Raw genomic sequence first — 57,671 nt, forward strand, 5'->3', positions numbered from 1 at the left:
ACCGTGCTCGGCGGCCGCCGGACGAGACACAGCTCGATCTGGCGCAAGAGGGACGGCGACGCGGGCTGGCGGATGTACCACCACCAGGCCACGGTGGTGCCGCCCGGCGTGGAGTAGGGCGCCCCGGCCCGCCCCGCCGCGCCCGGGCGGGCCGCGGACTCGGCCCCTGGAAGCCGGACCCGGAGGCGGCGGGACGGGCGAACGGCGGGTACGGGGGCGGTGGCCCCGCGCGTGCCCGCCGTTCGCGGCGGTTCACCGGGGCCGGTCAGCCGCCGGTGATGCCGTTGTACTCGTCCCAGGTGTAGGCGAGGTCGGGGGCCGACGGCTTGCCCGGCCAGTCGAAGTAGTCCCAGACCAGTTCGGCGGGGTTGGTGGCGATGTAGCCGCGCCCGGGGAGGTCGTTGGCGTCGTCCCAGGCCCAGGGCGGGTTGGCCGAGTCGGTGGCGCACTGGCCGTTGGCGGGGCCGAGGACGCCGCCCGCACCGCATTTGGCGCCGTAGGGATTGCCGCTGTCGTCGCCGGCGAAGTTGTCCGGGGTGGCGAAGAGGGTCGTGAGGTTGCGGTTGGCCCACATGCCGTTCGCGGCGAAGACGTCGGTCAACGTGTACTGCACATCACGGTCGTTGGAGCCGTCGGGTACCTCGGCGGCGGAGTCGGAGGGGTAGTAGACGATGCCGTCGCCGCTCGCGTACTGGCTGCGTTCCTGGGACAGATAGCCCTCGGCCCACAGGGCGTGGGTGTTGGGCTGCTGGGTGGTGAACGGGCGTCCGTGGCCGTCGCCGTGGGGATCGCTCTGCAGCTTCAGCGTGCCGTCGACGGTCTCCTGGCCGCTGGTGAAGTCGCTGCCGGAGGGCACCCAGGAGTAGAAGTTGCTGTGGGCCACGGAGACGGCGGCCTTCAGCGTGCCGTGCGCGGAGCCGTCGTCGGCGACCACGACGAGCACACCCTCCGCGTCGTTCTCGTGCTCCGTCAGGTCCTCCTGGTAGTTGTCCAGGATGCCGTCGGACCAGTCGCGCGGGTGGAAGAACGTGTAGAGGAGATAGGAGAACGACGGGGTCTGGACGACGGAGTAGTAGACGTGCGCCGCGAGGGGGAACTGGCTCGTGTTCTCCCAGTTGTCGCGGCCGTTGAGGTCGCCGTCGTAGTCGTACGAGGTGATGTAGTCCGACTTGCCGCCGAGGGCGGTCTCGCCGGTGGAGTCGACGTCCTGGAAGCTGACCGGCGCCCACCACTGGGCAAGGGCCGCGCGGTCCGTCGCCGTGGCCGCCCGGGCGGGGGCGGGTCCGGCCAGGGCCGCGGCCGACGCCAGGGCCAGGGTGGCCAGCAGGGCCGCCGTCCTGCGGGGTCTGCGGCGGGTCAGCGGCACACGGGGGCTTGTCTCCACGGTTCCTCCGGGATTCGGGTGGGGGGCATGGGTCACCGCGGAGCCGGCCCGCCGAAGGTCTGCGGTCCGGGCCGCGGTCCGGGCCGCGGTCCGGGCCGCAGTGCGCTCTGCGGTCCGGTCTGGGGGCGGGGAGGGCTGTCGGACGCGGCCCGTCCGAGGGGGGATCGTGCGTCACGCGGGTGCCGCCCGCCCGACGTCGGGTGAAAGGTACACGTCAGCGTTGTCCATGCACCAGAGGTCGCACTGCGTGCCCCAAGTGCCCTGTGAGGATGACGCGTTGAGCTGAACGGCGATCACTTCGCAGTTTCCGGCCCGGTGTCGCCGAAGTGACGGCGCCCTCAGTTCACCCCGCGAAGCAACATTTCAGGACGGAATCAAAACTTTAAGTAAGGTCGAAGCCACAAATCTTGACGCGATCGACCACCGTGCGTACCTTCCGGCTGCAGCGACCGAGCACTCGAACTCGCCGCCGTGAAAGGTCAGTCGGACAGTTCACCCCCCACCGTCGAGGAGCATCCATGCACGGACCCAGACCTGCCGGACCCAGAGCCCTGGCGGACCCGGAAGGCGGAGCCCCCGCCCGTCGCGGCCACCTCCTGCTCTCCCTCTTCGCCATCCTCACCCTCGCGCTGGGCGTCCTGATCGGCACGCCCCAGACCTCCCACGCCGCCGGGACCCTGCCCTGCGACATCTACGGCGACGCCGGGACCCCCTGTGTGGCCGCGCACAGCACGACCCGTGCGCTGTTCTCCTCCTACAACGGCCCCCTGTACCGGGTGACCAGGGCGTCGGACGGCACCGCCACCGACATCGGACTGCTGGCCGCCGGCGGGTACGCGAACGCCGCGGCGCAGGACACCTTCTGCGGCGGCACGACGTGCCGGATCACCAAGATCTACGACCAGACCTCCCGGCACAACGACCTCACCCCGGCCCCCGCGGGCACCGCCGGCACCGGCGCCGACCGTGGTGCCGACGCCTCCGAGATCTCCGTGACCGCCGGCGGGCACAAGGTGTACGGGGTGTGGATCTCCCCGCAGGTGGGCTACCGCTACACGGGCGTCGCCTCCGGTGTCGCGGTGAACGGGCAGCCCGAGGGCGTCTACATGGTGGCCAGCGGTACCCACGTCGGTTCCGCCTGCTGCTTCGACTACGGCAACGCGGAGAGCACGCCCGCCGACACCGGCAACGGCCATATGGACGCCGTGAGCATCGCGACCACCTGCTACTTCGCGCCGTGCACCGGTTCGGGCCCGTGGATCGAGGCCGACCTGGAGAACGGCATGTTCCAGGGCGACAACGGCTCCAACACCGCCAACCGCGGCAACAGCAGCACGTTCGTCACCGCGGTGCTGAAGAACAACGGGCAGACCCGGTACGCGCTCAAGGGCGGCAACGCCCAGTCCGGGAGTCTGACCACCTGGTGGGACGGCGCACTGCCGACCCGCGGCGGTTACCAGCCCATGCACCAGGAGGGCGGCATCATCCTGGGCATCGGCGGTGACAACAGCAACTGGAACATGGGCACGTTCTTCGAGGGCGTGATGGTCTCCGGCTATCCGACCGACGCCGCCGAGAACGCCGTCCAGGCGAACGTGGTCTCCGTCGGCTACGCGGGCCAGACCAGCGTGCCGAACGGTCCGCAGGGCACGATCACCGGCCCCGGCGGCAAGTGCGCCGACGTGGCCGCCGACGACACCGGCGTCAACGGTGCCGCCGTGCAGCTGTGGGACTGCCAGTCCTACGCCGAGGACCAGCACTGGACGCACAACCCGGACGGGTCGCTCAGCACGATCGGGCGGTGCCTGGACATCAACGGCAACGGCACGGCCAACGGCACCCAGGTCGAACTGTGGGACTGCAACGGCGTCGGCGGACAGAAATGGGTCCAGCAGTCCGACGGCTCGCTCCTCAACCCCCAGTCCGGACGCTGCCTCGACTCCCCCAGCGGCGCGACGGCCAACGGCACCCGCCTCCAGATCTACGACTGCAACGGCTCCACCGCACAGAAGTTCGCGGTCAACGGCGGCGCCAAGGTGGGCGCGCCCGGCGGCAAGTGCGTCGACGTCGCCTCCGACGACACCGGCGTCAACGGCACGGCCGTACAGCTGTGGGACTGCCAGTCCTGGGCGGTCGACCAGCACTGGTTCCACGGTTCCGACAACTCGCTCAGCACGCTGGGGCGCTGCCTCGACATCAACGGCAACGGCACCGCCAACGGCACCCAGGTCGAACTGTGGGACTGCAACGGCGTCGGCGGACAGAAATGGGTCCAGCAGTCCGACGGCTCGCTCCTCAACCCCCAGTCCGGACGCTGCCTCGACACCCCGAGCGGCGCCACGGACAACGGCACCCGCCTCCAGATCTACGACTGCAACGGCTCCACCGCACAGAAGTTCGCCCTGAACTGACGTCCGTGCAGGCTCAGTCCACGGAACCGAGGTGACGGCGGAGGGTGCCAGGACCCGGCGGGGTCCTGGCACCCTCATCGCGGTGCGGCTGCGGTCAGCAGCTGGAGCGGTAGGCCGCGGCCTTTCCGTCCGCGGAGTCGACGGTGTCCTTCGTGATGATCGAGAACTTGGTCTTGATCTCGGCGGTCGTCTTCCCGCCCTTCAGTGCGAGGACCGCCTGCTTCACCCCGTCGACACCGATCTGCTCGGGCTGCTGGGCGATCAGCGCCTGGACCGTGCCGTCCTTGAGCGCCTTGACCTGGTCGGGGCCGGCGTCGAAGCCGATGACCTTGACCTTGCCCTGCTTGCCGGCCTGGCGGACACCGGTGGCGGCACCCTCGGCGGCGAACAGGTTGGAGGCGAAGACACCGACGATGTCGGGGTTCTTGCTCAGGGCGGCGCTGACGATGGACGCGGCCTTCGCCGGGTCGTTCTGGGCGTACTGGATACCCAGCGACGTGTAGGCGGAGTCGGCCTTCGTCGCGTCGACGAAGCCCTTGTCCCGGGCGTCGGTCGTGCTGATGCCGGGGGTGTTGCCCACGACCAGGACCTTGCCGCCGCTCGGCGCGAGCTTCTTGATGGCGTCGAACGCGGCCGCGCCGCCGCCCGAGTTGTCCGAGGAGATGGCCGAGACGGCCACGGACGGGTCCTTGAGGGTGGTGTCCACCAGGACGATCTTGATGCCCTGTGCCTTGGCCTGGGCGATCGGCTGCTGCATCGACGAGATGTCGGTGGGGGCGATCAGGATCGCGTCGGGCTTGGAGGCGATCACCGACTGGAGCATCGGGGTCTGCAGGGTCGGGTCGAACTTCTGCGGGCCCTGGATGTTGACGGTGGCGCCCGCCGCCTTGGCCTCGGACTGCACGCCGCAGCCCATCGTGACGTAGAACGAGTCACCCGCGACGCCCTGCACGAAGGCCAGCTTGTAGCTCTTCTTGGCCGTCGAGGAGGCCTTGGAGTCGGCGCCGCCGCAGGCCGTGGCCGCCAGGGCCAGCGAGAGGGACAGCACGCCCGCTGCCACGACTCTGTACTTCCGGGCGGTGCCGCGTCCCGAATTCGCCATTGAATTCTCCATTGTCAGTGCTGTCCGTTTCTTCTGGTGGAGCTGCCCGAACCTGCCCGTGACCGGGCGCTCAGGAAGGGGAAGGCGGGTCTCGTGCCGCGTTGCGCGGCGGCCCGGCGCAGCTGGTCGACGTAGACGACGGCGACGAGCACCGCGCCCACGACCACCTGCTGCCAGAACGCCTGGACGTTGATCTGCACGAACCCGTTCTGGAGCACGATGGGGATGAACAGGCCCACGACCGTGCCGAACACCGAGCCGACCCCGCCGAACAGCGAGGTGCCGCCGATGGCCACGCCCGCGATGACGTTGAGGGGGGTGTTGGACTGCCCGCCGATGGTCGTGGACTGGTAGAAGGCCAGGTTGAGGATGCCGGCGAAGCCCGCCAGGAGTCCCGCGAAGGCGTAGATCTTGATCTGCTGCCGGTCCACCCGGACGCCCACCCTGCGGCCGGCCTCGGCGTTCGATCCCAGCGTGTAGGTGTAGAGGCCGAAGCGGGTGCGGTGGAGCAGGACGATGCCGAGGACGACCACGACCGCCGCGACGACCGCGAGCGTCGGGATCTGCCAGACGACGTTGCCGAATCCGATCGTGCCGACCAGTGTCTTCGGCGCGTCCCGCAGGTCGAGCCCCTTGGTCATGATCTGCGCGAAGCCCAGGGCCGCGCTCATGGTGCCCAGGGTGACGACCAGCGGCGGCACCTTGGCCTTCGCCACCAGCACCCCGTTGAGCAGGCCCCAGCCGAGACCGCAGGCGCAGGCCACCAGGGTGCCCACCAGGACCGTCCCCCAGCCCTGGCCCCCGTAGGCGACCATCGTCTTGTCCGCGACGACGCCGCTGAACACCAGGACGCTGCCGACCGAGAGGTCGATGCCGCCGGTGATGATGACGAAGGTCATCCCGACGCCGAGCACGGCGTAGATGGCGGTGTTCTGGAGGATGCCCCGGAAGTTGAAGACGGTGAGGAAGGTGTCCGGCTGCATCGCGGAGAACACCGCGATGGTGGCCACCAGCAGGATCAGGATCTGGAAGGCCTGGAGCCGGTGCCGGACGGTCTCCTCGGACGCCTCCCTGGGCTCCTTCGGCTCCTTCGTCTCCTGCCGGCCGTGTCCCCCGTCGCTGCCGGCACGGCTGAGTGCCGTGGTCGATGTCATGACGTGCCTCCTTGCAACGCCCCGGTCATGGTTCCGACCAGTTCTTCCATGGTCGTTTCGGACGCCTGGAGAGTGGCGACCCGGCGGCCGCGGCGCATCACCTGAACGCGGTCGCAGACCTCCATCACGTGCGGCATCGAGTGGCTGATGAACACCACCCCGATACCGGCCGCGCTCACCCGGCGGATCAGTTCGAGGACGTTGCGGGTCTGCACCACGCCGAGCGCCGCCGTCGGCTCGTCCAGGAAGATGACCTTGCTGGCCCAGGCGGCGGCCCGGGCCACCGCGATGCCCTGGCGCTGGCCGCCGGACATCGAGCCGACCGGGCCGTCGAGGTTGCGCACGGTCGCGCCGAGGTCGTCGAACGCCTTGCGGCTGCCGGACCTCATCCGGCCCGTGTCCATGAAGCCCAGCTTGCCGAGCAGCCCGCCGCGCATGATCTCCCGGCCGAGGTACATGTTCTGCACCGGGTTCAGATGCGGGGCGAGGGCCAGGTCCTGGAAGACCGTCTCGATGCCGAGGGCCTGGGCGTCGGCGGGGCTGTTCAGCCGTACCGGACGGCCGTCGAAGAGGATCTCCCCCTCGTCCGGTGTCTCGCTGCCGGACAGGGCCCTCACCAGGGTGGACTTCCCGGCGCCGTTGTCACCTATCAGGCCGACCACCTCGCCGGCCTCGATCTCGAAGTCGGCACCGGCCAGCGCCTGGACGCTGCCGTACTCCTTGCGCAGGCCACGGGCCTGGAGCAGCGGCGCCATCAGCCCCTCACCGCCTCGGTCCAGGGCCGGGCGCGGCCGGCGACGGCGGACAGCAGGGTCTCCAGCCGGGGCCGGGCGACGTTGTCGAGGAAGTCGGCACGCTCGCGGCCCTCCAGGCCGATCGCCTCCTTCCAGATCGAACGGCCCGCGATGAACCCGGACGCGCCGCCGTCCTCGCAGGACTCGTGCAGCACGCGCTGGAACTCGTCGAAGCCCACACCGGCGGACAGCACGGCCCACGGCTGGCGGACCACCTCGGCGATACGGCGGCAGCCGCGGGCCGAGCCGGGGTACTCCAGCTTGACCAGGTCGGCGCCGGTGTCGGCCAGCAGCCGGGCCGCCTCGACGATCAGGTCCTCGCGCTCGGCGGACCGCAGCGGGGCCTCGCCGGGCAGCGGGTAGATCAGGTTCTCGATCACCGACGGCACACCCTCGGCGCGGCAGTCGGCGACGACCTCCCGTACGACGTCGAGGACCTCGGCGGCCAGGTCCGGGCCGCCCGCGGGGCGGCCGGGGCGCAGCTGCACCAGGAACTTCACCGCGTGGCCGCCCTGGGCGCGGACCCAGGCCGCGTCGAGCGCGGGGTCGCGGTGGGTGCGCGGTTCGCCGTTGTGAGTGCCGCGTTCGGAGGGCTCCGCCGCCACCAGCAGGCCGCAGGTGTCCGCGAGTGCGCCCGACTCGGTCACGGCCGGCACCCCGTAGGTCGGGTCCAGCAGGATCGCGCTGGCCAGCGGGGTCAGGGCCGAGGCCACGTCGATCTTCGCGGTGCGCAGATCGTTGTCGTCGGCCTGGTGGCCGATGGCGGTGAACATACGGCGCAGGGTGTTGCGCTGGTCCATGGCCACGATGGAGAACACGCCGTCCGGGTCGGCGATGGCGTCCAGTCCCAGTCGGGCGTCGGTCTTCACGGTGTCGGTCATGAGCTGCTCGGTTCCTTGCTTGTCGGGTGCGGGGTCAGGGGGTGCCACGGGCCAGGGGTCGGGGACACCTGGGGCAGGGGTGGCAGGGCGGCGGTCGCCACGGGGGCCGGCACCGCGCCGGGGAAAGGGGTCCTGGGGGCCGGAGCCGGGGGGCCGGGCATCTGGCGGAACGTTTCTGCACGCTGGGCGGCGAAGTACCGGGCCACCTCGGCGACCGTCCGGGTGCCGTCCGCCGCCACGGCCGCGAACAGCGCGGCCCCGCGGGCGCCCGGCTGGGACTCCGCGCAGAACGCCAGCCGGGGGATCGTCGCGGACTTGGCCTCCCGGACGCTGCGCATCCGGGTCCAGCCTCCCGCGGCGACGGCGGTGCCGTGCGTGCCGACCACGGCGTTCATCGCCCCCAGCAGCGCCGTCGTCTGCTCGCCGACCCGGCTGAGGGCGGCGGCCCAGGCGGCGTCGGGGGTGGCGCCGTCGGAGAGCCGGAGCGTGACGGCGTCGTCGTCGGCGCTGGAGCCGACGAGCCGGACCGGCGAGGTGCTGCCCGCCGGGGGCCGCCACCGGGCGTCGAGGCCGTCACGGGCGGCCGTCCCGTCGGCGCCCACCAGTGACAGGACCCGGCGCATCAGCAGTCCGGAGCGCATCCCGCCGATGAGCACGCTGTGTCCGGGCAGCGCGTGCCGTCCGGCGTCCACGCCCGCCTCCACCAGGCGCACCCGGTCGGTGTCGGACAGGACCCCGGGCACCGACCGCAGCAGCACCTCGGCGGTGCCGCACGAGTCGAACAGGTCGTCCGCGCCGACCGCGCCCGCGCCGACCGCCGCCACCGGATGGTCGTGTCCGGCCACCGTCACCACGGCACCGGCCAGTTCCGGCACCGCGCAGGAGCCGATCCGTCCGGCGGCCTGTCCGGCGGGCACCAGCTGCGGCAGGAAGTCCGCCCCGGCGCCGAGCGCGTCGAGCGCCTCGGTCCAGGGACTGCCGGTCGCCTGGTCCAGCAGCGCGGTACGGGAGACCAGCGACGGCTCGCCGACCTGCTCCCCGCACAGCGCGTAGGCCACGTACTCGGGCACGTTCAGCCAGCGGGAGCCCAGGCCCGGCGGCCTGCCGGTGACGCCGCGCAGCCAGAGCAGCTTGGCCAGCGTCCACTGGGAGCCCACCGGCAGTCCGGTCCTCGCCGGGAAGGCGGCCAGCAACTCCGGGTCCAGCGCGGCCATTTCGGCCGTGCCCCGGTCGTCGTACCAGGCGATCACCGGGGAGGAGGCCCGTCCCGCCGGGTCCAGCACGACGCCGCTCTCGCCGAGCCCGGCCAGGCCCAGGCCGAGCACCCGTACCGGGCGGCCGCCGAGGCCGGCCCGGGTCGCCGCCAGGGCCTCGGCGACCGCGGCCAGTACATCGGCGAACAGTGCGGGTCCGGTGGTCTCGGCCCGGCCGCCGGCCGAGCGCGACCAGGTGGTGGGGCGCCGGGCGAACCCGATCGCCTCGCCGCCGGGGGTGCACACCAGCGCCTTGGTGTCGGTGGTGCCCAGGTCCACACCGATCACCGCCTCGGTGTACGGACCCGCCGGGGTCACGGCCGGTGCGGCGGTCATGGCCGTCATGGCCGTCATGGCGGTCACGGCGCCAGCTCCCCGCTGCCGCGCTCCACGAGGGTGAGCGGGACCTGGAGCCGCTGCGGCGCTTCCTGAGAGCCGTCCAGCCGCTCGAACAGGCGCTGCGCGGCGGCGTGGCCGATGCGCTCCGGGGAGTGGTCGACCACCGTGACGGCCGGGCTGAGCGTGTCGGACATCGCGAAGTCGCCGAACGAGACGAACGCGATGTCGGTGCGTCCGGCCCGGTGCAGCACGGGCAGGGTCCGCAGCGAGCTGCGGGTGTTCCCGCCGAAGATCGCCGTCGGCGGCTGGGGCAGTGCCAGCAGTGCCTCCACCGCGTGCTCCGTCTCCTCCTGCTGCGGGTCGAAGCGCAGCACGTAGTCGTCCCGGGGTTCGATCCCGGCCGCGAGGAGGGCGTCCCGGTAGCCGTCCATGCGGTGCCGTACCGTGCCGATGTCCAGCCGGTCGCCGACGTAGGCGATCCGCCGGTGGCCGCGGGCCAGCAGGTGTTCCACCGCCATACGGGCTCCGGCCCTGTCGTCCACCAGCACCGAGTCGGCGTCCAGGCCGATCGGTTCGCGGTCGATGAAGACGATCGGGTAGCGGGCGCTGTCGAGGTGCTTGTGGTCCTCGGTCACCGAGGCGACGATCAGCCCGGCGATCCGCCGCTGGGCCAGTCCCTCCAGCACCGCGCGCTCGCGGGCCGGGCGGCGCAGCGTGCTCGCCACGATGACGGTGATGCCCCGCTCCAGCGCCAGGCGCTCGATGGCGCCGATCGCGCCGGCGAAGAACGGGTCGGAGACCGCGTCCACCACGACACCGATGGTGTCGTCGGTACCGCTGCGCAGGGAGCGCGCCAGGGGGTCGGGCCGGTAGTCGAGCTCGGCGACCGCCCGCTGCACCCGCTCCCGGGTCTCGGCGGAGACCCGGGGGTCACCGTTGATGACCCGTGAGGCGGTCTTCGTACTCGTGTTGGCGGCCTGCGCGACGTCGCGCAACCGCACTTTCGGGGGCGTCATCGGTGAGCTCCGTCGCAGGTGATGAAGGAGGTGTGGCCGGCGTCCGGACCGGCGGTGGTCAGGGGTCCCTCGGGCCGGACGCCGGAGTTCTGGAGGTGCCGGGCGACGGCCCAGTCGGGGTCGAGGCCGGTCCTGCGGCGGTCCGCCGGGACGGAGCCGGTGCCGCGCGCGGTGAGCCGGGCCAGGAGTTCCCGCACCCGGGCGGGGTCCACGCCCCCGGCCCGCAGCTGTTCGCAGGAGGCCGTCGCGGTGGCCGCGCCGCGCAGTACGGCGGGCAGCCAGTCGACGGCGGAACCCGGCGGCCGTTCCGCCAGTGCCAGCGCCACCCCGGCCAGGAAGGAGTCGCCCGCGCCCACCGCGCTGACCACCTCGACCGGGACCGTCTCGATCCAGCGCGGTACGTCGTCCGTGCCGGTCGCCAGGGCCAGCCCGGCACCGCCCGCGGTGACCACGGCGGCCCGGGCGCCCAGGGCGACCAGGGCCCGGGCGGCCTCCTCGGCACGCTCGCGGACGTTGTCGGGTCCGTCGGCCAGGATCATGCCGCTGGTGCCGGAGATCGCCGACTCCGCCTCGGCCAGGTTGGGAGCGACCAGGTCGGGCCCGGCCGCCAGGGCCGCGCGCAGGGCCGGAGGCGCCGTGTCGACCATCGCCAACACCCCTGCGCCGTGGGCCCGTTCGACGAGCCGGCCGTAACCGTCCAGCGGTGCGCCGGGCGGCAGGCTGCCGGAGCAGATCAGCACGCCGTGGCCCGGCAACTGCTCGGTGACGGCGGCGGCGTAGCGGTCCCACACCTCGGAAGCGATCGGGCTGCCGGCCTCGTTGACGATCGTGATCCGCCCGGGGCCGCTCTCGATCATGACGACCGCCACGCGTACCCGGCCGGGCATCGGTACGGCGACGAACTCGGCGCCCTCGCCGGCCAGCAGGCCGAGGAGCTGTGCGCGGTCGTCGTCGGCCACGAGCCCGGTCAGCACGGCGCGCCGGCCGAAGGCCCGGACGACACGGGCGATGTTCACGCCCTTGCCGCCGGCGGTCACTTCGACCTCGGGAGCCCGCATGACGGCACCGGGCACCACCTCTGAGAGGAACTGTGTCCGGTCCAGACACAGATTCGGAGTGGCGATCAGCAACGGGACCTTCCTCGGGTCGGGGGCGGTTTCCGGTCGGCGGACCGATTCACGGTCCGGTTGTCCGGGTTCGCCCTGGTTCTACGGCTGGGTAATCGATGTCACGGAGCTTGTCCGGTGGTGGGTAATCGATGTCACGGGAGGGGATGCCGGCCGCCGGTCTCGCAGAGGTGCCGGGCTGTGCCGCATGACTGCTGTGCGGTCTGGTGTCGTCGTCCGGCCCGGCCGTGAGGTCTGGCGTCGAGGCGGAGGACAGCTGGGATTCAGGCCCTGATCGGGCCGGGCAGGGGCCGGGTCGTTCGCGGGGTAATCGATGTCACCGGCCGAAATGAATCGTGCTCTGAGGGTCTGCGTGATGTCAATATGAAAGAAGGATGTCTTTTGTGTTTCGCCTGAATGTCCAGGTCACAGCGCTGAAAGTCGCATCAACGGGCGGTTTCCGAGGGCTTCGGGGACTCCATGGCACCCCCGGGGATGCCCTACGGTTCCGGCCATGACCGTGAACCCTGACGTCCGCCGTCCCGCCGCCCTGGTGGTGTGCGGCCCGCCCGCGAGCGGCAAGTCGACCGTGGGGGAGGTACTGGCGGCGGGGCTCGGCGCGGCCCTGCTGGACCAGGACACCCTGACCGGGCCGCTGACCGCGGTCGTGGCCGGTCTGCTCGGCACCGACGACCTCGACGATCCCGGACTCTCCCGGGCCACCCGGCACGCCCGGTACGAGACGCTCACCGCCGGTGCGGAGCACAATCTGCGGGCGGGCGTCCCGGTGGTCCTGGTGGCGCCGTACACGGCCGAGCGCCGCGACCCGGCGGCCTGGACCGCGCTGGCCGGCCGACTGGAGCAGGCGGGCGGGGTGCCGTCGATGGTGTGGCTGCGGCTGGACGCGGCGACGCTGCTGTCCCGGATGCGGCTGCGCGCCGCCCCCCGCGACCGGCCCAAGCTCGCCGACCCGGGGTACGCGGACCGCGTCGACCTCGCCGCTCCGGCGGTGGCTCACCTCGCGCTCGACGCAACGGCCCCGCCGGAGGCCGCGTGGGCGCGGGTGCGGGAGCGCCTGGCCGGCGGGCGGGGGGTGGTGGGCGGCTGACGACGGTGGCCGGTCGGCGGCAGGCAGTCGCGGCGGGCGGTGTGCTGAGGGCGGCCACGGCCGGTCGACGGCTGACGACTGACGGCCAGCGGCCAGCGGCCAGCGGCCAGCGGCCAGCGGCGGACGGTCGCGGCGGACGGTGTGCGGCTGTCGCCGGGCCGGTGCCGGTGGCCGGCTGGGTCTCAACGGCCCCGGGAATCGGCCGAGGTGACGTCCGGTGTGCTGTCCGGGGCGGCGCCGGACGCGGTGTCCGGGGCGGCGCCGGACGCGGTGGCCGGTGGGGTGCCCGCGGGGAGCGTGCCGGGGGCCGGGGGGCGGGCGGGTGCCGTCCGTTCCCGTGTCAGGGCCCTGATGATCCCGCGCGCCTGGAGCGGGTCGGCGGGCAGCACATGGGCGGCGAACCAGCGGGCCGCCTGCGGGGCCGGGGAGGGTTCCGCGAACTCCGGCCCCGCGTAGTCGTCCAGCGGCGGGTCGTAGACGTAACCGCAGACCACACCGTGCCGGACGAGTCCGGTCACGAGGGTGTCGCGGTCCTCGACCAGGAGCGGGACACGGAAGAGGGGGAGCGGCCCGTCACGGGCCGTACGGTCGCGCACCGGCGGGGACGCCCAGTCGGTGGCCGCCAGCAGGGACACGCCCGGCCTGCGGCGGGCGAGGTCGTGGTCGAGACCGGCCAGACGCAGGCCCAACTGGGCTCGGAACAGGCTTCCTTGACGGCGCCGGAAGTCGTGCAGATCGACGCGGATCCAGGGGTCGTACACCGTGAGGTCGGGAGCCCGGTGGGAACGGGACGACAGACCGGGCGCGTTGAGGTCCATGCGGTAGGCATCGCGTTCCAGCAGGCCGAGGCCCCGCATCGCGCCCCACACCGGGCGCACCAGATGCAGGGAGCGGACCGAGGAGCGCGCCAAGGGGCGCAGCGCGGAGGCCAGTTCGCCGCGCAGGCGGCGCGGGGTGAGAAGGTCGTCGCGCAGCCGCTCCAGTTCCCGCCGGGTGCGGGTGTCCTCGACGGCGAGGAAGCCGCCCGACATCGCGGCGACGTGCTTGGAGAGGCTGAACGCCGCAGCGTCCCCGAAGGTCCCGACCGGCTGCCCGGACACGTGCGAGCCGATGGCGTGCGCCGCGTCCTCGATCAGCGGGATCCCCAACCGGTCGCAGTGGCCGCGCAGTTCGGCGGTCCGGTCCGGGACGCCGTAGAGGTTCGACGTCAGTACGGCGTCGACGCCGCGCCAGGTGGCCTCCGGCACGGCGGACGGGTCGATGTTTCCGTCCCGGACGCCCACGGGCGCCATCACCGGGCGCAGTCCGGCCGCCAGGACGACGAAGAGGATCACGTCGTCGGTCACCGGGGACATCAGCACCCGTCCGCCCGGGCGGCACCAGCGCCGTAACGCCAGGTAGAGGGCCAGACGCGCCGAGGGTGTGTAGACGCACTCGCGGCCCAGCCGCCGTGCCATCGCCGCCGCCAGACGCGCACCGTACGGCATGGGTCACCTTCCCGCCGTGGAGGTGCGCAGGCGGCCGGCGGTCCTCAGCAGGCGGTCGGCCGACGCGCGCAGCCGGGGATGGGCGAGGACCGTCGTCCGCACTCCCCGTGCCGAGCCGCGCCACACCCGGTACGCCGCCGCGACCGGACGGGGCCGGGTCGCGAACCCTTCGCCGACGCGAAGTTCGCCCGTCTTGAGCCAGTCCTTGTACTCCATCTCCCCGCGTCCCAGGTCCACCTGGCGCACTCCGGCCCGTCCGGCCGCCTCCGCCATCCGCAGATGCATGATCAGCCCGGGCGAATAGCGCCGGAACTCGGGGTCGTACGCGGGGAACCAGGCCGCGAGGACCGTGCGCGAGCGGGGTCCGAAGTGCGCGGCGACCGGCCGGTCCCCCGCGTACAGGACGGACAGCACTCCGGTGAAGTGCTCGTCCCTGGTGCGGAAGAGGCCGTCGACCAGGTCCACGATCCAGGGCCGCGCGAACCGGTCCATCCGTCCTGTCCTGCGGTACTGGTCCGACTTCCACCGCATCAGCAGGCGCAGCATCCGCGGGTCCCGTTCGTCGAAGACGAACCGCACCTCACCCGCCTCGCGGGCCAGTCGCCGCTCCTTGGCGAGGGTGGTCCTGGTGCGGCGCGGCGCCGCCGTGCGCAGCCGCTCCAGATAGGCACTCCCCCGGTCGCCCGGCTCCCCGGGGTCGCCCAGGTCGATCACCGGTGAGGCGAACCAGCCCCGGACGTAACGGTCGAACGGCTTCTGCCGCTCCACCAGATGGTCGAACTCGAGGACCGACAGTCCGCAGGCGCCGAGCAGTTCCCCGGCGTCCCAGCTCACCCCGGGCAGGTGCACCAGGCCCTGGCAGTCGGACAGCCCGAGTCCGATCGCCCGGCCGATGCCCAGCGGATGACGCCGGTAGGGGAGGAAGCCGACCGGCTCCCCGTCCTCCCGCAGGACCGCCACCCGCGCGCCGCCCCGGCAGCGGGCGATCGCTGTCGCGAACTGCGGTGCCAGAAAGGGGTTCGCGTACTCGGGTGAGTCGTCCATCGTGCTCTGCCACGCCCGGTGCAGCGACGGGCTCAGCCCGTCGAGTCCGTGCACCGTGATGTCCATCCCGGATCCCCCGCCTCCCGTGGTCTCGGTGCGGACGCGCCCGGCCGGCAAGGCCAACGCCAGCATGCTGACGCCGCGCACCGCTCCGCGCGGGCCGAACGGGCCGCGGCCGGGTCCGTTGGTCCCCGCCCGGTGGTCCGGCCCGGTTCCCCGCTCGCCCCGTCACCGGGGGCCCGGGCCGGACCGCCGGTCCCGGAGCCGGTCACCGGGCGGGCCCCGCACGCGGGCCACGCGGCCCCGGCCGTCCGGCCCGGACCCCGTCGCGGCCGGCGGCCGTACGGCGGGCGAAGCCGGGACGTCCGCCCCCTGGACATTCGGCACCCACTATTGTCCCGTCGGGACATTAGTGGGTGTACGGTGAAGCCATGAAGGCGAAGGCGCCTGACCCGATCCCCGACCTGCCCTCCGGGGACGGCTCGCCGGTCCCCGAGGACCGGCGGCGGCGGCGCTCACTGCGCACCAGGGAGGCTCTGGCCTCGGCCGCCGTGGAACTGGTGCTGGACAGAGGGCTCGGCGCGGTCGGCGTGGACGCCGTGGCCGAACGGGCCGGTGTCACCCGGCGCACCTTCAGCCGGTACTTCTCCGGCAAGGAGGACGCCGCCCTCGACTTCACCCGGTCCGACGGCGAACGCATCAACGCCGCCCTGCGCGACCGCCCGGCCGCGGAGCCCCCGCTGCTCGCCTACCGCGCGGCCGTACGGGTCTGGCTGCGTGATCCCGAGCACCCGGCCTGGCACGCGCATCCCCGGCAGCGGGCGCTGCTGGCCCTGGTCCGCACGGAACCGGCGCTGTTCGCCGCGTACGAACGCATCCGCCGGGCCGCCCAGGAGGAGTCGGTGCACATCCTCGCCGCGCGGCTCGGCACCGACCCCGCCACCGATCCCCTCCCGGGCATCGTGGTGGAGGCGGGCGCGGGTGTGCTGAGCACCGTGCTGCACCAGTGGGCACGGCGGTCCGACGGCGGGCCCGACGAGCTGGCGCAGCGCGTGGAGCGGGCCTTCGACCTGCTCTGTCAGGAGTCCGCGCGGGCCGCGCGGCCCGGCGGCACCGCCCCCTGACCCGCCCCGCCCGCCGCTCCCCCACTCCCCCACTCCCCTGATCCACCTTCTCCCGCCCCGCGGCCCCCGCGTCCGCGGGAACGACACTTCAGGAAAGGCCGAAAAACAATGACATTCCCGATTCTGGACGGCAAGGTCACCCTCGTCACCGGCGCCGCCATGGGCATGGGTGAGGCGACCGCCAAGCTGTTCGCGGAGGCCGGTGCGAAGGTGCTGGTCGCGGACATGAACGAGGAGCGCGGCCGGGCGGTGGCCGAGGACATCAACGCCAGTGGCGGCACCGCGGTCTTCCACCGGGTGAACGTGGCCGACAGTGCCCAGGTCCGGGCCATGGTCCAGGCCACGGTCGACGCCTTCGGACGCCTCGACGCAGCCGTCAACAACGCGGCCCTCACCCCGGACGACAAGCCGACCGCCGAGTTCGACGAGGACTACTGGGACCGCCTGATGGCGGTCGACCTCAAGGGCACCGCACTGTGCCTGAAGTGGGAGCTCCAGCAGCTCATCCGCCAGGGCGGCGGCGGGTCGGTCATCAACATCTCGTCGGTGAGCGGCTTCCGCCCCCAGCCGGAGAACCCGGCGTACGTCGCCGCCAAGCACGGGGTCAACGGCCTCACCAAGACCGCCGCGCTGGAGAACGGCAAGCACAACATCCGCGTCAACGCGGTGGCGCCGGGCGCCATCGACACGCCCATGCTGCGCGGGGCGCTGGAGCAGTTCGGCTTCACCGAGGCCGACTACGCGCCGCAGCTCAGCCTGCTGGGCCGGTTCGGGCAGCCGCGTGAGGTCGCCCAGGCCAGCCTCTGGCTCGCCTCCGACCAGTCGTCCTACGTGACCGGCTCGGTCATCCACGTCGACGCCGGGTACACCAGCCGCTGACGTCCTGACCCGCCCGGCACGGCGGTGCAGAAACGATCAGCCATCCAGGCGGCGGGGCCGGTCGGGGCCCCGCCGCCGCCCTGTCTACGCGACGGCGCGGCAGTCGAAGCCGATCACGCCCCCGTCGGACATGGGCACGTAACTGGAACAGAGGTACACGGCACCGCCGCCGGTGACCGTCCCACCAGCCGGGGCCTGCTGAGGGCCTGCGCAGCCGGCGCCGGTCACGTAGACGGGGCCGTACGGCAGGAACGCGCCGACCTGGATGCTCTGGCACACGTAGTCCGCCGCCGCCGCGGCGGCGGGCGCGGCCTGGGCGGCGGGTGCCGTCACGAGGCCGCCGGCAAGGACCGCGGCCGCGCCGACACCGAGGCGCAGGACTCGTTTCATGTGAGTGTCCGATCTCCGGTCCCCGGCCGCTGCGGCCGGGAGGTGCCCCCGAGTATCGGACCGCCCCGTGTAGGGGGACACCCAGACCTGTCCGGGCCTTCCGGACGGACCCCGGCAGACCCGGAAGACTGGCGTGAACTTACGTACCCGTAGGTTACGATGCCGTAGGTTACGGCAGTGAAGGTACGGATCCGAGGCTCCCCTCCCCGGTCCGGCTGCGACGTTTTGTGAGGACCTCATGAGTGCAACCCGGGCGGCGACCGACCTGCCGTGGCTGATCCAGGGCGGAATGGGGGTGGGGGTGTCGGGCTGGCGGCTGGCCAGGGCGGTCGCCTCCGCCGGGCAGCTGGGCGTCGTCTCCGGCACCGCCGTCGACACCCTGATGATCCGCACGCTGCAGAGCGGTGACCCAGGCGGCCACGTCCGGCGGGCGCTGGCCGCCTTCCCGGTGCCGGGACTCGCCGACGCCGTACGGGAGAAGTACTACGTGCCGGGCGGGGTGGCCCCCGGCGAGCGCTACGCCGCGACCCCCATGCTGACCGCCGACGAGGACTGCCCCTCCCGTGCTCTGACCGTCGTCGCCAACTTCTGCGAGGTCTGGCTGGCCAAGGAGGGCCACGACGGGCCGGTCGGCATCAACTACCTCGCGAAGATCCAGCTGGCCACGGTCCCCGCCATGTTCGGCGCGATCCTCGCGGGTGTGGACTACGTGCTCGTGGGCGCCGGCATCCCCACGCAGATCCCGCGGACGGCCACCGGCCTCGCCCGGCTGGAGCCGGTCACCGCTCAGGTGGACGTGACCGGCGACGACCGGCCCCTCGACGTGCGTTTCGACCCGGCCTCGGTCCTGGGCGAGGCCGGTGCCGCCGCCGTCGGCACCCTCCGCCGCCCCGACGTCCTCGCCATCGTCTCGCTGCCCGCGCTGGCCGCCTACCTGAACCGTGACGCGGAGACCCGGCCCGACGGCTTCGTCATCGAGGGGCACCGCGCGGGCGGCCACAGCGCGCCGCCGCGCGGCCCGATGCGCCACGACGAGGACGGCGACCCGGTCTACGGCCCCCGGGACGTCCCGGACTTCGCGAAGATGACCGGTCTCGGTCTGCCGTTCTGGATCGCCGGCGGCCAGAGCGGCCCGGAGCAGGTCCGCGCCGCCCGGGAGCTGGGCGCGGCCGGTGTCCAGGTCGGCAGTGTCTTCGCCCTGTGCGAGGAGTCCGGCATCGACCCGGCGCTGCGGCGGCAGCTGGTCGAGCGCGAGCTGGGCGGTGACCTGAAGGTCCGCAACGACCCGGCCGCCTCCCCCACCGCGTTCCCCTTCAAGGTCGCCGACCTGCCCGGCACGGTGGCCGACCCCGAGGTGAGCGCCGCCCGCACCCGCGTCTGCGACCTCGGCTATCTGCGGACGCCGTTCCGCACCGCCAAGGGCACCCTGGACTACCGCTGCCCGGCCGAGCCGCGCGTGGCGTACGTCCGCAAGGGCGGCGAGCTGGAGGCGACGGACGGCCGCCAGTGCCTGTGCAACGGTCTGCTGGCCACGATCGGCCTCGGCCAGCGCCGCCCGCGCGGCACGGTGGAGCCTCCCGTCGTGACCATCGGCCAGGACCTGGACTTCCTGCCCCGCATCTCCCCCGACGGCGGCCCGTACACCGCGGCGGACGTGATCGGGTGGCTGTCGGCGGGAGTGACGGCGGAGGCGGTACGGGAGCCGGTCGCCGCCGCGGTGTGACGACCGTGCCCCGCGGCCGACGCCCCGCGGCCGGAGTTCCGGCGGCGGGGCGTCGGCCCGGAGGCCGTGGCTGTGCTGAAGGCTGAAGAAGGGGCCCGCCCGGCGCCGCCGGTGGGCGGCCGCCGGGCGGGCGGGGGTCAGGCGCAGTTCGCGGGGGTCGCCCGCGACGCGTCCGAGATCAGGGACTGCTGGGCCGCCTTCAGGCGGTCCACGTCCGGCTTGACGACCTTGCGGTCATAGGTCAGGAGGCCGTTGAGTTCGCCCTCCACGTCCGTGATCTGGGTGTAGACCGCGCCGTTGCCGCCCTTGCAGGCGAGCGCGTGGACCTCGGACAGTTTGGCGAGGTAGTCGTCGGTGTAGGTGGTCGGGTCGACGTCCACGTAGGACTGCTGCACCGACCAGGCGTGGCCGGGCACCGCCAGGCCGAGTCCGCCGTACTCGCCGCTGACCAGGGCGCGGGTGCCGTCCGGGTTCGGTGGCAGGGCGGGGCTCGGATAGCCGTGCTCGTCGATGATGTCGCCGGTGCCGCCGTCCGCGCCGAGGTTGATGCCCGACATGCTGTTGATCAGCCGGGTCGGGTCCCAGGCCCCCGCCTGGTCGGCGATGCGGGCCATGTCGTACTGGCCCCAGCCCTCGTTGAAGGTCACCCACATGACGACCGACGGGCTGCTGTAGTGCTCGTCGATCATCTGCTTCATCTCGCGCTCGTACTCGGCGCGGGCCGCCGTGGACGGGTTGACGCCCGCGGTCATGGCCGGCATGTCCTGCCAGACGAGCAGGCCGAGCCGGTCCGCCCAGTAGAACCAGCGGTCCGGTTCCACCTTGATGTGCTTGCGGACCGCGTTGAAGCCCATGGCCTTGTGCATCTTCAGGTCGTAGGCGAGCGCCTCGTCACTGGGCGCGGTGTAGAGGCCGTCGGGCCAGAAGCCCTGGTCCAGGGTGGCCATCATGAAGACCGGTTTGCCGTTCAGGACCGTGCGCGGGGTGCCGTCGATCTTCTGGACGGCGATCGAGCGCATCCCGAAGTAGCTGCCCACCCGGTCCTTGCCGACCGTCACCTTGAGGTTGTAGAGGTACGGGTCGTCCGGGGACCACAGGTGTGCCTTCGTGATCTTCAGGGTGAGCGCCGCACCGGTGCGTCCGGTGACCGTGGCCACCGGCCTCTTGCCCGCGTACGCCGTCGCCGTGACCCTCACTCCGTCGCGCACGCCCTGCGGCTCGACCGTCAGGGTGCCCGCGCTCACGTCCGGGGTGAGCTTGAGGGAGTCGACGTGGTCGGAGGCGACCGGTTCCATCCACACCGTCTGCCAGATGCCGGAGGTCGGTGTGTACCAGATGCCGCTCGGGTCCAGGCGCTGCTTGCCGACCGGCGGGTTCTCGCCGTTCGCGGCGTCCGTCGGGTCGTAGACGCCGACGATCAGCTCCTGGGTGCGGCCGGGCTTCAGCGCGTCGGTGATGTCGGCGCTGAACTTGTCGTAGCCGCCCTGGTGTTCGGCGACCTTGGTGCCGTTGACGTAGACCACGGTGCGCCAGTCGACCGCGCCGAAGTTCAGCTGGAGGCGCTGGGCCGAGCCGATCCGCCAGTCGGCGGGGACGGTGAAGGTGCGCCGGTACCACATGCGGTCCTCGTGCCGTTCGATGCCCGACAGCTGGGACTCGACGGGGTAGGGGACGAGGATCTTCTCGGCGAGGTTCCTGCCGACCGGCGGCTGCTCGTCCGCCGTGGCGGCGGCGAACTGCCAGGTGCCGTTGAGGTTCTTCCAGTCGCTCCGGGTCAACTGGGGCCGCGGGTACTCGCGGTGGGCGTTGGCCGGGGTGACCTTGTCGGCCCACTTGGTGCGCAGTTCGTAGGTCGACCTGTTGGCGCCGCTGGACCAGAACGCCCCGACAACGTTGCCGTCGGCCGAGGTCAGGCCGCCCTGGCCGTCGTAGCGGACGTCGGCGGTGCCGCGCGCGGTGCCGGTCTTGTTGCCGACGACGGGCTCGGTGAGCTGCACGAGCAGCGCCTTGGAGTCGGACGGGTCCGGGGTGACCTTGCCGAGCGGCCAGGTCGCGCCGCCGATCACGGCCGTCAGGTGGCCGTCGAGGCCGGCCGGGGGTGCGGTCAGCTGCTGGGCGAAGTCCAGCTTGAGGGTCTTGCCGTCCTTCTGGACGGTGGCGGCTATGGCGCCGTCGTAGGCGTAGCCCTCGGGGAGCAGGAACGCGGACTGCGGGATCGCCGTCTTGGTGCCGCCGGGCGGGGTCCAGCGCACATGGAGGTTGGAGCCTCCGTAGTGCTCGAAGTACTCGACCTTGAAGTCGTAGGCCTTGCCCGCGACCAGGTCGACGGGCTGCGCGGTCTGTTCGCGGTCCCAGTCGTCGACCCAGTGGTCGATGACGAGCTGTCCGCCGACCCAGAGGCGGAAGCCGTTGTCACCGATGATCGAGAAGGTGGTCGGGCCGGACTTCTCCGGGACGATGCGGCCGGTCCAGCGGACGCTGACGTCGTCCGCCTGGCCGGTGGCCGCGCCCAGTCTCGGTTCGAGGTTGTCGAAGTCGAGCTGCGGGTCGAACGTGGTGGCCTTGAGCTGGTCGAAGTCGAAGGCCCCGGGGGCGGACTGGGTGTAGTAGTCGCCCTTGAGACCGTGGACCCCGGCCGGGGTGTCGGCGGCCGTCGCCGCGGGGGCGGCGGCCAGTCCCGCGGCTCCCAGGACCACCGCGACGAGCAGGGCCAGTCGGTGTCTGAGCTGTCGGAACAGGGTGAGAGGGTTGGATGGGCCGGAACGTCTGATGCGCACGAATCCTCCTTGGCTGAGGAAGGGTGGCGGCTCGGTGCTTCAGTCTGTACAACGTTGGAAGCAATGGCAGTTGGCATGAGAGCACGGCTCCCGGCCGCTGTCCAGATCCATGACACATGCTCTGGTTGTGGAGCACCCGTCTACGCCGAGGAGATCCCGTGCGGGTCAGCCTGAAGGACGTGGCCGAACGGGCCGGCGTCTCGATCAAGACCGTCTCGAACGTGGTGAACAACTATCCGCACGTCACACCGGGTATGCGGGCCCGGGTCCAGGAGGCGATCGACGAACTCGGGTACCGGCCGAATCTCACCGCCCGGCACCTGCGCAAGGGCCGTACCGGCATCATCGCGCTCGCGGTTCCCGAACTCGGCAACCCGTATTTCGCCGAGCTGGCGGGCGCCGTCATCGACGCGGCCGCCGAGCACGAGTTCACGGTGCTGCTCGACCACACCCGCGGCAGCCGGGAACAGGAACTGCTGGTCAGTCAGGGCTTCAGCGGGCGGGTGATCGACGGGCTGATCCTCTCCCCGCTGGAACTGGAGGCCGAGGACCTGCGCGGCCGCGCCGACGACGTGCCGCTGGTGCTGCTCGGCGAGCGGGAGTACGACCTGCCCTACGACCACATCGCGATCGACAACGTGGCCGCCGCCCGCGCCGCGGTGCGCCATCTGCTGGGCCGCGGCCGGACCAGGATCGCCTATCTCGGCGCCCGCACCGACGCCGCCAACCGCCCCGCCCACCTGCGGCTCGACGGCTGGCGCGCGGAGCTGACGGCCGCCGGGCTGCCCGCGCCGGACGATCTCGTGGTGCCGGTCGGCGGCTGGGACCGGGACGACGGGGCGCGCGCCATGGCCCAGCTGCTGGACTCCGGGGTACGCCCCGACGCGCTGTTCGCGTTCAACGACCTCATCGCGATCGGTGCCATGCGGGTGCTGCACGAGCGGGGGCTCAGGGTGCCGTGGGACGTCGCCGTGGTGGGCTTCGACGACATCGCCGAGGGCCGGTTCGGCGCCGTCTCACTGACCACCGTCTCGCCGGACAAGCAGGCCATCGCCCGGCTCGCGGTGGCGTCGCTGCTGCGCAGTCTGTCGGGGCGTGAGGTACCGGGCGGGCGTGAGATCGTCGCGGAGTACCGGCTGGTGGAGCGGGAGAGCACCCTGGGAAGGCGCTGACCGCGGTACCGGCGGACCGGGTACCGGCGCGGTGCCGGGTCCGGACCTGACGCCCCGACAGGTCCGGACCTTCCTGACGAGATTTCGGACGGAAGGGTTTACAAGCCCATTCCAACGATGTAAAAACCTCCCCTGAAACGCCGTGCACGCCGTGTTGACCGCAAGTGCCGAACTCCCCGGGAGCGCTCTCAACGAGCGCAGGGGCCGCGCCGTTTGGGGATCGCATGAAGCCCACCGCATTCCGTCGCCCTACCGCCTCCGCCAGCAGAACCTCCACCGCCCGCACCCTGCTCGCCGCCGGCATCGTCGCGGGGCTGGCCCTGACGACCGCCTGCACCAAGTCGGAGGACTCCTCCTCCACGAGCGACAAGTCCTCCTCCTCGCAAGCCGATTCGAAGCAGGTCGTCGCCTCCCCCAGCACCGGGTCCGGCCCGACCTGCACCATCGGCCGGTACGGCGGCAAGAAGCTCGACCTGGGGAGCGCCACCGTCGGCTTCTCGCAGTCCGAGAAGGAGGCCAACCCCTTCCGGATCGCGGAGACCGCCTCGATCAAGGACGAGGCGAAGAAACGCGGCGTCAAACTCCTCACCGCCAACGCCCAGTCGCAGTTCTCCAAGCAGATCAGCGACGTCCAGGACCTCATCGCCAAGGGCGCCGACCTGCTGGTGATCGCCCCGCTCAACTCGGACGGCTGGGAGCCGGTGCTGCGCGCCGCGGCGGCCAGGCACATCCCGATCGTCACGGTCGACCGGAAGATCAACGCCACCGCCTGCAAGGACTATGTGAGCTTCATCGGCTCCGACTTCACCGAGCAGGGCAAGCGGGCCGCCGACCAGATGATCGAGGCGACCGGCGGCAAGGGCGAGATCGCGATCCTGCTGGGCGCGGCCGGCAACAACGTCACCACCGAGCGCACCAAGGGCTTCGAGGACCGCGTCAAGGAGAAGGCCCCCGGCCTGAAGGTCGTGTTCCGGCAGACCGGTGACTTCGCCCGCGAGAAGGGCCAGTCGGTCACCGAGAACCTCATCCAGTCCAAACCCGGGATCAAGGGCATCTACGCCGAGAACGACGAGATGGGCCTCGGCGCGGTCAACGCCCTCAAGGGCGCGGGCAAGAAGCCGGGCGACGTGAAGATCGTGACGATCGACGGCACCCGCAACGCGGTGCAGGGCATCGTGGACGGCTGGATCTACGGCGTCATCGAGTCCAACCCGCGCTTCGGCCCGCTGGCCTTCTCGACCCTGGACACCTTCACGAAGGGCAGCGCGGTGTCGCAGGACATCGTGATCCAGGACACCTCCTACGGGAAGGCGAACGCCTCGTCGGACCTGGGCAAGGCGTACTGACGTGCTCCAGGTGACCGGCGTGTCCAAGGGCTTCCCCGGCGTGCGCGCGCTGTCCGGTGTGGACTTCACCGCCCGCGCCGGGGAGGTCCACGCCCTCGTCGGCGAGAACGGCGCGGGCAAGTCCACCCTCATCAAGGTCCTCACCGGTGTCTACCGGCCGGACGCGGGCGAGATCGTGTACGACGGCACGCCGGTCCGCTTCACCACCCCGCTGCAGGCGCAGCACGCGGGCATCTCCACCATCTACCAGGAGGTCAATCTCGTCCCCCTGATGAGCGTGGCCCGCAATCTGTGCCTGGGCCGCGAGCCGCGCGGCAGGTTCGGCCTGATCGACTTCCGGCGGATGCGCCGGGAGGCCGAGGAGGCGCTCGGGAGCCTGGGCATCGAGGTCGACGTGCGCCGTCCGCTGCGCGAACTCGGCGTGGGGGCGCAGCAGATGGTGGCGCTCGCCCGGGCCGTCGCGGTGGACGCGAAGGTCGTGGTGATGGACGAGCCGACGTCCTCGCTCGAACCGCGGGAGGTGCGCACCCTGTTCCGGGTGATCCGGATGCTGCGCGAGCGGGGCGTCGCCGTCGTCTACGTGAGCCACCGGATGGACGAGCTGTACGAGATCTGCGACGCGGTGACCGTGCTGCGCGACGGGCGTGTCGTGCACACGGGGCGGCTCGCCGGTCTGGAGCGGCTGCGTCTGGTGTCGCTGATGCTGGGCCGGGAGATCGGCGAGGTGCGCAGCGAGGGCCTGACCAAGTTCTCGGGCTCGCACCGGACGGACGCCGAACCGGTCCTGGAGGCAACGGATCTGACGGTACGCCACCGGCTGCACGGGGTGTCGCTGGCCGTCCGGCCCGGCGAGGTCGTCGGGCTGGGCGGGCTGCTCGGCTCGGGCCGCAGCGAGACCGCCCGCGCCGTCGCCGGGGCGCTGCCCACGGAGGCCGGCCGGGTCACGGTCGGCGGGGTGCCGGTGCGCACCGGTTCCACTCCGGCCGCGATCCGCGCCGGCATCAGCCTGCTGCCGGAGGACCGCAAGGCGGAGGGCATCGTGCCGGGCCTGTCGGTGCGGGAGAACATCGCCCTGGCGGCGCTGCCCGGTCTGTCGCGGTTCGGTCTGGTGGACGACGCGCGCATCGACCGGATCGTCGACACGTTCGTGAGACGGCTGCGCATCAAGTCGGCGGGGCCGCACCAGAAGGTGGGCGAACTGTCCGGCGGCAACCAGCAGAAGGTCCTGCTGGCCCGCTGGCTGGCGTTGCAGCCGAAGGTGCTGCTGCTGGACGAGCCGACGCGCGGTATCGACGTCGGCGCCAAGGCGGAGGTGCAGGCCCTGATCGACGAACTCGCCGACGACGGACTCGCGGTGCTGCTGATCTCCTCCGACACCGAGGAGCTGATCGAGGGCAGCGACCGGGTCGTCGTCCTCAAGGACGGTGCGGTGGTGGACGAGCTGACGGGTGACGCCGTCACCGAGGACGCGCTGATGCGGGCGATCGCCGCCGAGCCCGCCGGATCGGCCCCGGCCACCGGAGGCGCGGGGGGCGGCCATGGCTGACATGACGCTCACCCGCGGCGCCCTGGACCGTGACCGCCTGCTGCGGCTGTCGAAGGAGTACGGCGTCTACGCGGGCGTCGCCGTGCTGCTGCTGTTCAACTTCGTGTTCACGCCGCACTTCCTCTCCACGGAGAACTTCCGCACCCAGGCCGTGCAGGTCGCGCCGGTGCTGATCGTCGCCCTCGGCATGGCCCTGGCGATCGGCACCGAGGGCGTCGACCTGTCGGTGGGCTCCGTGATGGCGCTGTCCACCTCCCTGCTGTCCCTCTACCTCGGCTACGGCCCGTGGGTCGCCGTCCTCATGGCGGTGGTCGGCGGTGTCCTGGTCGGGTTCGCCAACGGTTCCCTGATCGCCTTCGTCGGGGTCCAGCCGATCGTCGCCACCCTCGCCCTCATGGTCGCCGGGCGCGGACTCGCCCTGGTGCTGCTCCCCCAGCTCAAGGACGTCCGCGACCCGGACCTGGCGACGCTCGGCTCCGGCGACGTGCTGGGCGTCCCGTATCTGGTGCTCATCGCGCTGGCACTCGCCCTGCTGGTGGCGTTCGTGGTGCGGCGCACCACGTTCGGCCGTCAGCTGCTCGCCATCGGGGACAGTCCGGCCGCGGCCCGGCTCGCCGGGCTGCCGGTGCGGCGGGTGCTGATCGTGGTCTACGTCTGCTCCGGCGCGCTGGCGGCGGTGGCGGGCGTGCTGGCCACGGCCCGGCTCTCGGCGAGCGACCCGACCTCGCTGGGCAACCTGATGGAGCTGTCGGCGATCACCGCCGTGGTGGTCGGCGGCACCCCGCTGTCCGGCGGCCGGGTGCGGATCGGCGGCACGGTCGCCGGCGCCGTCCTCATCCAGTTGCTGACCACCACGCTGATCAAGCACGACCTGCCGCCGTCCTGGACGCAGATCGCGCAGGCCGTGGTGATCGTCGGCGCCGTCTACACGGCGCGAGAACGGGGGAAGCGGTGACTTCCTCCCGTCCGATCCCCGCCCCGCCCGACGGCGCGGGTCTCCTCGAAGGAGGCCGGATGACCACCGAGACCACCGGCACCACGGAAGCAGGCCCGAAGGGCGACGGCGGCCGGCCCGGCGCGGGTGACGACGCCGCGGCCGGGCGCGGCGGGCGGTTCAGTGCGCTCGCCCAGCAGCACGGCGCGCTGGTCACCCTGCTGGTCGCCCTGGTCGCGGCCTCGCTGAGCTTCGACACGTTCCTGACCTCCGACAACCTCGAGAACATGGCGCTGTCCTCGGCGTTCCTGGCCGTCGTGGCGCTCGGCATGACGTTCGTGATCATCACCGGGGGCATCGATCTCTCGGTCGGCTCGCTGTTCGCGCTGGGCGGGGTGCTGGCCGCCTGGGGCTCGCGGTACGGCACGGTGGTCGCGCTGCTGCTGCCGCTCGCCGTGTGCGGCCTCGTCGGCCTGCTGAACGGTCTGCTCATCGCCCGCTTCGGGCTCGCCCCGTTCATCGTGACGCTCGCCTCGATGCTGGGGGCGCGCGGGCTGCTCCTGGCCCTCACCGACGAGGGCTCGACGACGTATCTCGTCGACAAGGACTCGTTCTTCGCGTCGCTCGGACAGGGTTCGCTGTTCGGGATCGGGGCGCCGGTGTGGATCGCGGTCGCGCTGTTCGCGCTGGGGGGCGTGCTGCTGCGGCGTTCCCGGTTCGGGCAGTACGTGTACGCGGTCGGCGGCAACGAGGACGCGGCGGCGCTGATGGGGGCGCCGGTGGCCCGGACGAAGGTGTCGGTCTACGTCATGTCAGGTCTGTGCGCCGGTCTCGCGGGGGCGCTCAACGCGGCCTGGCTGGTGTCCGGTGTGACGATCCTCGGGTCGGGCATGGAGCTGGAGGCCATCTCGGCGGTGGTGATCGGCGGCACGCTGCTCACCGGCGGGTTCGGCTTCGTCAGCGGCTCGCTGGTGGGGGTGCTGCTGCTGAAGGTGATCCAGAACGTCATCAACCAGATCGGCTCGCTCGACTCGGCCTACCAGCAGGTGGTCAGCGGCGCGTTCCTGGCCGTGGTGGTCGTGGCGCAGACGTGGCTGGGGCGCCGGCGGCAGATGCTGTGAACTCCGGTGGTGCGTGAAGGGGGGCCCGCGCGGTTCGGCGCGGGCCCCCCTTTTCCGTGTCAGCGGGTGCGGCTCACCGGTAGGTGACCGTGACCCCCTTGCGGATGCTGCGGGCGGGCAGGGTGATACGGAGGGTGTGGCTGCCGCTGTCGTACCGCCAGGCGGAGGCCGCCAGGCGGAGGCCGTCGGCGTTCACGTGGTCGGGCGCCTGGCGGGCGCCGAGGAACGCGACGGTCCAGGTGCGGCGTGCGGTCTGGCCCTTGAAGGAGCCCCTGGTCGGGCCGATCTTCAACCGGCCGGTTCCGTCGGCGTGTTCGGTGTAACGGAGGTGCGTGGTGGCCGACCGTGCGGAGAGGGGGCTGACGCCGTCGTCCTCGTAGAGGGAGAAGGTGCCCGGCCCGCCGGTGGCGACGGTGGCGGTGACCTTGTCGAGCGGGTTGTGCTCGTCGCCGGTCACCTTGCCGGTGCGGGTGGCGACGACGCCTCCCGCGCGGACGAACACCGGCATGGTGTCCAGGGTGGTCGTGACGTCGTGCGTGGCGCCGCCGGCCGGTGCGGTGTAGGTGGTTCCGGTGAACCAGTCGGTCCACTGTCCCGGCGGAAACCACACGGAGGTGGTGGTGCTGGTGCCGGAGGCGGTGACCGGGGCGACGAGGAGGTCGGGGCCGTAGAAGTACTCGCTGTCCGCCCTGCTGTAGGCGGCGGCCTCCTCCGGGTACTGGAGGTACAGCGGCCGTACGACGGGCACTCCCGTGGTGTTCGCCTGCTGGGCCAGGGTGTAGGTGTACGGGACCAGCGCCTCGCGCAGGTTCAGGAACTTCGCCGCCGACGCCTCGGCGTCGGGGCCGTACTGCCAGGGGAGCCGGTCGCTGTGGTTGCTGTGCAGGCGGTCGACGGGCTGGAAGGTGCCGAACTGCACCCAGCGGGCGTAGAGGTCGTCGGGGAGCTTGGTGGTGCGGTGGGTCTGGCCGCCGGAGGTGTAGGTCTCGGCGCCGGGGATGCCCCAGCCGTCGTTGTGGCCGCCGATGTCATGGCTGATCGCGCTCATGCCGGTGGCGGCGGACTCGCCCGGCGTGTAGCCCACTTCGGCGCGCAGGGTGGCCCAGTTGGAGGTGGTGTCGCCGGTGAAGTGCAGGGTGGTGCGCTTGTCGGCCCAGGGGCCGGTGGGCAGGCCCACTCCCCCGCTGTAGCCGCCGGCCTGGAGGGAGCCGTAGGCACGGGAGAAGGCGAAGCCGCGGTCGCTGGTCTCGGCGGTGAGGTCGGCGTACTGCTGGTTGATCCAGGCGTCCGGGGTGACACCGGCCTGCGAGGAGCGCGAGGCGTCGCAGCACCAGTCAAGCCACCAGAAGTCGTTGCCCGCCCTGTCCATCGGCCGGTGCAGGTCGAGGTAGGCCTTGAGCTGGTCGGGGTCGCCGAAGTCGAAGGTGTAGCAGTCGGCGCCGGCCGAGCAGCTGCCCTTGGCCAGTTTGCCCTTCGCCGTGGCCTGCGCGGCCGCGAACTGCGGGTCGGAGCCGAGGATGCTGGGGTGGATGTTCAGGGTGTTGTGCAGGCCCTGGGCGGCCGACCAGTCGAAGAATGCCTTGGGGTCGGGGAACTTGGCCGTATCGAAGTTCCAGCCGCTCCAGGTGTTCGGGGACTTGAAGTCGGTGTCCGTGACGAGGACGTCCAGGGGGACGCCGGCGGCGCGGAAGGCGGGGACGACGGTGTTCTCGTAGTCGCTCGCGGTGCGGTCGATGTACTCGGAGTACCACACGCCGTAGGCCCAGCGGGGCAGCAGCTGCGGCGGTCCGGTGAGACCCGCGAGGTCGGTGAGGGCCTGCTGGTAGTCGTGGCCGAAGCCGAAGAGGTAGCCGTCCTGGTAGGGGCCGGTGCCGTGGGCGGGGCGCGGTGAGGCGCCGTGGGTGGCGGCGTCGTAGACCGCGGAGGGGGTGTCGTCGAGGAGGTACCAGCCGTCGCGGTGCAGCAGACCGGGGGTGGTCCAGGGGGTGGGGTCGTTGTCGCCGTTGAGTCCGTCAAGGCTGCGGCGGTAGCCGCCGAGGGCGAGGTGCGGCGCGGGTGCCGGGTCGCCGGTGGGGCTCAGGGCGAGGGTGTCGAGGTTGACGTGACAGCTCGCGGTGTCCGGGCAGGACAGGGTGAGCTGGTCGGTGCCCGCCTTCAGGTCGACGGGGACGGTGGCGGTCTGCCAGGTGTCCCAGGAGTCGGTGGGCGGCAGGGAGAGGGTGCGGTGGGTGCCGCCGCCGGTGGCGACGTCGACGGTGCGGGCCTGGTGGAGGCCGTCGCCGCCGGTGCCGTTGGCGTACCGCAGCTGCAACTGGTAGGTGCCGTCGGCGGGTACGCCCACGACGCGCTGCGCGATGCCCGCGCCCTTGGTGAGTTCCGCCGTGAAGCCGTACCCGGCGTAGCCCTTGTGGTCGGTGGCGATGACGCCGGTGCCGGACAGGAGGCCGTCCTCGGCCTCGCAGCTGGTGCCGAACCGGCAGCCCGGCAGCGCGGTGGCCTCCCTGGAGGGCTGGTCGGCGCCGGGGGTGAGGAGCGCGACGCTGTCGATGTTGACGTTGCCGGAGTCGCCCGCGGCGCGGTGCAGCCGCAGGGCGTGGTGCCCGGCGCCGAGCGGCAGGGAGATCCTGGCCGTCTTCCAGGTGTTCCAGTCGGCGGTCTCCGGCAGGCTGAGCTCCTGGTCGGCGCCGCCGTCGACGGCGAGGCTCAGGGTGCGGGTGACGTGCCGTCCGTCGCCGCCGGTGCCGTTGGCGTACCGCACGGCGAACTCGTAGGTGCCGTCCTTCGGCGCCCGCACGTCCGCGGCGAGGGAGTTGTTGCCGGTCTCGAACCCGGCCAGGAAGCCCTTCCCGGTGTACCCGGAGTGGTCCGTGGCGAGTCCGGGGCCGTCGTAGGTCTGGTCCTCGGCCTCGCACAGCGTCCCCGCCGCGCAGTCCCGGTGCTGCCAGGGGGCGGCGAGCACCTTGTTCTGCCCCGCCTTGAGGGAGACGCTCAGGTTCTGTGCGCCGAAGGGGCCCGAGCCGACGGCGTAACGCAGGGTCAGGGCACTGGTGGTGAGGGTCAGCACGCCGTCACTGACCGACGAGGTGTAGGGCGGCGGGGTGAAGGAGTCCCGGCCGATCGCGTTGAAGGTGGGCCGGTTCTCGAACCTGCCGTCGCCGGCGTACTCGGTGCGGATCAGGGTGGGTGACAGCACCTCGAAGCGGGCGTCGCCCACGGTCACGGCGGCGGGACGGGCCGTGTGGTGGGCCGGACCGGCGGCGGCGGCGCCGGTACCGGTACCGACGAGGCCGAGCGCCGTCGAGGTGCAGGCCAGGAGGCCGCCGATCAGACGGGTGCGCCGGCCGGAGAGGGGTCTGGGGGGTCTGGGACTGGGAGTGAGTGGTCGCACGGCACGCTCCATGGGGGTACGGACATGCGGGTGGGATGAGGTGGGCAGGGAGAGGGGCCAGGTGTCCGCACTCACCGCCGGAGAACCGGCTGCAACGTTGTAAATGCGGCCCTTTGCATGACATCACGTCACTTCCTCAGTGTCCACACAGGTAACAGACATCGTTGTCACCTAAGTTGCGGCGACGGCTCTGGCAACGCGGTTGCAGGACAGCGGAGTTGAGGGGACTCAGCTCGCTCGCATCCACGCACGGGTGCCGAACGAGGCGCAGGACCGGGAGGCGACCCGGGCCGCGCCGCGCAACGCCCCGGCGAATCCGTCCGGTGTCAACGGCCCCCGGACGGCGAGGTCATGGGCCAGGGCACCGTGCAGGACGTCCCCCGCGCCGAGGGTGTCCACCACCCGGGTGGGGGGCACCTCGACCGTGCCGCCGCCCTCCGGCCCCTCCCAGACGAGGGGCTCCGCCCCCCGGCTGACGGCCGCCCACGCCACCCCCCGCTCCCGCAGGTACCGCAGGGTGCCCGCGGCCGTCACCGCGCCCGGCGGGCGGAAGTCGGCCGAGCAGACGGCGACGTCGACGTACGGCAGCAGCGTCTCGGTGCCGTCCTTCCAGCTGCCGCCGTCGAACAGCGTCGTCCGGCCGAGGGCACGGGCGGCCCGCCCCGTGGCGACGGCCAGTTCCATGTGGTGGCCGTCGAGTTCGACGACGTCGCACTCCCCGACCCATCCCGCGAGTTCCCCGGGCGGGGTGAGCCGGTGGCCGCTCGCGTTGACGGAGGTGACGGCGCGCTGCCCGGTGGACGCGGTGACCAGGACGGAGGACACGGCGGGCGGCCCGGCCGAGCCGGCGGCCAGGTCGGCGACGGTCACGCCGAGCCGGCGGAGGTCCTCCGTGACGCCCAGGCCCAGCGGGTGCCCGCCGATGGCGGTGAGGAGCCGGGCGGCCCCGCCGAGATGGGCGAACACCGCCGCGGCGTTGGCCGCCGGGCCGCCTGCCGCGGCGACCTGGTCACGGGCGGTCTGCTTCTCGTCGGGTGCGGGAACGCGGTCCACGAGCTGGACGACGTCCAGGGTGCACAGCCCGACGAACAGTCCGCGCGGAGGCCGCCGCACCGCGGGGTGCGTCCGCCGTACGTCCTCCGGTCCGGGCACCCGGCCATTCTACGGATCCGCACCGGGCGGGTACGGAACGGCGCCGGGCAGGGGGCCGGCGCCGCGGACGGTCGGCTCTGCGGGCGGTCAGCTCTGCGGGCGGGTGCCCTCGATGGCGACGCGGCGCCCGTAGCGGGTGTGGGGGAAGTAGTCCCAGACGGCGTGGTGCTGCACACAGCGGTTGTCCCAGAACGTCAGGGTGTTCGGCTGCCAGCGGACCCGGCAGTGCAGCAGCGGGGTACGGGCCACGTGGTCGTACAGCAGGCCGAGCAGGGCGTCGCTCTCGGGCCTGGCCAGCTGGACGATGTGGGAGGTGTAGGGCGCGTTGACGAACAGCAGCTTGCGGCCGGTGTCGGGGTGCCGGACCACGACGGGGTGCTCGGTGCGCGGCACGTCGTACTCGGGCGGCGGGGTCTGCCCGGCCGCCGTCCAGGGCAGGGCGCCGTCGTGCAGGGCCGTCAGGCCGTCGAGGAACCCTCGCAGGGCCGGGGAGAGCAGCTCGTAGGCGAGGTGCATGTTGGCGAAGAGGGTGTCGCCGCCGCTGGTGCCGCCCGGGACCGTGGTGATGTGCAGCATGGAGCCGAGAGAGGGCTCGGGGTCGGCGGTGCCGTCGGCGTGCCAGCCGTTGCCCGCCACGGAGCGGGACTCGCCGGTCGCCTTGATCTCCAGGACGTAGGGGTCCGAGCCCTCGGCCGGCAGGGTGACGGGGTGCAGGTCACCGAACGCCGAGGCGAACCGCTTGTGCTGCTCGGGGGTGAGGTCCTGGTCGCGGAAGACCAGGACGTGGTGGGTGAGGAAGGCGTGCCTGATCTCCTTCTCCTGCTGGGGCGTCAGTTCCTCGGAGAGGTCCGGGCCGGACACCTCCGCGCCCAGCAGCGGGGTGATCGGGTCGACGGTGATGGTCTCGTACGGCTCGGCGGGGCGGGTGGTCAGGCGCTCGACGGCTTCGAGTGCGTACTCCTCCACGGAGGCTCCATTCTCGGTCGGACGGGTGTCGGTCAGCGGTTGCCGGTGTCGGCGGGTGTCGTCGAGGTGTCGGCGGATGTCGTCGAGCTGTCGCGTGGGGCGGCGGTGAGGTCCTTCTCGATGACGGCCGCGACGGTCCGCACATGCGGCTCGGTCATCAGGCCGTAGTGGTCGGCGTCCACGTGATGGGTGCGGACCGGGGGCGGGAGCCGGAGATGCCAGTCGCCGTCCGCCGCCGGGTCGGGAGCGAGCATGGACACATCGGGCACGGGGCGTCCGGCGAGCCACAGGGTGGCGGGGGTGCCGGTCAGCCGGGGCAGCCGGTGGGCGGCCATGGCGGCGAGGTTGGCCCGGCAGCAGTGCGCGAGCCGTTCGGCGTACCGGCGGCCCTGCTCCGTCAGCCGGCCGTCGTCGTTGCCGCTGAGTTCGCGGGCGAAGACGGCGTCGATCTGCCGCTCGTCGTAGTCGCCGAGGCGGGGTCCGGCGTCGGACGGGGGCGGGTCGAGGAGGTAGAGGGCGTGGGCGGGGCCGCCGGCGCGTTCGGCGGCGGCCGCCATCGACAGCGCCGTCCAGGCGCCGAAGGACCAGCCTGCCAGGCTGATCCGCCGGCCGGGCTGCGGGAAGCGGGCCCGGACCGCGGCCAGATAGCGTTCGGCGCGCTCCTCGATGGACCCGGTGGGGTGTCCGGGGGCGCGCAGTGCCGGGTCGGGGACCAGGCAGACCGTGAGGTTGGGCGGGAGGGCGGCCACCAGGGCGCGGTACGCCTGGATGTCGCCGCCGACCGGGTGCACCAGGACGAGCACGTCGGGGCCGTCGCCGTACTGCCACACCTCGGTCTCGACGGACGGTCCCGTGCCGTCGCGGGCCGGGGGCGCGCCGTCGCCGTCGCCGCCGAGGTGACCGGCGAGTTCGGTGAGGCTGACGCGGTGGCTGAGGCGGGACAGGTCGATGTCGGTGCCGTAGCGGCGCTGCACCTCGACGACGAGGTCGAGGAGGGTGAGGGAGTCGGCGCCGAGGTCGTAGAGGGAGGCGTCGGGGTCGACGGTGTCCACGCCCAGCAGATCGCACACGAGGTCGGCGAGGCCGGACGGTGCGGGGCCCCGGGCGTGGTCGCTGCCGTGGCCTCCGGCGTGCGCCGGTGCCGGAGCCGGCACGTCCGGTGCGGTCGGCCGCGGTGCCGCGTAGAAGCGGGAGGCGTCGGTCAGGGCTGTGGTGCTGACCATCAGGTGGGGGAGCTGGAGGCGCAGGGCCTGTGCGAAGACCTCCGCGCCGTCCTCGGGGGTGAGGGCGACGGACAGATGGGCCTGGTGCCGGGCGTCCTGGCTCAGGGCGTGCTGCGCCATGCCGACCTCCCGCCAGGCGTCCCAGCCGATCGACGTCCGGACGGTCGCCCGGCCGGTGCCGTCGGGCGCGTACGCGGCGAAGGCGTCCAGGCATCCGTTGGCGGCCGCGTAGTCGAACTGGCCGGTGCCGCCGAACAGGGCGGCCATGGACGAGCAGTAGACGGCGTGGTCGGGGGCGTGGTCGGAGATCAGCCGCTCGAGCAGCAGCGCGCCGCGCAGCTTGGCCGCCGTGTCGCGCCGCGCGCGCTCCGGGTCGCGGCGCGCGAGCAGACCGCCGCCGGGCGTGCCCACCGCGTGCACGACGCTCACCAGGCGGTCCAGGTGCGGGACGAGGCGCTCACGGATCGCGGCCAGGTCCTCCTCGGCCAGGTCGGCCTCCACCGTCGTGACGCGGCCCGCGTACGGCGCCAGTGCCGGTGGCAGTACGGTGCGCCGGGCGACCAGGACGACACGGTCGCCGTCCTGGCCCAGCAGCCGGGCGGCGAGGGTGGCGCCGATGCCTCCGGTGCCGCCGAGGACGAGGTGGGTGCCGCCGCCGGGCCGGCGGGGCGGGGCGGCGGGCGTGTGCGCGGCCGGCTGGACGGTGCGGTGCCACCAGTAGCCGTCGCGCAGCGCGGTCATCGCGGGGGTGAGCGGGTCGTCACCGGCGTCGCCGTCGCCGTGGCCGGTGACGGGGAGATCGGGCAGGTCGGACAGGTACGGTGCCCAGTCCGCCGGGTCGGGGCCCGGGAGGTCGGCCCAGCGCAGGGTGATCCCGAGTTCCTGGCGCGGGATCCGGACGGCGGCGGCGAGGAGTCCCGGCTCGGGCCGGACGACGGGTGCGGTGACCGGCTGGGCCTGCCGGGACAGCAGCCAGACCCGGGGCCGGTGGGCGGCCGGGGTGTCCGCGAGCGCCGTGCACAGCGCGGCGACCGTGTCGAGGCAGGCCCAGCGGGCCGTCTCCAGGGAGTGTTCGCCGACCTCGCCGTCGACGGCGAGCGGCAGCGCGTGCAGCCAGTCGACGCCGTCCGCGGCCTCGCCGCCGGCCCGGGCGGCGGTCTCCGCGAGCAGGGCCGTGAGGTGGCCGGGGTCGGCGGGATCGGCCCGGCGGTGCCGGTCGCCGTCGGGGGCGCGGTCGCCGGGGGCGCCGGCCTGGACGACGACGACCCGGTGGTAGGACGGTTCGAGCGCCGCCCGCCAGGCGGCCGGGTCGGCGTCGGCGGCCACCACGGCCACCGCCGTGCGGCGGGACGCGGGCGATGCGGCGGTGTGTGCCCTGCGCAGCCGGGTCCAGACGGGCTGGTGCAGCCATCGGTCACCGGGGAGCCTGGCCGGCCCCGCCGCGCCGTCGGCGGTCCGTGCGGCCGGTTCGGCCGGTGCGGTCTGTGCGGCAGGTGGAGTCTGTGCGGCCGGTGAGGTTCTGCGCGGGAAGTCGTGGTCGGTGATGTCGAAGGCGGGGGGCGGGAAGTCCCACGGCGCGGGCGCGGGCCCGGCGTCACGGGGCGGGGCGGCGGTGTGCCCGGCCGGTGCCGTCGCGGGGGATCCCCCGGCCGGTAGCGTCACGGGCGTGCCAGGTCCTTCCGTCTCCGCCGCGCCGACGGACCGCAGCCAGGCCACCGCGGATCCGGCGTCCGGGCAGACGGCCTCGGCGCGGTGGGCGAGCGCGGGGCGGCCCGTGCGGAGGTGGCGCAGCACCCGCGGGTACGCCGCCGGGTGCGCGGCCAGGTAGTCGGCGACGCGACGGGCGTCGGCGCGCAGCGTGGTCCGGCTGTGGGCGGAGAGCACCAGGGACGGCTCCGGGTCCGACCCGGTCACGGGGGCGGCCGTCCCGTACGGCGCCTCGAGCAGCAGGTGGGCGTTGGTCCCGCCGATGCCGAAGCTGCTGACGGCGGCGACGCGGGGCCCGGTGCGCGGCCAGGGCTCGGCGGCGGTGGGGACGCGGAACGGGCCTTCGCCGATCTCGGGGTTGAGCCGGTCGAAGTCGGCGGTGGGCGGGACGACGCCGTGGTGCACGGCGAGGACGGCCCGGACCAGTCCCACCACGCCCGCCGCCGCGCCCAGATGGCCGAGCTGGCTCTTGACCGACGACAGGGCGAGGCCGGCGTCGTCGCCGAGGCCGTACGCCTGCCGCAGGGCGGCGGCCTCGACGGGGTCGCCGAGGCGGGTGCCGGTGCCGTGCGCCTCGATGTAGCCGAGGTCCGCGGCGGAGCGTCCGCTGCGGGCCAGCGCGGCACGGATCGCGTCCCGCTGGCCGGTCAGGGAGGGGGCGCTGTAACCGAGTTTGGCCGAGCCGTCGTTGTTGATCGCGGAGCCGGTGATGACGGCGTAGACGGTGTCGCCGTCGCGGCGGGCCGCGGCCAGCGGTTTGAGGACGACGACGCCGGTCCCGCTCGCGCCCACGGTGCCCTCGGCGTCGGCGCTGAAGGGGCGGCAGTGGCCGTCCGGGGAGAAGATGTGCTGCGGGCGGTAGGTGTAGCCGTCGGTCAGTTCCGGGTCGACGAGGACACCGCCGACGAGCATCGTGTCGGCGTCGCCCTGGCGCAGCAGCCCGGCGGCGACGTGGACGCCGACGAGTGAGCTGGAGCAGGCCGACTGGACGGTGAACGCGGGCCCGGTCAGGCCGAGATGGTAGGCGGCCTTGGTGGCGAGGAAGTCCTTCTCGTGGTGCAGGGCGAGCCGGAACGGGTCCGGCAGGGCGGCGGGGTCGGCCTCGCGCAGCATGCTCTGGAAGTACGTGTTCTCCCCGCAGGCCGCGACCAGGCCCACCCGGTGTGCTCCGGGTTCGGCGAGGCCGGCGTGGGCGAGCGCCTCCACGCAGGTCATCAGCAGCTGGCGCTGCTGGGGGTCCGTCAGGCGGGCCTCGGCGGGGCTGATCCCGAAGCGCGCGGGGTCGAAGCCGAGCGGTCGGGGCAGCTGGCTGCGGGCTCCCACCCGGCCGCCGGTGGCCGGGAAGTGCTCGATACCACGGCCGCCGGAGGTGACGAGGTCCCAGAAGGCGGCGAGATCGGGTGCGCCGGGCAGGCGTACGGCCATGCCGACCACGGCGACCGGCTCTGCGGCGAGGTCGCGCCCGGCTCCGCTCGTGGGTTCGCGTCCGGGTTCGCCGGCGGGGAGGTGCCCGGTCGGGTTCTCGCCCGGGGGCCGGGGGTCCCGCCGGGCGCCGACGAGCGCGGCCAGCGCCCTGACGGTGACGTGTTCGAACAGCTCCGGCACGGTGAAGGGCAGATCGTCCTCGCCCGCGCAGCGCAGCTGGAAGCGCATCAGGTCGAGGCTGGTGGCGCCGGTGTCGAAGAACCTCTGGTCGGGGCCGGCCGTGCGGCCGGTGACCTGCTCGAAGAGCGTGGTGAGGCGGGTCTCGAGCGCCGAGAGGGCGTGGCCGGCGGCGGTGCGGGGGGTGAGGTCGTGGCCGGGGGCGGTGAGTGCCGCCCGGCGGTCGAGTTTGCCGCTCGGGGTGCGCGGCAGCGACGTCAGGCACCGGAACCGGGCGACGCGGACGTGGGCCGGCAGCAGACCGCTCAGGTGCCGGTTCAGGTCGGCGGGGTCGGGGTCCGCGCCCTCGCAGCGCAGGCAGGCGACGAGGGAGCCGCGCACCGCGAGGACGGTGGCGGCGGTGACGCCGGGGAAGCCCAACAGCGCCGTCTCGACCTGGCCCGGCTCCAGCCGGTGACCGCTCAGCTTGATCTGCGCGTCGTCCCGGCCGCTGTAGTGCAGCAGCCCGTCCGTGTCGAAGCGGGCCAGGTCGCCGCTGCGGTAGAAGGTGCCCAGCTCGGGGTCGTCGGTGAAGCGGTCCCGGTTGAGGGCGGCATCACCCAGGTAGCAGCGTTCGGCCATCAGGCCGCCGATCAGCAACTGGCCGGTGGCGCCCGGCGGGACGGGGGCACCGGTCTCGTCGACCACCCTGAGGACGGCGCCCGCGACCGGCCGCCCGACGGCCGGGCGCAGCGGCCAGGCCGCCGGGTCGCCCTCCAGGCACAGGGCGCTGACGACATGGGTCTCGGTGGGGCCGTAGTGGTTGAACAGCCGGGCGCCGGGCAGCCCGGCGAACCAGCGGCGCACGGCGTCCGTGCACACCAACTGCTCTCCGGCGGTGATGACTTCGCGCAGCCGGGAGGGGTGGCGGCCGGTGCGCACGCCGTGTTCGGCGAGCAGTTGCAGCGCGACGTACGGGAGGAAGATCCGCTCCGCTCCCCCGGTCTCCAGTTCGTCGAGCAGGGCGGGGATGTCCTGCCGCCAGGCGGGCTCGACGAGCCGCAGTGTGCCGCCCGCGCAGAGGGTGGTGAAGATCTCCTGGAAGGACACGTCGAACGACAGCATCGAGAACTGCTGGGTGACGGCGGGACGGCCGAGTCCTCCGGGCCCCGCCTGCCAGGTCAGCAGGTTGCACAGGGTGCGGTCGGAGACCTGGACGCCCTTGGGGGTGCCGGTGGATCCGGAGGTGAAGAGGGTGTAGAGGGGGCGCAGTCCCTGGTGTCGCGGCGCCACCGCGGGGGCGGTCACGGGGCCGGCCGGTGCGGAGGTGATCACATGCCGGGGCAGGCCGGGCGGGGCCAGCGCGTCGAGGTCCGCGGCACGCTCGGCGGTGACCAGGACGCACAACGGGTCGGCCTGTTCGAGGATCTGGCGCAGCAGGGCGGGCGGGTAGGCGGGGTCGAGGGGGACGACCGTCAGGTTGAGGCGGGCGGCGGCCAGCAGCGCGGCCACGTGGTCGGCCGAGGGCGGAAGGTACAGGGCCACGGACGCGGGGGCGGCGGGGTCGCCGGGCAGCGGGTGGCGGGTGACGAGGTCCCGGGCCAGTCCTTCGGCCAGGGCGTCGAGTTCGGCGTAGCTGTGGGTGCCGGCGCGACCGGTGACGGCGGGCGCGCCGGGGGTGCGCGCGACCTGCCGGGCGAAGCCTTCGGCGACGGTGGTGAATCCGGGTTCGGGCGCGGGACCGCGGCCGGTCTCGGGCAGTGCGCGCCGGTAGGGGGTGATCAGTTCGCGCAGGGTGACGCGACCGCCGTGGGCGAGCGCGTCGAGTGCCTCGCGGAAGAGGCGGGCCGCGGCGCGGGCGCGGTCGGCGCCGATGTCGTCGCGGTACTCCCACAGGCAGTCGAAGCCGTCCTCGTGCTCCACCAGCGACACGGTCAGCGCGCACTTGGCGCCCAGTGGACGGGACCACACCGGCCGTACCCGGCAGCCGGGCAGCCGGAGGCCGGTGAAGTCCGTGTTCTCCAGCACGAACAGGAAGTCGAACAGGGGGCCTTGGTCGCGGAAGGTGTGATCGGCGAGGACGTCGGCGAGCGCCACGTCCTGGCCGGCGAGGACCTCACGGACCGACGCGCTCTGCGCGGGGAGCTGGCCGCCCAGCGTGCCGTGCGCCTCCAGACTCAGCGGTACGAGCACGGTGTTGGCGAACATGCCGACGCTGTCGGAGAGTTCGGGGCGTGGCCGGCCGGCGACGGGGGCCGCGATCAGCGGGCGGGTCTGGCCGGTCACTCCGTACAGGGCCCAGGCGAAGGCGGGCAGCAGCACCTCGAACCTGGTCAGACCGCTGTCGGCCGCGATCCGGTCCAGGGCCGCGCGGTGCCCGATGCCGAGCGAGGTGTGCAGCAGCCCGGCCCTGGGCGGGCCGGGGGTGCCGGAGGGCTGTTCCAGTGCCGGTGACAGGTCGGGGTGGGCGGCGTGGTGCGCGCGCAGCCGGGCTCGGCGGGCGGCGTAGGCGGGCGTCGCGTGCCAGTCGCGCTGCCAGCGGGCGAAGTCCAGCGTGGTCGCGGTGTCCGGGGCGCCTCCGGGCTCGGGCAGGGCGGTTCCGGGCTCGGCCGGGGCGCCTTCGGCGGCGGCGCGGGTGTCGGTACGGGCGTCGGTGTAGGCGTCGCCGAGGTCGCGGAACAGGAGGGTGAGCGACCAGCCGTCGACCGCGACGTGGTGCAGATGCAGGAGCAGGTGACCGCCGTCGCCGGCCGGCAGCCAGGCGGCGCGCAGCATGCGGCTGCCGGTGAGGTCGAAGCGGTGGGCGAAGAACCGGTCGGCGGCGTGCTCCCAGCCGTCCCCGGATCCTGTCGCGGGTGCCGTCGCCCCGGATGCGGTCCCGGTGGGCTCCCACGGGTCGTAGGGCTCGTCGATCTGCTGCCGCAGTCCGTGCGCGGTGGGGACGAGGCGGGTGCGCAGCGCGGGGTGCCGCTCGACCAGGGTGCGCAGGGCGTGGCGCAGGGCGGCGGTGTCGGGGGTGCCGTGCAGGGCGAGGACGACCGGGACGTCGTAGGCGCCGTCGAGGGGGTCGCGCTGGTGCAGCAGCCACAGGCGTTCCTGCTCCCCGGTGGCGGGCGCCGTGCGTTCCCCGGGGGCCACGGTGACGGGCGGGACGTCGCCCGGCGTCGCGTCCGCCGCGTGCACGGCGTCGGCGACGGCCGCGAAGTCGGCCCGCAGCACCAGTTCCTGCGGCACGTCGACGCCGAAGCGGCGCAGGATCTGGAAACGGAACCGCAGCGCCTTGAGGGAGTCGCCGCCGTGCGGTATCCAGCGGTCGTCCGGCCGCAGCCCGGTGACACCGAGCACCTCTCCGGCGAGGTCGAGGACGCGTTGCTGGGCGGGGGTGGCCGGCGGCGTGTCCCGGTGCGGGGCCCGCCACGGGGTGCCCGCGGTGCGCAGCAGCGCGTCCTGGTCGACCTTGCCGTTGGCGTTCAGGGGCAGGGCGTCGACGAGGTGGGTGCGGTGCGGGCGCATGTACGGCGGGAGCGCGGCGGTGAGGTGGCGGTCGTACGCGTCGAAGGCGAGGTCTCCGGCCGGTGCGACGAAGGCCAGCAGTTCGTTGCGGCCCGCCTCGTCGCGGCGGGTGCAGACGTGGACCTGCCGCACGCCCGGGTGGGCGAGGACGCGGCGTTCCACCTCGCCGGGTTCGATACGGAAGCCGCGCACCTTGACCTGGCGGTCCGCCCGGCCGACGTACGTCACCAGGCCGTCGGGGTCCTGGCGGACGAGGTCGCCGGTGCGGTACCAGCGCCGTTCCCCGCCGTCGGGGCCGGGCAGCCGTACGAAGCGCCGCGCCGTCTCCTCGGGCAGGTTGCGGTAGCCGAGGGCCAGCGCGGGTCCGGAGAGGAGGAGTTCGGCGACCTCGCCCGGTTCGGCGGTGCGGCCGTCGGTGGTGCGGCCGTCGGTGATGTGCAGCAGGATGCCGGTGCCGGGCAGCGGGGTGCCGATGGGCACGACCTCGCCGTCGAAGTCCCGGGGGACGGGGTGGCTGAGGGCGAAGGTGGTGGCCTCGGTCGGGCCGTAGGCGTTGTGGAGTACGGCCGCCGAGTCCGGGTTGGCGGCGTACCAGCGGCGGATCCGGCGGGCGTCGAGCTGCTCCCCGCCGATCAGGACCTGTCCGGCGGTGCCGAAGCAGCCGGGCACCTCGTCGGTGACGGCGTTGAACAGGGCCGTCGTGACGAAGAGGGTGCGCACGTCCAGGTCGCGCAGCGCGTCGGCCAGCAGGAGGGGGCTGCTGACCTGGGTGTCGTCGAGGACGACGCAGGTGCCGCCGGTGAGCAGCGGTGTCCACACCTCGAAACTCAGGGCGTCGAAGGCGGGGTTGGACAGGCAGGCGTAACGGTCGCCGGGCCGCGCGTCGAGGTATCCCGGGCGGGCGAGGCGCAGGACGCCGTCGTCGGTGACCTCGACGCCCTTGGGGCGGCCGGTGGTGCCGGAGGTGTAGAAGACGAAGGCGGCGGGCGCCGGGGGGCCGGTGGGGTGCGGGACGGGCTCGTCGGCACCGCGGGCGCCGGGAACGTGCGCGTCAGGGGCTGCGGCGGGCGTCTCCGGGGCGCCGAGGAGCCGGTCGACGGGCAGGGCGACCGGGAGGGCGGCGCCGGGAGGGACGGCCTCGGTCGGCTCGGTGGTCCCGTCGTGGACGACCGCGACGGCTCCCGAGTCGTCGAGGATGTGGCGCTGCCGGTCGGGAGGGCTGAGCCGGTCGAGGGGCACGACGGTCGCGCCGAGCCGCCGGATGCCGAGCAGCACGCAGACCAGGCGCCACGACCTGGGCAGGCGGACGGCGACGGCGTCACCGGGGCGTACGCCCTCGGCCCGGAGCACCGCCGCGACCTGCCGGCTCGCGCGGTCGAGGGCCGCGTAGTCCAGCACCACGGCGCCGTCCTCGACGGCGGGGGCGCCGGGGGTGCGCCGGGCCTGGGCGAGTGCGGCGTCGGCGAGAGCCGACGGGGCCACGGCGGGAGCCGGGCCGGTGGGGCGGGAGGGACTGCCGGTCATGACGCCTCCCCTGCCGCGACGGAGCCGAGCGCCTCGGGCACGCCGGGCGAGCCGGACGGATCGGTCTGCTGGGCACGGAAGGTGACGGGAGACCCGCTCGACCTGGCTGTGTCACGCCCGCGTCGGCCGGCCACGGGGCCGCCGACAACGATGTCCTGGGGGCCGGACAGCGGTGACGGAGGTGACGGCGGTGACAGCCGCACGGTCCGGGCCGTGCGGACCCCGGCGGCGACCACGGCGCCGTTCCGGCACGCCGACGCGCGTAAGGCGTCCGTGTCCTCCGCGCCGACGGTGAATGCGACGCGGCCTCCCGCGAATCCGTGCTCCGGCGGACGGGTCCGGTCCGCGGGGAATTCCATCGGGAGCAACGTCCCTTCGCGGGTGCGGCGCCGACAGGTCTCCCGCGTCCCGGGCGCACCACCGCGATCGGCCGCGCGTCGCGTCGGCGCGTGTTCCGCGTCCGGTGACGGCGGCGGCGTCAGAGGTGAATTGCCTTCGCCCTTGTGCAACGCGACGTACCGGGCGCCGGAGGCGGCCCCGACACGGGACTCCCGGTCCGTGCGGGGCGGTGCGAAGTCGGTGATGACCGGCTCGTCAGGGGTGGTGGGGAGAACGCGGGGGGTGTTGTGCATCGACTGGATCTGACCTTCCCGTCTGTTTCCTCTGGCGGTCGGCGCCGTGCGGGCGCACTGGTTCCTGCCGCACGGCGGGAATCGAATGCGGTGGCCCGGTGACGTCGCACCGGCAGGGCTCACCGGGACAGGGATGTGAGGAGACCGGGCGGCGTGTTCGCCACCCTCAGAGGGGGATTGTTCGATGAGGGGACGACAGGGCACCGATGGGGGGACGCGGGGGATTCTTCAGTGCTTCCGAGATCTGAACGTGATCATCGAGCACTGCCCAAGGATGTGTCAACAGTCAACTTTTCCAAGGGGTGTTGTGGAGGCGGCGGACGGTGGGTCACAGGTCGCCCGACCTGCGCGAACCCTGGCCGGCGCCCCGGAGCGGGCCCGAGGCGGCCCCGAAGTGTGCCCGAAGAGGAAACCCCGGCACATGGCGTCCGGACGGCATGCGCGCCGTGGTCGGCAGAACCGCGCGATCCGCGCGGCAGGGCACGGAACGCGGCACGGCACGGAAGACGGGCGACGGACGGTGGCGGTCAGCCCAGGGCCGCGTCCCGGCGCGGGACGGCTGCGAGGCCGGCCGCCGCCGCGAGGCCGGCGAGCGCGAGCAGCGTGCCCTGCGGAAGCAGCCCGGTGGTCGGGGCGGTGCCGCCGCCGGTGTGGCCGAACACGCTGAGGTCCACCAGGAGTTCCGGCAGATCGAGAAGCCGGCCGAGGAGCGTGGCCGCCACCGCGGCGGAGAACGGCAGCCAGGCCAGCCAGGCACGGCGCGGGACGGCTCCCGCGGCGAGGGCCGCGAGCCCCGCCAGGGCCGCCACGGCGGGCCACTGGGCGAGGATCTCGGTGAAGGCGTCCCGCGCGCTGTCCGCTCCGGGCAGGGCGGTACGCGCGGCGAGCGCGACGGCGACCGCGGTGGCGGCCAGTACTCCGAACGCCCCCAGCAGTCCGACCGTCAGCTGGGCCCGCAGCGGCCCTCCGGGCGGACAGCCGGCGGCCCGCAGCGGTTCCCCGAGTCCGCCGGCCTCGTCGGAGACGTGCCGGAGCACGGTCAGGATCGCCAGGGCCGAGACGGTGATCCCGGTCAGGGTGCCGATGTAGGCGAGGAACGCCGACGCCGGGTCCGCGCCGCCGAGCTGGTCGGCGAGGAATCCGCCGCCGAGCTGTCCGCGCCGGGCGCTGGTCACCACACCGGAGCCCATGGCGGTCAGCAGCGCGGCACCCGTCGCGACACTCGCCAGCCACGCCGTGAGCGCCGCCCGGTGCCGCCGCCAGGCGAGTCCCGTCGCCGAGGCGATGTGCAGGCGGCGCGGTCCGCGGGCGGGGAGGCGCAGCAGGCTCGCGCCGAGTTCGCGTCCGGCCTGGAGTCGCAGGGCGAGCGCGGCCAGGGCGAGGCACTCCAGGAGCCCGGGCAGCAGGGCGGTCCATCTGTCGCCGCCGAAGGGCTCGGCCACCGCGCGCAGTGCCAGCGGGCTGAACCATTGCAGGGCGGGCCGGTCCCCGGTGTCGGCGGCCGCCCGTACGAGCAGCGCGAGCCCCACACCGGCCGCGCCCGCGGCACGGGCGGCCGGCGCGCTCGGCACGAGCTGTGCGACGACCGCGGTCCCCGTGCCGGTCAGCAGGAACGTGAGGGTGACCACCGCCCCCAGGACGAGGGCACCGGTCCAGGTCACGCCGTCCTCCCGTCCGGCGTACACGCCGGTGCCCAGGGCCGTGGCCGCGCCGAGCGAGACCGCCGCGGCGAGCATCAGCAGCAGCCCCGCCCGCAGGGTGTCACCGGGGCGCAGTCCGCAGGCGCGGAGGGTCTCCAGGGTGCCGTCGTCCTCGGCGGCCCGGGTGAGCCGTACCGCGAGCAGCACGGCCGCCACCGAGGCCAGCAGGGTGAGGAAGGTGCCCATCTCCCACGCGAACATCTGCCCCGGTGTACCGGGGTCGCGGAGCCGGCCGTAGAGCAGGGTGGTGGCCCCGTGCCGGTTGAGCCGTACCGCCGCGTGGCGTGCCTGTGCGGTCGGGTACGACGTGGCGTACGCCCGTACGGTGCCCAGTGCCGTCAGGCCGGTCAGGGCGGTCCACGTCGTGCACCACGCCCCGTGGCGGCGGGCGAGCAGCCCCAGGAGCCGCCGCCGGCTGCGGACGCGGGACAGCCGTGGCGGGCGCTGCGCCGCGGGCGGCGCGGGTGGCAGGGTCGGCGGGGTCATCGGGCCGCCCCCGCGTAGTGGCGCAGGAACAGGTCGTCGAGGGTGGCCGGGGTGCAGGTGACCGAGGTGGCGTCCGCGTCGACCAGGACCCGCAGGACGGCCGTCGTGGCGGCGGCGGGCACCCGCAGCTCGATCTGGCCCGCGGGGCCGACACCTCCGTCGTCCGGGCCGGCCCCGAGGGCGTGCAGCGCGTGCCGTACACGTTCGGCGGATGTCGCGGGCACCCGGGCGGTGACGCTGGACGAGGACAGATGCCGCAGGTCGGCGACCTGGCCGGTCTCCACGACCCGGCCGTCCCGCACGATGGTGACGCTCCCGCACAGCCGTTCCACCTCGTGGAGGATGTGGCTGGACAGCAGGACCGTACGGCCCTGGGCGGCGGCCTCGCGTACGCACTGCTGGAAGCATTCCTCCATCAGCGGATCGAGCCCGGAGGTCGGTTCGTCGAGGACCAGCAGGTCGGTGCGGGCGGCGAAGGCGGCGACGAGCATCACCTTCTGCCGGTTGCCCTTGGAGTACGTGCGCATCTTCCGGCGGGTGTCCAGGGCGAAGTCCGCCACCAGCCGCCGCTCGGCCGCGGGATCGTGCGCGCCGCGGATACCGGCGAGGGCGTCGAGGACCTCCTGGCCGGTGAGGTTCGGCCACAGGGCGACGTCGCCGGGGACGTAGGAGGTGCGCCGGGTCACCGCGGCCGGGTCGGTCTGCGGGTCGAGTCCCAGGACCGTGACGGTGCCCGCCGTGCGGCGGTGGAGGCCGAGCAGGACCCGCAGGGTGGTGGTCTTGCCCGCGCCGTTGGGGCCGAGGAAGCCGTGCACCTCACCCGCCGTGACGGTCAGGTCGAGGCCGTCGACGGCCGTGAAGGCGCCGAACTTCTTGACGAGCCCGGACACCCGGACCGGGTCCGGGGCGGGCGGACGGGCGGTGGGGCCGGTGCCGTGGGCGGTGCTCATCGCTCGCGTCCCTCCTCGGGCTCCTGGAGCCGCACGCTCTCCGCGGGCCTCCCGGGCTCCGCTGTTCCCCCGGGCTCCCCGGCCTCCCCGGGCTCCGCGGCTTTCTCCAGCTCCTCGGTCAGCAGTCGGTGCACGACCCGGCCGACCCGCCGGGCACGCTCGTCGGCGGTCACGTCGTAGAGCTCGTACAGCCGCCGTACGGCGTCCGTGTCGAGCGAGGCGATGACCTCGGCGAGGTCGCCGCCGACACGCTCCTTCATCCGGGCCACGACGCCCGCCGCGAACCGCTCGATCTCCTCGTCGCTCAGTCCCTCGGCGGTCACACCGGTCCGGAACGCGTCCAGTCCCGCGCGCAGCGACTCCTCCGTCACCCCGATGTAGAGGAGTTCGGCCTCGGGAGGCACATCGCCCCGGAAGTAGGCCAGTTCGATGAAGTCGCGCTCCTGGCGCACCGCGCCGGCGGTCGCCTCGTCGGGCGCCCGTGCCTCCAGGTCGTCGTAGAAACGGGCCACGGTCGCCGGCATCGGCGTGGGCGCTCCGCCCGACTCGACCGAGGCGACGAGCCGCACCAGGCGCTCGTGCCGGTCCGACAGGTCCCGCAGCCGGTCCTCCAGCGTGGTCAGCGCCCCGCGCAGGTCCGCCAGGGCGGCCGACCGCGCCGCCTCCCCTGCTTCCCCCGTCTCCCCCGTCGTCCCGGGGTGCTGGCGGCGCGGCCGGCCGGCGTCCCCGGCGAGGACCTGGCCGACCCTGCCGAGCGGCAGCCCGGAGTCCACCAGCCACCGGATCCTGATCAGCCGGGCCAGGTGCACCAGCCGGTAGTCGCGGTACCCGTGGCGGACCTCGGGCACGGGCAGCAGGCCGATCTCGTGGTAATAGCGGATCGTCCGGACCGTCGTCCCGGTGAGCTCCGCGATCTCCCTCACACGCATACCGCCAGGATGAGGGTGTGACGTTACGTCACAGCAAGTCCCGCGGCGAACCGCGCGCCCAGCGCCGCCGAGAACTGGTCCGTGACCTGGGCCAGGGCCTCCGCCGTGCCGGGTGCGACGCTCAGCGTGCCGTCGTCGGCCACGGTGATGTCCTTGTCGAGGGTGAACCAGCCGGGCACGATGTGCGCGGCGCCCATGGAGCTGAGCACCGGGCGCAGCGCGTAGTCGATGGCCAGGACGTGCGCCGTGCTGCCGCCGGTGGCCAGCGGCAGCACCGTCTTCCCGGTCAGGGCGTACTGCGGGAGCAGGTCCAGCAGCGACTTCAGCAGGCCGGAGTACGCGGCCTTGTAGACCGGTGTGCCGACCACCACTCCCTCGGCCCGTTCGAACAGGGCGGCGGCCCGGACGATCGCGGGGTGCCCGAAGTCGGCGCCGAGGAGGGCTTCGGGGGGCAGGGTGCGGACGTCCAGGTGGATCACCTCGTGGCCCTGGGCGGTGAGGTGCCGGCCGAGGTGGCGCAGGAGGAGTGCGGTGCGGGAGGAGGCGGAGGGGCTTCCGGAGACGGAGAGGACGGTGGCCATGGCAGGAGCCTTCCGGTGATCGGGGGCGGGACGGTACGACTCGGTGGTCCGGGGGCGGAGTTCGGGGTGCGGGAACCGGGTTCGGGAGGGCCGGTCACGGCTGGTGCGGGGCGTCCGGCGTCACCACGCGCTCGACTCCACCGTGATCAGTGGGGTGAGGCCGCCTTTCCGGCCGCCCTCCGGAGCGCTGCGGAGGGTCTCCAGGAAGGTGACGATCTCGGCGGCCACCGAGCGGTGCTGCAGGTCGTTCAGGACGTCGTGGTGGGCGCCGCGCACCACCGCCAGCCGGGTGAGCGGCCAGCTTCCGGCCGCCCGGCGCAGGGCGCCGTGGTCGGCGAGCGGGTCGGCGTCACCGGTCAGGAGCAGGGCCGGTACGGTCACGTCGCCGTCGTACGCGGCGGTGAGCAGGGCGTCGGGCACGGGTTTGTCGAGCGCGCCCCGGCGGACCCGGGTGTCGTCGGTGAGGGTGGCCCGGTGGGTGGGGCAGGAGGTACGGGCGTCCAGTTCGGCGTCCCAGCTGGTGAGGCCGCCGGCCGCGGTGCCGGCGGGGTGTACCGGGAGTCCGGCCAGGACGACGGCGTCCGGTCGCCGGCGGCCCGGGGCCGCGGGGTCGGCCGTACGGCTCAGCAGGGCGGCGACGGCCAGGGCGCCCGTGTCGGCGCCGAGCAGGACGACGGGCGCGGCCACGCCGTTCCCGCCGGCCGTGACAGTGTCCTCGACGGCGTCGGCGAGGGCGGCGCCGAGGCGTGTCAGGGCGCCGTCGAGGCCGGTCGCGGGGAGGTCGGGGGCGTCCGTGACGCGGACCCGGTACGCGTCCGCCGCGAGCCGTCTTCCCAGACGCCCGTAGGTCGCCCTGGTCTCGCCGCGGCCGGGCACCACGACGACCGTGCCGCGGGTGAGGAGGCCCGCCGGGACGTGGTGGTCGGTGTGGTGCGGGTGCTCGGTGTGGACGGTCATGTCAGTTCCCCTGCTTCTGGGCGTGCCGGTGGGTGTGGCGGTTGGCGGGTACCGGCAGGCCGAGGTTGCCGCGCAGGGTGTCGGCCGTGTACTCGGTGCGGAACAGTCCGCGCTTCTGGAGCAGCGGCACCACGCCGTCGACGAAGAGTTCGAGGTCGTCCTCGGTGCGGAAGGCGAGGTTGATGCCGTCGAGGGTGCCGGCGGCGAACCACGTCTCGATGGTGTCCGCGACGGTGTCGGGGGCGCCGACGAACGGGGAGCGGCGGAACTCGTTGGCCGACTCGGCGATCTGACGCAAGGTCAGGTTCTCGTTCCGGGCCCGCTCGACGATGTTCGCCGCGGCCGTGCGGCCGCCCTTCTCGGCGAGGTGGGCGATGTCCGGGAACGGCGCGTCGAGGTCGTGCGCGGTGAAGTCGTAGGCGCCGAACGACCGTCCCAGCAGCGCCAGATTGCGCACCAGGTCGTTGTCCTCCTCGAAGATCTCCCGCTCCCGGCGCCGCGCGGCCTCGTCGGTGGCGGCGACGACCGGACCGCCGTGGATGAAGACCTTGATGTGCTCCGGATCGCGTCCGTGGGCCGCGGTGCGGCGCTTGATGTCGGCGTAGTAGTCGCGGGCCTGCTCCAGCGTGCCGCCCGGCGCGTAGATGCCCTCGGCGACCCGGGCGGCCAGGTCGCGGCCCTCCTCGGAGACCCCGGCCTGGAAGATGACCGGCTGGCCCTGCGGCGAGCGGGAGATGTTGAGCGGACCGGCCACCTTGAAGTGCTCGCCCTCGTGGTCGAGCGGGTGCAGCTTGGCCGGGTCGAGGAAGACGTCGCGGGCGACGTCGGCCGGGAAGGCGTCGTCCTCGTAGGAGTCCCACAGGCCCCGGGCGACCTCGACGAACTCCAGGGCGCGGCCGTAGCGGGTGGCGTAGTCGAGGTGCTCGTCGAGCCCGAAGTTGCGGGCGGTACCGGTGTCGAAGCTGGTGACCACGTTCCAGCCGGCCCGGCCGCCGCTGATGTGGTCGAGGGAGGCGAACCTGCGGGCCAGGTTGAACGGCGAGTTGTACGTCGAACTGGCCGTGCCCACCAGGCCGATGTGCCGGGTGTGGGTGGCGACCGCGGACAACAGGGTCAGCGGTTCGAGGCGGTTGAGGTAGTGGGGCGGGTAGGTCGCGTTGATGAACTGGCTGTCGACGATGAACAGGGCGTCGAACAGGGCGTGTTCGGCGGCCTTGGCCTGGCGGATGTAGTAGCCGATGTCGATGCCGGCGTTCTTGGCGATGCGGGGGTCCTTCCACAGTCCGTGCTGGCCGGGGCCGCCGACGCCGTAGGGGTGGAGGGCGAGATGGAGGGTGCGGGGCATGGTGTCTTCCTGTCTTCGGGGGGCCGTTGGCGGCGTTGTCACGGAGGGGGTGTTGTCACGCGGGGTGTTGTCACGGGGGTGGGGATCAGGCCTGCTGGAGCGCGGCGCGCAGGGCCTCGCGCTCGGCGCGGTCGGCCGGGGCGGCGCCGCGCAGCGTGGGCGCGGAGCCGACGAGCAGCCGGGTGTAGGGGTGTCGGGGCCGGTTGACGATGTCGTGGGCGGCGCCGGTCTCGACCGACTCCCCCTGGTACAGCACCGCGATACGGTCGGCGATCCCCGCGACGGAGCCGAGGTCGTGGGAGATGAACACGAACGCGACCCCGTCCGCGCGGAGTTCCTTGAGGATCTCCAGGACCTGGACCCGGTTGGCGGAGTCCAGTGCGCTGACCGGTTCGTCGAGGATGACCAGGCGCGGCCCGGTCACCAGGGCACGGGCCACCGCGACGCGCTGGCGCTGGCCGCCGGACAGCTCGCCGGGCAGCCGGTCGAGGAGGTCCCCGCCGAGGTGCACCCGGTCGAGCAGGGCCGCGGCCCGTTCGAGCGCCGCTGCCCGGGGAACGCCCCGGACGAGCAGGGGTTCGGTCAGGGAGTCCGCGACGGTGAGGTCGGGGTCGAGGCTGCGCAGCGGGTCCTGGAAGACGTACTGCACGGTCCCCCGGCGGCGCAGTTCGCGCCACTGGCGGCGGCCGTACGCGGTCACCTCCTCGCCGTCGACGGTGATCGACCCGGCCGAGGGTCGCACCAGTCCGAGGACGGCGCGGGCGAGGGTGGACTTCCCCGAGCCGGTCTCCCCGATGACCCCGACGCTCTCGCCGGGCGCAATGCTCAGCGAGACCCCGCGCAGGGCGGCACGGCGCCGGCGGCGCGGGCCGTAGTGGACGTCCAGTCCGGTGACTTCGAGGACGGGTGCGGCGGACTCTCCCTGCGTCGTGGGCTGTTGTCCGGACGCTTGCGTCGTTTCGCGGGGCCGGCCGGTCACGCGTCCTCCTCGGTGGTGAGGAACTTCTCCAGCCCGTACTGCTCGTGCTCGGCGATGAGCAGCCGGGTGTAGGGATGTTGCGGGTCGTGCAGCACCGCGCGGACGGGGCCGTGCTCGACGACCTCGCCGTCGCGCATGACGAGCACCTCGTCGCACAACTGGGCGACCAGGGCGAGGTCGTGGGAGACGACGACCAGGGCGAGCCCGGTGCGCTCCCGCAGATCGGCGAGCAGGTCGAGGATCTCCGCCTGGACGGTGACGTCGAGGGCCGTGGTGGCCTCGTCGGCGATGAGCACCTTCGGCTCGGCCGCGACGGCCGCCGCGATGAGGACCCGCTGGAGCATGCCTCCGGACAGTTCGTGGACGTACTGGCCGTAGACCAGGTCCGGGTCACGGAGCCGTACCGCCCTCAGCAGTTCCAGGGCGCGGTGGCGGGCCGCGCGCCGTTTCAGGCCCTGCTTGACCCGGACGACCTCGGCGATCTGCGCGCCCACCCGCACGGAGGGGTTGAGGTACGACGCCGGGTCCTGGAAGACGGCGCTGATCACGGCTCCGCGCAGCGCCGTCCACTGCCGGGGCGAGAGGGTGGCGATGTCGGTGCCGTCGATCTCGATCGTGCCGCCGCTGATCTCGAAGTGCGGGGGCAGGATGCCGAGGGCCGCACGGCAGGTGAGCGTCTTCCCGCTGCCGGACTCGCCGACGATGCCGACCGTGCGGCCGGGCGTGAGGCCGAAGCTGACGCCGTGGACGATCTCTCTGCCGACGGACGGGCCTGCGGAGGGGCCGGCGGAAGGGCCGGTGGACGGGCCGGCGGAGCGATCGGTGATGCGTACGTCGCGGAGGGACAGCACGTACGGGGCCGGGCCGGCGCCCCGGCCGGTGCTCGTGATCCTCTCCGTGTTCTCCCGCCCGGTCCTCCGGGGGGTCTCCCGCTCGGCGAGGTCGTCGGAGACGGCGGTCATCACGCACCTCCGGAGGTGACGGGGCGGGCTTCGCCGGCACGGTTCCTGCGGGCCGCGCGCTGCCGTACGAGGGCGCGGCCCGCCTCGCCGGAGACGTCGCGGATCGCGTCGGCGAGGAGGTTGGCGGCCCACACGGTGGCCGTGATCAGCAGGGCCGGTACGAGGGGCGCCCAGGGTCGCTGGCCGAGGTAGGCCAGGTCGGAGGCGAGCAGTCCGCCCCAGGTGGGCGCGGGCGGCTGTACGCCGATGCCGAGGAAAGTGAGGCTGGAGACGATGACGAAGCCGGTGCCGACGGTCTGGGCGAGGGCGACGGCGATCGGCGGGAGCACCTTGGCCCACACGTGCCGGCGCACGATCCAGCCGGTGGAGGCACCCGAGACGAGTGCGGCCTCCACGTACTGCGAGCGGGCCACGGAGAGCGTCGCCGCCCGCGCCACCCGGTAGAACAGCGGCGACACCAGAACGCCGGTGACCAGCATGGCCTGTCCGATCCCGTTGCCGAGCAGGGCGATCACGGCGACGGCGAACAGCAGGAACGGGAGCGCGACCAGGGTGTCGGCGATCCGGAGGGTGAACCATTCGAAGACCCGGCCGAGGTGCACGGAGAGGATGCCGGGCACCACCCCGACGACCAGGGCCGTCAGCGCGACCTCGAGGGAGCCGGTCACGCTGACGCGGGAGCCGTCGAGGAGCCGGCTGAGCACGTCACGGCCGAGGTAGTCAGTGCCCAGCCAGTGCGCGCCGGACACGGCGGCGAGGGTGTGGTCGCTGGTGGCCAGTGGATCCTGGGGGGCGAGCAGCGGGCCGAGGAGGGCGAGCAGGGCGACCGTGCCCAGCAGGGCGACGGCGATCCGGCCGGAGGTGAGCGCGAGGACGCGGCGGACCATGGTTCACACCCCCCGCCGGGCGGCGGGCGTCACACGCGCCAGCAGCAGGTCGACGATCAGGTTGAAGCCGACGACCAGGACGATCGACACCACGAGCACGCCCTGTACGGCGGGCACGTCACCGGCCTGCGCCGAGTCGTTGGCGAACCGGCCGAAGCCCTGCAGACCGAAGATCCACTCCGTGACCACGGAGGCGCCGACCAGGGCGGGGAACTTCAGGCCGAGGGTGGCGAGCGCGGGCCCGAGGCCGTTGCGCAGCACATGTCCGAAGAAGATCCGGCGCGGGCTCAGCCCCCGTACGACCGCGCCTGTGACGTAGTTCTCCCGGTACGCGGCGACCAGGCTGCCGCGCAGCTGGCGGGCGACGTCGGCCACCACGTCGAAGCTGAGCGCGAGTGCGGGAAGCGTGATGTGGGCGAGCCACGGGCCGAGTCCCTGGTCCGGCGGGACGTACCCGGCGGAGGGGAACAGGCCGAGTCCCACCGCGAGGAGTCCGACCAGCACGACACCGACGACGAACGCGGGCATCACCGAGGTGACGGTGACGAATCCGGTGATCGCCCGGTCGATCCAGGTGGTGCGCCGCAGGGCGGCCACGGTGCCGAGCACGAACCCCACGACGACTCCGATGACCAGCGCGAACACCGCCACGGAGAGGCTGACGCCGAGGCCGAGGCCGATGAGGGTGGAGATGTCGGCGCCGTTGACCCAGCTGATGCCGAGCCGGCCGTGCAGGACACCGCCGAGCCAGTCGCCGTACTGGACCAGGAAGGGCCGGTCGAGCCCCCACTGGGCCTCGACCCGGGCGATGGCCTCGGGGGTGGCCTGTTCGCCCAGCTGGATGCGGGCGGGGCTGAGGCCGCTGAGGGAGCGCAGGGCGAACGTCACGAAGGTGGCGACGAGGAAGACGGGCACGAAGATCGCCGCGGAGCGGGCGAGGGTGGGCAGGAGACGGGCCGCCGTGTGCCGGGCCCGGGTCGCGGTGGACGCGACGGCCGCGGCGGTCGCCCTGCCGCCGGTGCGAAAGGAGGGCGGGGACGCCGGCGGGGACGCGGGCTTTGCCGCGGGTGCCTCCGTCGCCGTCACGGGGTGCCCCCGGTGACGGTCACGCCGGTCCAGTCGAGGTGGGCGGGGTTCTTCGGCAGCGCGGAGACCGACCTGCTCTTCGCGAAGAGGTTGGGCGAGGAGTACGTGAAGACCAGCGCCCCGCTCTTGAGACCGGCCCGGGTCGCCGCGCGCAGGACGGCCGGGTAGTCCGCCGCGTCCAGCGGGGTGCCGCGGACCTTGGCGACGGCGGCCTCGAAACCGGCCGGCTCGTACGGGGAGCTGAGGTTGAGCGGGCCGTCGGGACCGAAGTGGGCGGTGAGGGTCTGGAGCGCCGAGTCGCGGCCGGTGGTGCCGTACAGCGACAGTGTCAGGTCCTTGGCGAAGAACGGGGTGGCCCAGTTCTTGTCGATCTTGATCTTGACGGTGATGCCGACCTCGGCGAGCTGTGACTGGACGATCTCGGCCTGCGGGTCCTCCGCCGGGATGACGAGGTCGAGCTTGATGTCGCCGGCCTTGTGGCCCGCCTCGGCGAGCAGCTTCTTCGCCTTCGCGGGGTCGTAGGGCCACGTGTCCGCGGACTCGGGGTCGTAGGCCACGTATCCCTTGGGGAAGGGCTGGTCGGTCTCCTCGCCGTAGCCGAAGGTGAGTTTGTCGACGAACTCCTTGCGGTTGACGGCGTAGCGGACGGCGTCGACGACCCTGCTGTCGTCGAACGGGGCCTTGTTGATGTTCAGGCTGATGTTGTTGGCGTTGAAGCCGGGCTGGACGAAGACGTCCAGGCCGGCCTTCTTCGCGGCGTCCGCCTGGCTGGGGGCGATGTCGGCGAAGTTGTAGACACCGGTGCGCAGTCCGGAGACGACGGTCGACGCGTCGGGTGCGGAGGTCAGCTCGACCTGGTCGATGTGGATGTTCTTCGCGTCCCAGTAGGCGGGGTTCTTCTTCAGGACGGCCTTCGTGCCGGGTATCAGCTGCGTGACGGTGAACGGGCCCGCGCCGACCGGGCTCTGGTCCAGTTTCGCCGGGGAGGCGGCGGCCTTGGGGCTGGCGATCTGCAGGACGCGTTCGCCGAGCAGCTGGGGGATCTGGTAGTCGACCTGGGTGAGGTGGACGACCGCGTCCAGGCCCTCGGCGTCGACCGACCTGATCGAGGTGAGGTCGCCGAACAGGGCGGAGTTCTTCTGCTTCTTGGCCCGTTCGACGGCTGCCTTCACCGCCGCGGCGTTCACCGGCTCGCCGTCGCCGAACTTCAGGCCGGGGCGCAGATGGAAGGTGACCTGATCACCCCTGCTGTTGTAGTCCCAGCTCTTCGCGAGGTCGGGCACCGCGTTGCCCTTGGCGTCGGTGCGGGTCAACGATGCGTAGACGAGGGCGAGTTCGCGGAACTGGGCGCCGCTCCCGGAGACCACCGGGTCCCAGTGGGCCGGGAAGTAGGAGGAGGCCCACTTCAGGGTGGCGTTCCCGCCTCCCGCGGCGGCGGCGGTCTCACCGCTGCAGGCGGCCAGGGCGGGCACGAGGAGCGCGGCGAGCGCCGTCCCGAGGGCGGTGGCCCGCAGGCGCGCGGTCCGCCGCCGGACGGGACGGCGGAGGGGGTGGACGTGCGAGTGCGAGCGGGAGTTCGAGCGGGACGCGGGATGTCCGGGCATGGCGTTCTTTCTTTGACAGCCCTGACCCTCGCCGGGGCGGCGCGGGGTTCAGGGAACGGGGAACGGCCGTCCGCGCGTCCGGCGCCGCCGGGGCATGCGGCAGGCGGACCGCGAAGGGGACTTCGGGGCCAGCTCGGGCAGGCCGGGGGCAGGGCGGCAGGAGGCGGCGGGGACGCGGGGGCGTGACCGTGACGCGGAGAAGGGCGGGTTCGACGGCGGTGCGTGCCGGGCGGGGCGGCGCAGGACGGCGTGGGCCGGGCCGGGGAACGGACGTGGCCGGTGCCGGACGGCTGCGGTCGTGCGCCGGGGCCGTGGAGGGCGGGCGGTCAGCGACAGAGAGCGCTACAGGTGCGCCGCAGGTCCACGTAGCGGCACTCCACGGCGGGGTGCGTCGTCAGCATGCTGAACATCCTGTGGTCCGCCATGAGCGCCTGTCAATGGACACCAAAAGGTGTCTCATTGGGCGGGACGGACTCCGCCGCCGGTCAGCGGCCTCGTGCGGCGTCGCACGGCGCCCTCCGGCCTCATGCGGGCCCGGTGCGACCGGACGGGCGGGTCGCGGGGTGGGTGGCGGCCTCGTCGGGATGCAGCCACAGCGGTCCGTTCCCGGTGTCCACCCGGACGGCGCCCGGCGGCGGCCACGCGCCCCGGGCCAGGACGCGGCGCTCCGGCTCGGTGAGACTCCGGTACCGCGCGAGGGCGTCCGCCGCGGGGAGCGCCGGCGGCGTCACGGGCAGTCCCGGGCACAGCGCCTCGACGGCGTCGGCACAGGCCGCGTAGGGCCGCAGTCCGGGCACCAGGCGGTGGCCGACGGGCCCGCGCAGGAGCAGCGTGGGCAACGCGTACCGGTGACCGCCCTCGGGGGTCTCCTTCGCCGCGCCCGGATGCGGCACGTCGTCCCGCACGCCGAACGCCTCGGGCACCGGCCGCCGCGCCTCGGCACGGTCGGCGCGCACTCGTTCGAGCACCGTGCCGGAGGCCGCGTCGGCGGCCAGCCTCGCCGGGTCCAGACCGGGCGTGCCGTCGGCCGCGGACAGGGCGAGGGGGAGGGTGTCCGCGGGCTCCCCCAGGACGAAGACCGTCTCGCGCAGGCGGCGCAGCACCCGTTCCGCGACGCCGTCGCCCTGGAGTGCGGCGGCCGTGGCGACGAGTGAGGCGGGCCAGGAGCTCGCGGCGACCCGGCCGAGGCGTGCGGCCCGGGGTGCGCCGGTGTGCGCGCCGATGTCCTCGACGTAGCGGGCGTACCAGGCGGTCTCCGCGGCCGGGTCGGGTGCCGGGTCGTCGTCGTGGTCGAACAGGATGCCGTACACGCGGCGCCAGACGACCCGACCGGCCGCACCGGCCGCGCCCGTCGCGCCCACCGGGCCCGCCGAATCGGCCGGACCCGCCGGACCGGAGGGCCGGAGCGCCGCGCGCAGCCGCCGGAAG

At 73.5% G+C, this 57,671-nt stretch carries 39 protein-coding genes (2 of these 39 running past the window's edge); 11 read left to right on the top strand and 28 right to left on the bottom strand.

Annotated elements, in window-relative coordinates; all coding sequences use genetic code 11:
• Nucleotides 1-117: the 3' end of a nuclear transport factor 2 family protein gene (locus tag ABZ862_RS21355; RefSeq protein WP_360960313.1), read on the top strand. 285 nt of this gene lie to the left of the window's left edge; only the last 117 of its 402 coding nucleotides appear in the window; its start codon lies off the left edge, out of view; the stop codon is at nucleotides 115-117.
• A gap of 148 nt (nucleotides 118-265) precedes the next feature.
• Here ABZ862_RS21355 and ABZ862_RS21360 read toward each other — a convergent pair whose 3' ends face one another.
• Complete coding sequence (locus tag ABZ862_RS21360) at nucleotides 266-1,384, bottom strand: hypothetical protein (RefSeq protein WP_360960315.1); 1,119 nt, start codon at nucleotides 1,382-1,384, stop codon at nucleotides 266-268.
• 518 nt (nucleotides 1,385-1,902) lie between these two features.
• Here ABZ862_RS21360 and ABZ862_RS21365 point away from each other — a divergent pair.
• Nucleotides 1,903-3,795, top strand: a complete 1,893-nt coding sequence (locus ABZ862_RS21365; protein ID WP_360960317.1) for an arabinofuranosidase catalytic domain-containing protein — start codon at nucleotides 1,903-1,905, stop codon at nucleotides 3,793-3,795.
• Nucleotides 3,796-3,889: 94 nt separating this feature from the next.
• On the opposite strand, the gene ABZ862_RS21370 is transcribed toward ABZ862_RS21365, so the two are convergent.
• Genes ABZ862_RS21370 through ABZ862_RS21400 form a run of 7 tightly spaced genes read right to left on the bottom strand, consistent with a single transcriptional unit; the run spans nucleotide 3,890 to nucleotide 11,464 of the window.
• Nucleotides 3,890-4,897, bottom strand: coding sequence for an ABC transporter substrate-binding protein (locus ABZ862_RS21370; RefSeq protein ID WP_360960319.1), 1,008 nt, complete (start codon nucleotides 4,895-4,897; stop codon nucleotides 3,890-3,892).
• Nucleotides 4,898-4,911: 14 nt separating this feature from the next.
• Nucleotides 4,912-6,051 carry an ABC transporter permease gene (locus tag ABZ862_RS21375; RefSeq protein ID WP_360960321.1) on the bottom strand — a complete coding sequence of 380 codons (1,140 nt, stop codon included), beginning with the start codon at nucleotides 6,049-6,051 and terminating at the stop codon, nucleotides 4,912-4,914.
• Nucleotides 6,048-6,806, bottom strand: coding sequence for an ATP-binding cassette domain-containing protein (locus ABZ862_RS21380; RefSeq protein ID WP_360960323.1), 759 nt, complete (start codon nucleotides 6,804-6,806; stop codon nucleotides 6,048-6,050). The genes ABZ862_RS21375 and ABZ862_RS21380 overlap by 4 nt, the downstream gene beginning before the upstream one ends.
• Nucleotides 6,806-7,726: a hypothetical protein gene (locus ABZ862_RS21385; protein ID WP_360960324.1), complete on the bottom strand. Its 921-nt coding sequence runs from the start codon at nucleotides 7,724-7,726 to the stop codon at nucleotides 6,806-6,808. Before ABZ862_RS21385 ends, ABZ862_RS21380 begins: the two co-directional genes overlap by 1 nt.
• Nucleotides 7,723-9,333, bottom strand: coding sequence for an FGGY family carbohydrate kinase (locus ABZ862_RS21390; protein WP_360960567.1), 1,611 nt, complete (start codon nucleotides 9,331-9,333; stop codon nucleotides 7,723-7,725). The genes ABZ862_RS21385 and ABZ862_RS21390 overlap by 4 nt, the downstream gene beginning before the upstream one ends.
• A gap of 5 nt (nucleotides 9,334-9,338) precedes the next feature.
• Nucleotides 9,339-10,334 carry a LacI family DNA-binding transcriptional regulator gene (locus ABZ862_RS21395; protein ID WP_360960326.1) on the bottom strand — a complete coding sequence of 332 codons (996 nt, stop codon included), beginning with the start codon at nucleotides 10,332-10,334 and terminating at the stop codon, nucleotides 9,339-9,341.
• On the bottom strand, nucleotides 10,331-11,464 hold the full coding sequence (locus ABZ862_RS21400) for a PfkB family carbohydrate kinase (protein WP_360960328.1): 1,134 nt from the start codon (nucleotides 11,462-11,464) through the stop codon (nucleotides 10,331-10,333). Before ABZ862_RS21400 ends, ABZ862_RS21395 begins: the two co-directional genes overlap by 4 nt.
• A gap of 490 nt (nucleotides 11,465-11,954) precedes the next feature.
• On the opposite strand from ABZ862_RS21400, the gene ABZ862_RS21405 reads away from it, so the two are divergent.
• Entirely contained in the window at nucleotides 11,955-12,548 is a 594-nt protein-coding gene (locus ABZ862_RS21405; protein WP_360960330.1) for an AAA family ATPase, read from the top strand.
• A 182-nt stretch (nucleotides 12,549-12,730) separates the two neighbouring features.
• Here ABZ862_RS21405 and ABZ862_RS21410 read toward each other — a convergent pair whose 3' ends face one another.
• Both ABZ862_RS21410 and ABZ862_RS21415 read right to left on the bottom strand, forming a co-directional pair.
• Entirely contained in the window at nucleotides 12,731-14,035 is a 1,305-nt protein-coding gene (locus ABZ862_RS21410; protein WP_360960332.1) for a DegT/DnrJ/EryC1/StrS family aminotransferase, read from the bottom strand.
• Nucleotides 14,036-14,038: 3 nt separating this feature from the next.
• Complete coding sequence (locus ABZ862_RS21415; protein ID WP_360960334.1) at nucleotides 14,039-15,145, bottom strand: GNAT family N-acetyltransferase; 1,107 nt, start codon at nucleotides 15,143-15,145, stop codon at nucleotides 14,039-14,041.
• A 365-nt stretch (nucleotides 15,146-15,510) separates the two neighbouring features.
• Here ABZ862_RS21415 and ABZ862_RS21420 point away from each other — a divergent pair, with 365 nt between their 5' ends.
• Nucleotides 15,511-16,203 carry a TetR family transcriptional regulator gene (locus tag ABZ862_RS21420; protein WP_360960336.1) on the top strand — a complete coding sequence of 231 codons (693 nt, stop codon included), beginning with the start codon at nucleotides 15,511-15,513 and terminating at the stop codon, nucleotides 16,201-16,203.
• Nucleotides 16,204-16,311: 108 nt separating this feature from the next.
• Complete coding sequence (locus ABZ862_RS21425; protein WP_360960338.1) at nucleotides 16,312-17,082, top strand: SDR family NAD(P)-dependent oxidoreductase; 771 nt, start codon at nucleotides 16,312-16,314, stop codon at nucleotides 17,080-17,082.
• Between the two features lie 84 nt (nucleotides 17,083-17,166).
• Here ABZ862_RS21425 and ABZ862_RS21430 read toward each other — a convergent pair whose 3' ends face one another.
• Nucleotides 17,167-17,472, bottom strand: coding sequence for a hypothetical protein (locus ABZ862_RS21430; protein ID WP_360960340.1), 306 nt, complete (start codon nucleotides 17,470-17,472; stop codon nucleotides 17,167-17,169).
• A gap of 238 nt (nucleotides 17,473-17,710) precedes the next feature.
• Here ABZ862_RS21430 and ABZ862_RS21435 point away from each other — a divergent pair, with 238 nt between their 5' ends.
• On the top strand, nucleotides 17,711-19,195 hold the full coding sequence (locus ABZ862_RS21435; RefSeq protein WP_360960342.1) for a nitronate monooxygenase: 1,485 nt from the start codon (nucleotides 17,711-17,713) through the stop codon (nucleotides 19,193-19,195).
• 137 nt (nucleotides 19,196-19,332) lie between these two features.
• Here the strand turns inward: ABZ862_RS21435 and ABZ862_RS21440 are convergent, their stop codons facing one another.
• Nucleotides 19,333-21,966, bottom strand: a complete 2,634-nt coding sequence (locus tag ABZ862_RS21440; RefSeq protein WP_360960569.1) for a PA14 domain-containing protein — start codon at nucleotides 21,964-21,966, stop codon at nucleotides 19,333-19,335.
• 164 nt (nucleotides 21,967-22,130) lie between these two features.
• On the opposite strand from ABZ862_RS21440, the gene ABZ862_RS21445 reads away from it, so the two are divergent.
• The 5 genes from ABZ862_RS21445 to ABZ862_RS21465 all read left to right on the top strand — a co-directional run bounded on the left by ABZ862_RS21445 (nucleotide 22,131) and on the right by ABZ862_RS21465 (nucleotide 28,091).
• A complete protein-coding gene (locus ABZ862_RS21445) occupies nucleotides 22,131-23,144 on the top strand; it encodes a LacI family DNA-binding transcriptional regulator (RefSeq protein WP_360960344.1) in 1,014 nt (337 codons plus the stop codon).
• Nucleotides 23,145-23,368: 224 nt separating this feature from the next.
• Nucleotides 23,369-24,490 carry an ABC transporter substrate-binding protein gene (locus ABZ862_RS21450; protein WP_360960346.1) on the top strand — a complete coding sequence of 374 codons (1,122 nt, stop codon included), beginning with the start codon at nucleotides 23,369-23,371 and terminating at the stop codon, nucleotides 24,488-24,490.
• A gap of 1 nt (nucleotide 24,491) precedes the next feature.
• Nucleotides 24,492-26,036: a sugar ABC transporter ATP-binding protein gene (locus ABZ862_RS21455; protein ID WP_360960348.1), complete on the top strand. Its 1,545-nt coding sequence runs from the start codon at nucleotides 24,492-24,494 to the stop codon at nucleotides 26,034-26,036.
• Entirely contained in the window at nucleotides 26,029-26,991 is a 963-nt protein-coding gene (locus tag ABZ862_RS21460) for an ABC transporter permease (RefSeq protein ID WP_360960350.1), read from the top strand. Before ABZ862_RS21455 ends, ABZ862_RS21460 begins: the two co-directional genes overlap by 8 nt.
• Before the next feature lie 59 nt (nucleotides 26,992-27,050).
• Complete coding sequence (locus tag ABZ862_RS21465) at nucleotides 27,051-28,091, top strand: ABC transporter permease (RefSeq protein WP_360960352.1); 1,041 nt, start codon at nucleotides 27,051-27,053, stop codon at nucleotides 28,089-28,091.
• 73 nt (nucleotides 28,092-28,164) lie between these two features.
• On the opposite strand, the gene ABZ862_RS21470 is transcribed toward ABZ862_RS21465, so the two are convergent.
• The 16 genes from ABZ862_RS21470 to ABZ862_RS21545 all read right to left on the bottom strand — a co-directional run.
• A complete protein-coding gene (locus ABZ862_RS21470; protein ID WP_360960571.1) occupies nucleotides 28,165-31,311 on the bottom strand; it encodes a TIM-barrel domain-containing protein in 3,147 nt (1,048 codons plus the stop codon).
• Nucleotides 31,312-31,707: 396 nt separating this feature from the next.
• Complete coding sequence (locus tag ABZ862_RS21475; protein ID WP_360960354.1) at nucleotides 31,708-32,631, bottom strand: PfkB family carbohydrate kinase; 924 nt, start codon at nucleotides 32,629-32,631, stop codon at nucleotides 31,708-31,710.
• 87 nt (nucleotides 32,632-32,718) lie between these two features.
• Nucleotides 32,719-33,597 (bottom strand): TauD/TfdA family dioxygenase, encoded by an 879-nt coding sequence (locus ABZ862_RS21480; RefSeq protein WP_360960356.1) that lies wholly within the window; start codon nucleotides 33,595-33,597, stop codon nucleotides 32,719-32,721.
• A 32-nt stretch (nucleotides 33,598-33,629) separates the two neighbouring features.
• Nucleotides 33,630-43,145, bottom strand: coding sequence for an amino acid adenylation domain-containing protein (locus ABZ862_RS21485; RefSeq protein WP_360960358.1), 9,516 nt, complete (start codon nucleotides 43,143-43,145; stop codon nucleotides 33,630-33,632).
• A 1,159-nt stretch (nucleotides 43,146-44,304) separates the two neighbouring features.
• Nucleotides 44,305-45,963, bottom strand: a complete 1,659-nt coding sequence (locus ABZ862_RS21490; RefSeq protein ID WP_360960360.1) for a hypothetical protein — start codon at nucleotides 45,961-45,963, stop codon at nucleotides 44,305-44,307.
• Nucleotides 45,960-46,913: an ABC transporter ATP-binding protein gene (locus tag ABZ862_RS21495; RefSeq protein WP_360960361.1), complete on the bottom strand. Its 954-nt coding sequence runs from the start codon at nucleotides 46,911-46,913 to the stop codon at nucleotides 45,960-45,962. The genes ABZ862_RS21490 and ABZ862_RS21495 overlap by 4 nt, the downstream gene beginning before the upstream one ends.
• Nucleotides 46,910-47,842, bottom strand: coding sequence for a MerR family transcriptional regulator (locus ABZ862_RS21500; RefSeq protein WP_360960363.1), 933 nt, complete (start codon nucleotides 47,840-47,842; stop codon nucleotides 46,910-46,912). The genes ABZ862_RS21495 and ABZ862_RS21500 overlap by 4 nt, the downstream gene beginning before the upstream one ends.
• A 23-nt stretch (nucleotides 47,843-47,865) precedes the next feature.
• Entirely contained in the window at nucleotides 47,866-48,423 is a 558-nt protein-coding gene (gene ssuE, locus ABZ862_RS21505; RefSeq protein WP_360960365.1) for an NADPH-dependent FMN reductase, read from the bottom strand.
• Nucleotides 48,424-48,543: 120 nt separating this feature from the next.
• Entirely contained in the window at nucleotides 48,544-49,380 is an 837-nt protein-coding gene (locus ABZ862_RS21510) for an alpha/beta hydrolase (RefSeq protein WP_360960367.1), read from the bottom strand.
• 1 nt (nucleotide 49,381) lies between these two features.
• Nucleotides 49,382-50,725: an LLM class flavin-dependent oxidoreductase gene (locus ABZ862_RS21515; protein WP_360960369.1), complete on the bottom strand. Its 1,344-nt coding sequence runs from the start codon at nucleotides 50,723-50,725 to the stop codon at nucleotides 49,382-49,384.
• Between the two features lie 85 nt (nucleotides 50,726-50,810).
• On the bottom strand, nucleotides 50,811-51,611 hold the full coding sequence (locus ABZ862_RS21520; protein WP_360960573.1) for an ABC transporter ATP-binding protein: 801 nt from the start codon (nucleotides 51,609-51,611) through the stop codon (nucleotides 50,811-50,813).
• Nucleotides 51,612-51,700: 89 nt separating this feature from the next.
• On the bottom strand, nucleotides 51,701-52,666 hold the full coding sequence (locus tag ABZ862_RS21525; RefSeq protein ID WP_360960371.1) for an ABC transporter ATP-binding protein: 966 nt from the start codon (nucleotides 52,664-52,666) through the stop codon (nucleotides 51,701-51,703).
• Entirely contained in the window at nucleotides 52,666-53,553 is an 888-nt protein-coding gene (locus tag ABZ862_RS21530; protein WP_360960373.1) for an ABC transporter permease, read from the bottom strand. Before ABZ862_RS21530 ends, ABZ862_RS21525 begins: the two co-directional genes overlap by 1 nt.
• A 3-nt stretch (nucleotides 53,554-53,556) precedes the next feature.
• The gene (locus tag ABZ862_RS21535) at nucleotides 53,557-54,501 is read right to left on the bottom strand and encodes an ABC transporter permease (protein WP_360960575.1); all 945 of its coding nucleotides are present in this window, start codon (nucleotides 54,499-54,501) and stop codon (nucleotides 53,557-53,559) included.
• Between the two features lie 134 nt (nucleotides 54,502-54,635).
• Nucleotides 54,636-56,243, bottom strand: a complete 1,608-nt coding sequence (locus ABZ862_RS21540; protein WP_360960375.1) for an ABC transporter substrate-binding protein — start codon at nucleotides 56,241-56,243, stop codon at nucleotides 54,636-54,638.
• A 524-nt stretch (nucleotides 56,244-56,767) separates the two neighbouring features.
• Nucleotides 56,768-57,671, bottom strand: the 3' portion of a protein-coding gene (locus ABZ862_RS21545) for a hypothetical protein (protein WP_360960377.1). Its footprint extends 86 nt past the window's final position; the window shows 904 of its 990 coding nt (coding positions 87-990); its start codon lies off the right edge, out of view; the stop codon is at nucleotides 56,768-56,770.

Origin of the sequence: Streptomyces sp. NPDC047000, from assembly GCF_040644295.1 — a bacterium.
Classification (GTDB): Bacteria; Actinomycetota; Actinomycetes; order Streptomycetales; family Streptomycetaceae; genus Streptomyces.

Excerpts from the sequence above, each read along its gene's own strand:
- ABZ862_RS21365 (WP_360960317.1), top strand. The coding sequence starts at position 1,903 with ATGCACGGACCCAGACCTGCCGGACCCAGAGCCCTGGCGGACCCGGAA.
- ABZ862_RS21370 (WP_360960319.1), bottom strand. The coding sequence starts at position 4,897 with ATGGCGAATTCGGGACGCGGCACCGCCCGGAAGTACAGAGTCGTGGCA.
- ABZ862_RS21375 (WP_360960321.1), bottom strand. The coding sequence starts at position 6,051 with ATGACATCGACCACGGCACTCAGCCGTGCCGGCAGCGACGGGGGACAC.
- ABZ862_RS21380 (WP_360960323.1), bottom strand. The coding sequence starts at position 6,806 with ATGGCGCCGCTGCTCCAGGCCCGTGGCCTGCGCAAGGAGTACGGCAGC.
- ABZ862_RS21385 (WP_360960324.1), bottom strand. The coding sequence starts at position 7,726 with ATGACCGACACCGTGAAGACCGACGCCCGACTGGGACTGGACGCCATC.
- ABZ862_RS21390 (WP_360960567.1), bottom strand. The coding sequence starts at position 9,333 with ATGACGGCCATGACGGCCATGACCGCCGCACCGGCCGTGACCCCGGCG.
- ABZ862_RS21395 (WP_360960326.1), bottom strand. The coding sequence starts at position 10,334 with ATGACGCCCCCGAAAGTGCGGTTGCGCGACGTCGCGCAGGCCGCCAAC.
- ABZ862_RS21405 (WP_360960330.1), top strand. The coding sequence starts at position 11,955 with ATGACCGTGAACCCTGACGTCCGCCGTCCCGCCGCCCTGGTGGTGTGC.
- ABZ862_RS21410 (WP_360960332.1), bottom strand. The coding sequence starts at position 14,035 with ATGCCGTACGGTGCGCGTCTGGCGGCGGCGATGGCACGGCGGCTGGGC.
- ABZ862_RS21415 (WP_360960334.1), bottom strand. The coding sequence starts at position 15,145 with ATGGACATCACGGTGCACGGACTCGACGGGCTGAGCCCGTCGCTGCAC.
- ABZ862_RS21420 (WP_360960336.1), top strand. The coding sequence starts at position 15,511 with ATGAAGGCGAAGGCGCCTGACCCGATCCCCGACCTGCCCTCCGGGGAC.
- ABZ862_RS21425 (WP_360960338.1), top strand. The coding sequence starts at position 16,312 with ATGACATTCCCGATTCTGGACGGCAAGGTCACCCTCGTCACCGGCGCC.
- ABZ862_RS21430 (WP_360960340.1), bottom strand. The coding sequence starts at position 17,472 with ATGAAACGAGTCCTGCGCCTCGGTGTCGGCGCGGCCGCGGTCCTTGCC.
- ABZ862_RS21435 (WP_360960342.1), top strand. The coding sequence starts at position 17,711 with ATGAGTGCAACCCGGGCGGCGACCGACCTGCCGTGGCTGATCCAGGGC.
- ABZ862_RS21450 (WP_360960346.1), top strand. The coding sequence starts at position 23,369 with ATGAAGCCCACCGCATTCCGTCGCCCTACCGCCTCCGCCAGCAGAACC.
- ABZ862_RS21460 (WP_360960350.1), top strand. The coding sequence starts at position 26,029 with ATGGCTGACATGACGCTCACCCGCGGCGCCCTGGACCGTGACCGCCTG.
- ABZ862_RS21465 (WP_360960352.1), top strand. The coding sequence starts at position 27,051 with ATGACCACCGAGACCACCGGCACCACGGAAGCAGGCCCGAAGGGCGAC.
- ABZ862_RS21485 (WP_360960358.1), bottom strand. The coding sequence starts at position 43,145 with ATGACCGGCAGTCCCTCCCGCCCCACCGGCCCGGCTCCCGCCGTGGCC.
- ABZ862_RS21490 (WP_360960360.1), bottom strand. The coding sequence starts at position 45,963 with ATGACCCCGCCGACCCTGCCACCCGCGCCGCCCGCGGCGCAGCGCCCG.
- ABZ862_RS21495 (WP_360960361.1), bottom strand. The coding sequence starts at position 46,913 with ATGAGCACCGCCCACGGCACCGGCCCCACCGCCCGTCCGCCCGCCCCG.
- ABZ862_RS21500 (WP_360960363.1), bottom strand. The coding sequence starts at position 47,842 with ATGCGTGTGAGGGAGATCGCGGAGCTCACCGGGACGACGGTCCGGACG.
- ssuE (WP_360960365.1), bottom strand. The coding sequence starts at position 48,423 with ATGGCCACCGTCCTCTCCGTCTCCGGAAGCCCCTCCGCCTCCTCCCGC.
- ABZ862_RS21510 (WP_360960367.1), bottom strand. The coding sequence starts at position 49,380 with ATGACCGTCCACACCGAGCACCCGCACCACACCGACCACCACGTCCCG.
- ABZ862_RS21515 (WP_360960369.1), bottom strand. The coding sequence starts at position 50,725 with ATGCCCCGCACCCTCCATCTCGCCCTCCACCCCTACGGCGTCGGCGGC.
- ABZ862_RS21525 (WP_360960371.1), bottom strand. The coding sequence starts at position 52,666 with ATGACCGCCGTCTCCGACGACCTCGCCGAGCGGGAGACCCCCCGGAGG.
- ABZ862_RS21530 (WP_360960373.1), bottom strand. The coding sequence starts at position 53,553 with ATGGTCCGCCGCGTCCTCGCGCTCACCTCCGGCCGGATCGCCGTCGCC.
- ABZ862_RS21540 (WP_360960375.1), bottom strand. The coding sequence starts at position 56,243 with ATGCCCGGACATCCCGCGTCCCGCTCGAACTCCCGCTCGCACTCGCAC.